Origin of the sequence: Shewanella sp. DNRA4 (assembly GCF_012843185.1) — a bacterium.
GTDB classification, from domain to species: domain Bacteria; phylum Pseudomonadota; class Gammaproteobacteria; order Enterobacterales; family Shewanellaceae; genus Shewanella; species Shewanella xiamenensis.
Window position 1 is genome coordinate 1 of the sequence record NZ_JABAIP010000008.1, and the last position, 57671, is coordinate 57671.

The following is a 57671-nucleotide window of genomic DNA, read 5'->3' on the forward strand; positions in this document are numbered from 1 at the left end:
AGTGGTATCCCCTAGGGGATTCGAACCCCTGTTACCGCCGTGAAAGGGCGGTGTCCTAGGCCTCTAGACGAAGGGGACACAAGGACATATTAATTTGAATTTCGTTAAAAACTCTCGCTTAATATCGGCGGTAAGTTTGGTGGAGCTAGACGGGATCGAACCGTCGACCTCTTGCATGCCATGCAAGCGCTCTCCCAGCTGAGCTATAGCCCCAAACTTATTAAACCACATTTAAGTGCACTACAAGCATTTGCTCGTCTGTGTCTCAACTGCGAGGCGCATTCTATGCAGCGCACCTAAATGTGTCAACTCGTTTTTTAGGAATTTATTCTATCTGCTACAAATTCAATCGCTTTGGATATTCTTTGCTCAGAGCGTGCCTTTCCTATTAAGAATAAGGTGATATCTAAGCCTGGAGACTGCCCTGCTCCGGTCACAGCGACACGTAATGGCATCCCCACTTTACCCATACCTACTTCTAATTCCGCAGCGGTGGCTTCAATCGCTTGGTGGATACCTTCAACGGTCCATTCCGGTAATGCCGCTAGCTTTTGTTGCACCAATTGTAATGGCTCAAGCGCCACACCACGTAAATGCTTTTTCGCCTGCTCGGCATCGAACTCTGCAAAATCCTCATAGAAGTAACGGCTAGATGCAGCTAACTCTTTTAACGTTTTGGCACGTTCAGCTAATGCTGTCACTACAGCTGATAAAGCTGGACCATTTGACGTATCAATCTTTTGATCGTCCATATGCCACTGTAAGTGGGAAGCCACATATTCAGGATCAAGCGTCTTAATATAGTGTTGGTTTAACCAAACCAGTTTTTCGGTATTAAAGGCTGAAGGGGCTTTGTTAATATCATCTAACTTAAAGTACTGCTTCATTTCCTCTAAAGAGAACACTTCTTGGTCGCCATGTGACCAACCTAAACGTACTAAATAGTTAAGCAGTGCTTCAGGCAGATAACCATCATCACGGTATTGCATCACGCTTACCGCACCATGGCGCTTAGACAGCTTGGCACCATCATCCCCTAAGATCATCGATACGTGGGCGTATTCAGGAATAGGTGCACCCAATGCTTTAAGGATGTTGATTTGGCGTGGCGTGTTGTTGATATGGTCTTCACCACGCACTACACAGGTAATCCCCATATCCCAATCGTCTACCACTACACAGAAGTTATAGGTAGGTACACCATCGGTACGAGCAATGATCAGATCATCTAACGCGTCGTTTGAGAATTCGATACGGCCACGAACATGGTCATCAAATACGACTGAACCACCGATAGGGTTTTTAAAACGTACAACAAAAGGCTCATCAGTATCACGCGCCGGCAAGTCTCGGCAGCAACCATCGTATTTTTGCGCTTCGCCATTTGCCGCTTGTGCTTCTCTTAAGGCATCGATACGTTCACGCGAGCAATAACATTTATAGGCAGTGCCCTGCTCTAACATTTGCGCGATGATTTCGTTATAACGATCAAAACGCTTAGTTTGATAGTACGGGCCCTCATCCCACGTTAGACCTAACCAGTTCATGCCCTCTAAAATGGCATCACAAGCGGCCTGAGTAGAACGCTCAATATCCGTATCTTCGATACGTAAAACAAACTCACCGTTATTGGCACGGGCTTGTAACCAAGAATAAAGTGCAGTACGGGCACCGCCCACATGCAAAAAGCCTGTTGGGCTAGGGGCAAAACGCGTCTTAGTTGTCATAGTGGGACACTAACCTATATAAAGTCGTCTAGATAAAGACAATCACGATAAAAAGTGGGCTTATTCTAGCAGCCTAAGTCTGCGCTGCAAATGGAACATATCCGCTGATAATACAGATAACACAAAAGTCGATGTATTAATTCGATATAGATATCGCTAGCTGACCAATCATAATAGAAACTAAACGCGCTCACTCACCTCGACTCAGGATCATAAATGTATACCAACGCTGTTGAACTCATGCCCTATAACCGACCTAAAAATCCATCGTCTCGTCGATAATGAAAACCTGATAAAGTATAGTGGTTATTTGCGCGGTAACATTCACTATGGGCTGATATACAAAGCTTGCTTAAATCACTCAATCTTAAATTGCCCAATAAAGTAACACTTTAAATGAGCGCATGATTAACATTAAGTCAATGCGAACAAAAATAGCGCGACCAATGCTTTTTTCATTAAAAAGCGTTGACACCCGATCGAACCTCCCTATAATACGGCTCCACACAGCAGAGGTCGCTTAGCTCAGCTGGGAGAGCACCTCCCTTACAAGGAGGGGGTCACTGGTTCGATCCCAGTAGCGACCACCATGTGTTAAATGCAAATTTAATCATGGTTTACATGTTGTTATATACCCTGGTCGCTTAGCTCAGCCGGGAGAGCACCTCCCTTACAAGGAGGGGGTCACTGGTTCGATCCCAGTAGCGACCACCATATAACCTCACTGTGTAGTCATTCCCAGGTCGCTTAGCTCAGCTGGGAGAGCACCTCCCTTACAAGGAGGGGGTCACTGGTTCGATCCCAGTAGCGACCACCATATTTGTGAATGACATAAAAATTTGTATTGAAAGAATTCCGGTCGCTTAGCTCAGCCGGGAGAGCACCTCCCTTACAAGGAGGGGGTCACTGGTTCGATCCCAGTAGCGACCACCATATTCTTCATTACTGATTTACCCCGGGTCGCTTAGCTCAGCCGGGAGAGCACCTCCCTTACAAGGAGGGGGTCACTGGTTCGATCCCAGTAGCGACCACCATATTCTGCACTACTGATTTACCCCGGGTCGCTTAGCTCAGCCGGGAGAGCACCTCCCTTACAAGGAGGGGGTCACTGGTTCGATCCCAGTAGCGACCACCATATTTACCTCAAAAACTTTACCGCCTTAGTATCTCAACTATGCTTGTTCTAAATCAGCATGACGTTAATTGAGTCCATTACCTAGCATTTACCCTGATTTTGGCTAAAACGCGCTGATCCATTGTCTTGAGCTATTTGGAGATCAGCACTATGGCCAGCGTCAGTCAATCTGCATCCCTCACCAATATTGCAGCGTATTTAAAACATACCCATGCCTGTGACGAGCAAACAGCCTTAAGAGAAGCCCGTGAGGTCATGCAAAACCTTGTGAGTATGCGCCAAAAAGGGTTTATTACTGGCTGGTATTTCGATGAACGTGGACACTTGGAGTTACTCCCAAGTGATGAGATCTTAAAACGAATAGGCGAAGATCACGGCTGACCGTCACTGTGCTTTATTTTATCCATGTCACCTCCCCCTACTCCACAGTCATTTTTCAAACCGTTTTTGATCTAAAAGCAACTTATTTTGCTCAGTTAACCATCAAGCTAAAAACCTCAGCTCATATCTCACAAAATGCAGTTTGGGTGGATTTCCACCCATAGCCAAAATCAACGTGAGCGAGATCTCACCCACAAAACTAAAAGTGTGACAAACATCAAATGAACTACACTTTATTAACCAAACACTTACAGAATCCATCGTAAGTTGGCGTGGTATTTGCCTTTATTAAGACAGACCTCAGGGAAATCAAGGCTGTATTCCTACTCACACTTGGTAACAAACTAACCAAGGCTGAGGACAAATCCTAACAACAGAAAAAGGAACTCAAAATGACATTGAATCAACAAACTGGATTGACCCGTCCACTCAAAACCTTAGTCAAAATGCTCGCCGTTGCCTCCGTATTCGCAACCAGCTTTAACGTATTTGCAGAACCGATTGAAATTAAGTTTTCGCACGTTGTGGCAGAAAATACGCCCAAAGGCCAAATGGCACTGAAGTTTAAAGAACTCGTTGAGCAACGTTTACCGGGTGAATACAAGGTCAGTGTATTTCCTAACTCACAGTTATTTGGGGATAACAACGAGTTAGCAGCACTATTGCTAAACGATGTGCAATTTGTAGCACCTTCACTCTCAAAATTTGAACGTTACACCAAACGCTTACAAGTTTTCGACTTACCTTTCCTGTTCAATGACATGGATGCAGTAAACCGTTTCCAACAGGGTGAAGCAGGTCAAACACTACTCAACTCAATGAGCCGCAAAGGGATTGTGGGTTTAGGCTATTTACACAATGGTATGAAGCAGTTTTCTGCTAACGCACCACTCAAGCAACCTTCTGATGCTAAAGGCTTAAAATTCCGCGTGATGGCATCTGACGTATTAGCCGCACAGTTTGATGCAGTTGGCGCTATCCCAGTGAAAAAACCATTCTCTGAAGTGTTCACCCTGCTACAAACCCGCGCGATTGACGGTCAAGAAAACACTTGGTCTAACACTTACTCACAAAAATTCTATGAAGTTCAAAGCCATATTACAGAAAGTAACCATGGCGTGTTGGATTACATGGTCGTGACCTCTGATGCCTTTTGGAAAAGCTTACCTGCGGACAAACGTAAAGTGATCAAAGAAGCATTAGACGAATCTATCGCTTTAGGTAACAAAATCGCTGCAGAAAAAGATAACGAAGACAAGCAATTAATCCTTGATTCAAAACGTTCTCAATTGGTGACCTTAACCCCAGCAGAACGTCAACAATGGGTTGATGTGATGAAACCAGTATGGGCTAAGTTTGAAGACCAAGTCGGTAAAGATGTGATTGAAGCCGCTGTTGCTGCAAATAAATAATAATGAAATAAGCCGCTTAATCTCATTTTGAGGTTAAGCGGTATTTAAGCGAGGGGAGTACAGCTGTGATATCGCGAATTTTTGGTTACTTTGAAGAAGGGGTGCTCAATCTCTTGATCACCTTAATGACACTCTTAGTGTTTACAGAGGTAGTGGCACGATTTTTCTTCAATACCGGTTTCTTATGGATCCAAGAACTCACCTTAACCCTGTGTGGTTGGTTTGTACTCTTTGGTATGTCCTATGGGGTGAAAGTCGGCGCTCACATCGGTGTTGATGCGTTTGTAAAAAATCTACCACCTAAAGCTAAAAAGCTCACATCTCTAGTGACAGCATTGATTTGCTTGGCTTATTGCGGACTATTTCTAAAAGGTAGCTGGCAATATCTGTCGCAGATGTACCAAATTGGCGTTCCGATGGAAGATATTCATTTCCCTAAGTTTTTGTTAAACAGCTTAGATCCTGACTTTGCTTGGAACACATTAAAAATTGATATTGAAGACGGCGCTGTGCCAATTTGGTTATCCCAAAGCATTCTATTGATTGGTTTTAGCATGTTGACTTGGCGTTTCTTAGAACTGTTTATCGCTATCCTGCGCAACCAAGTCTCTGGATTCCAATTTGCCGATGAAGCGAAAGAAAGCATGCATTTAATTGATGAAGCTGCTCAGCACGCACAACAAGAAACAGACAATAAGGAAGCGAAGTAATGGCCATTGCGACCCTCTTTACTGCCCTACTCGTCTGTATGTTTTTAGGTATGCCTATCGCAATTGCGTTAGGTTTCTCGAGCATGCTGACGATTTTATTCTTTTCCAACGATTCCCTCGCCTCTGTGGCATTAAAACTTTATGAGTCATCGTCAGAGCACTATACCCTGCTGGCGATCCCTTTCTTTATTCTGTCCTCGGCTTTCCTATCAACCGGTGGCGTGGCAAGGCGGATCATCGACTTTGCAATGGATAGTATCGGCCATATCCGTGGCGGTTTAGCCATGGCCTCTGTGATGGCCTGTATGTTATTTGCCGCGGTTTCAGGTTCTTCCCCAGCGACAGTTGCCGCAATTGGCTCAATTGTTATCGTTGGCATGGTAAAAGCAGGTTATCCCGAAAAGTTTGCTTCAGGGGTAATTACCACCTCTGGTACTTTAGGGATTTTGATCCCACCTTCAATCGTGATGCTAGTATATGCAGCTGCGACAGAAGTCTCTGCGGCTAAAATGTTCATGGCGGGTTTAATCCCAGGCTTAATGATGGGTTTCCTACTGATGATAGTGATTTATATCGTCGCCCGTTTTAAGAATCTGCCATCACGTCCCTTCCCTGGCTTTAAGCAACTGGGAATTTCCAGTGCCAAAGCCTTAGGCGGTCTGGCGCTGATCTTTATCGTGTTAGGTTCAATCTACGGCGGTGTAGCCAGCCCAACTGAAGCCTCCGCTGTGGCTTGTATGTATGCATACTTTATTGCGGTATTTGGATATCGTGATATTGGTCCATTGAAAAATGTCGCATGGCGTAACCCTAATGAAGCCATCCCAAGCGCGATTGCTCGTAACTTAGGTCATATGGTGCTGGGGCTGATAAAAACTCCAATCGACAAAGAAATTCGCCATGTGGTGCGTGATGGTGCCAAGGTCAGCATCATGCTGCTGTTTATTATTGCCAACGCCATGTTGTTTGCACACGTGCTCACCACTGAACGTATTCCCCATATTATTGCCGAGTATATTGTGGGGATGGGGCTACCCGCTTGGGGCTTCTTAATCATTGTTAACTTACTGCTGTTAGCGGCGGGTAACTTTATGGAGCCATCAGCGATCGTGTTAATTATGGCGCCAATTCTATTTCCGATTGCTACTCAACTTGGTATTGATCCTATCCACTTAGGCATCATTATGGTGGTCAACATGGAGATTGGTATGCTAACGCCGCCTGTTGGGCTTAACCTCTTTGTGACTGCGGGGATCACTGGCCGCAGCATTGGTTGGGTGATCCAATCCGTACTGCCATGGTTAGCACTGATGTTGGCCTTCCTGGCGCTGATCACCTACGTGCCACAAATCTCGCTATTCTTGCCAGAATTACTGGATAAGCTTAATGGATATTAATCTTCAGGAATAAAGATTATTCCTTGATTCTAGATAGTTTTTAAGCGAGCCTACTCAGGCTCGCTTTGTTTTATTCAGTGTGGATCAGGATCGCCTGCTATGTTGCCCATGACGCCTAAAGCCAAAAAACGTCTATTCATGACCATAGTGCTACTTGCGGGTTTGTTTGCCATCTTAAAATTAACGTACTGGGTGCATTTTTATCAGGGAAAAATAGACATCCAACAACAATCTGAGAAACAACTCAAAGAGCTAGTCAGCTTCTTAGATGGCGCCCTGTCACGTTATGAAAGCATCCCTCATGTACTCTCAACCAATCCCATGCTCGCCAATGTGCTCAACGATCAACAAAATGCCAAGAAGGTGCAAGAGCTCAACCTGTATTTAGAGGAAATTCAGCATGTGACAGAGGCGTCTGATATTTATCTTATCGATGCCCTCGGCATTGCAATCGCAGCCAGCAACTGGCAACAGCCATTTTCATTTATCGGCAAAGACTACTCCTTCAGACCCTATTACACCGATGCGATTTCGGGCAATTTAGGCCGCTACTATGCGGTGGGCACTAGCTCGGATAAACGCGGTTTTTACTTTTCTTATCCTATTTATCAGCAAGACGGAAAAGGCATTCTGGGTGCCATTATTGTGAAAGTGGATATCGCCGATATTGAACAGCAAAGCACCAGTATTGCAATGGCTGGCCAATACCAATTTTTAATCAGCGATCCCGACGATATCGTGTTTATTTCAAGTGTGGATGAATGGCGCTTAACCTCACTCACACCACTGACTCAGGCCAAACAATATGCCTTAAATGCCTCAAAGCGTTACGCCGAACGCCCGATAGGTGAACTATTAATAAAACCGCAATATCAAGAAAATAGCCTCAGCAGCGGCCATATCTACCAAATCCGCCAAGGCAATAATCAAGCGCAATATATGGATACCCACCATTTGATGACTAAAGCGGGTTGGCGAGTACATATTCTTGCACCATTAAAACCGCTACATGACTCTTTACCCGCACTGATGCTGCTATCGGCATCTATCTACTTGCTGCTTGCCTTAGGTTTACTCTTTAGCAGTGAGCGACGCCGTAACTTGCAGCGTATGCAATTAGCACAAAGTTTGTTAGAGCAACGGGTCGAGGAGCGTACCCAAGATCTGCAGCAGGCAAATGATCGTCTAAAAGATACCCAAGATGAACTGATCCAAGCCGCTAAGCTGACCGTGATTGGTAGTTTATCCGCCAGTATCAATCATGAGCTTAATCAACCCTTAGCGGCCCTTCGCAGCTACGCGCAAAATACTCAAACTTTCCTTGCCCGCAATATGCAAGATAAGGCACTGGATAACCTGAAAATTATTATTGAGCTGACCGACCGCTTAGCCGATATTGTTGGGCAATTTAAAAGCTTTACCCGTAAGAGCAAAGGTGCGGATAGTGCCACCGATCTTAAGGGCTGTATAAAACAAGCACTCACCATAGTCCAGCCCGAAATCGACAAGCAAGGGGTCGAGCTCGATGTGCTGCTACCCGAAGGCCAATATCAGGTTTGGGGCGACAAAGTGCGCTTGCAGCAAGTGTTTGTCAATATTATCAGCAATGCGGTAGTCGCTATGCAGCAATCTCCAAAACGCACACTGAGTATTAGGGTAAACTGCCAAGATAAGTTCTGTATCAGTATTCAAGATTCTGGCCCTGGAGTACGCGAAAGCCAAATGGAGAAAATTTTTGAGCCTTATTTTACCACTAGCGAGCGTACAGGACTTGGCCTAGGTTTATCCATTTCCCAGCGCATTATTGAGTCTATGCAGGGGCAGATTAATGTTGCCAATGCCGAGGACGGCGGCGCCATTTTCCACATTATTTTACCGATTTATTTAGCTGAGGAACGCCAGTCATCATGAGTCTTCCCAATTCAATTCAAGACTATAGCGTACTGATCATCGACGATGAGCCCCATATTGGCACAGTCCTAGTACAACTGTTTGAGCTTGAAGGCATCAAAGCCTTCGCCACCACCGATCCTAAAGGCATTGCTAAACTCCTTGATAGAGACTGGACAGGTGTGGTGATTTCAGATGTGAATATGCCGCAACTCGATGGCATCAGCCTAATGCAGCAAATTCGCCAGCAAGATCCCGATTTACCCGTCGTGCTACTCACTGGCTTTGGCGATATCGCTATGGCAGTCAATGCGTTAAAGCAAGGTGCCTACGATTTTCTCGAAAAACCCTTTAACAACGAGCATATGTTAGATGTGGTGAAACGTGCCTTGGATAAACGCAGCCTCACCCTCGAAAACCGCAAGTTAAAGAAAGAGTTAGAAAGCCATAACGTGCCAGGGCCAAGAATATTAGGCCACAGCGTCGGCATTTTGCGTATGCGCCATATTATCGACCAAGTTATCGACACCCCCGCCGATGTGCTTATCGAAGGTGAAACTGGCACGGGTAAAGAATTGGTCGCCCGCTATCTGCATGACCACAGTAGTCGCAATCAGGCCAACTTTGTCGCTATTAACTGCGGCGCTATTCCTGAAAATTTAATTGAGAGCGAACTCTTTGGTGCCGAAGCCGGCGCGTTTACCGGCGTTGATAAGCTACGGATAGGTAAGTTTGAGTACGCTAATGGCGGCACACTCTTTTTAGATGAAATCGAAAGTACACCGCTGTCGTTACAAGTCAAACTGCTGCGGGTGCTCGAAGATCGCAAGGTCGAACGCCTAGGCTCCAATAAAAGCATCCATTTGGACATTCGGGTGATTGCCGCCACTAAAGTGGATTTAAAGTCCCTATGTGACACAGGGGAATTCCGCCAAGACTTGCTCTATCGCTTGAATCTGGTGACTGTGCCAATTCCACCACTCAGGGATCGCCGCGAAGATATCCCTTTATTGTTCTTACATTTTGCTCGTATGGCATCAGCGCGCTATCACAAGGCCTTGATTGCCCTCAATGCCGAGCAAAATGCCATCCTTACCTCCCACGATTGGCCGGGTAATGTGCGCGAACTTAGAAACCTCGCAGAGCGTTATGTGTTACTCGGTGGTGAAGCCGCCTTCGCTGGCAGCTTAGGTAATGCACCGAGTCTGCATACCAGTATGTCCTTACTGCAACGGGTTGAGTTTTTTGAGCGAGTCTTGATTGAAGAGGCCTTAAGTCATAACAAGGGCAGTATTAAGCAAACCATGGAACAACTCGAACTGCCCCGCAAAACCTTGTACGACAAGATGCGTAAGTACGATTTAGACCGCAAGCAATATATCAACGCCGACGAATAAGCTTGTCGGTGCCAATAAAAACCCCGCAAACCGGAACACTGCTGCGGGGTTTACTTTATCTAAGGAACTTCAAACTCGCATTACAATGCTTATGTTTCAAAAACGCATATTGCAAAAGTGAGTCATTACTCATCCCGCACGCACATGCCTTTTGATGATTTCACATAAGGCGCAAGAGTAGGCATCATCCCTTTCATCACTTGTAATGGCAGCGCCGAGGTAAAACTAAAATCATCGGACTTACTGCCCGGCACAAAGGCAGTTAAGGTGCCGAAGTAGTTATCACCTAAGTAAAACACAAAAGTCGCAGTACGGTTCATCGCCGTGGTAGCGACTTTTCGGCCCTGCTGCATCTGGGTCACAATACGGTTATCGCCCGTACCCGTTTTGCCGCCAATGGCCAGCATCTCGCCGTTATCATCGGTAAAGATACCCTTAAGACGTCGTGCAGTGCCGTTTTGAACGACATTTGCCAACGCCGCCTTTAACGCCTGAGCGACTTCATGACGCATCACTCGTTCGCCTTGGGTATTTTGGTTTTCGAGCCGTACTTCATAGGGTGTACCTTCAGCAAAGTGCAATTGATTAATCCGCACCGTCGGTAAACGATAACCATCGTTTTGAATAATCCCCATTAATTCCGCTAAAGCAGCAGGTCTATCTCCCGAGCTACCGAGCGCCGAACCTAAAGAAGGCACCATAGATTCAAAGGGATAGCCTAAACGTGCCCAACGCTGATGAATATCGAGGAAAGCTTCGACCTCCAGCATTACTTGTACTCGCACATCCCTTGCGTTTTTGTGCCGAGTTCTAAACAGCCAGCGATAGACTTCCTGACGCTCATCTTTACTGGCCTCTTTCACATCGTTGAGGTTAGCTTCAGGATGTTGATTCAAATAATCGAGTACCCAGAGTTCAAGCGGATGCACCCGCGCGATATAACCTTGATCTGGGAGGTTATATTTTTCGGGGCCGTACTTGTTATATAGCTCTTTGATGCGCTTATCGGTGTAACTATTTTGTGGTAGCCGCTGCTGTAAAAAGGCCTTAAAGGCGGCGATAGACTCATTAGGCTGCAAATAACGATAAGCCGCAGTGAGTTGTTGTTCAGCTTGGGTTTGACCATCGAAAAACAGTTCTAAACGCTCATTGGGTGCCACTTTCTTATATTTACGGTAGAACTTAGTCACGAAGGTATTGCCCTCTCGGTCAGCAAATACCCGCAGATATTCCTCTCGGCGCGGATCCTTATCATTGCGCAGCAAACGCGCCATATTGCCTTCGTTTTGCATACTGCTGCTGTAGTTGACAATGTCACGCATTAAGCGCACGAAGGGCAAGTTGATCGAGTCTTGCAGTGCTTGATACATGGTCGGAACCTTAAGATCTTCTGTTTTCTTAAAGTTATTAAATACATGTAAACCACCGCCGGTGAAGAACTGCTCATTAGGCGAGGCTGAATATTCCCGTTGCAGCGCGGCGTCGAGCATGCGATCAAGGCGCCTATCGGGATTGACAATCAAATAGTCAATCGCCCAGCGCGTGAGATGATCGCGAGGTTCAATCACAATCGACTCCAACTCAATGCCGTGTTTTTTCGAATACTTATCGTGAATTTCAGCAATGATCTCAAGGTAAGTCGCGAGTACCCTTAGCTTTGCCGTCGACCCAAGCTCCAACTTACTACCTTCGTTAATATCGAAAGGTTGGTCAGTACTGTCTGTTTGTACCCGTACACGATTGGCCGTGGCGGTTTTTTCATACAGCGTAAAACTGTAGAGTACGTTTTGCAGTTGGCTAGGTTCGAGTAAACGCTCACCTAAAAGTCCGACTTTTTCAGCCGTTGAAGTTTGCCCAAGGCTGCGTAAGTAGTTACTTACTTGCTGTTGTAACTCACTGTGTAGACTACTATTCACGGTTAAATCGAGTCGGTCCAAATCATATAACCCGACATTCAACATACCCGCTGTACGAATACGGATAGTGTTAACGCCCTTGTCTGCGCCCGATTGGGTATTACGCTGAGGTTTAGCGACTTTAAACTGTAATTTTTGTCCTAGTGCGGCATCCCTGAGTTTACGGTCAATCAGATAATATTGGCCGAGTAAACGGATATGGCTATCAACTAGATTCTCTAAATCTTCATGTCCCTGTAATAGGTAATAGGAAGGACGACGCTGAGCAATCATCAGTGCTACCACCTGGCGAAACACTTGGCCACGTTTGGCTGTATTAGCTTTAATTTGGGGGGAAGACAACAGTTGGTTTGCTGTATCGAAATCTGTACCAAACCAAGCCCATAGGCCGTCACCTATGCCATGCACTTCACCATGGTTAGGGGCTGAGGATAAAGGCACTGTGTTTAAGTAATCTTGGATGATACGTTTACGGGCAGGTTCAGTGATTTCTCCCTGTTGGTACACTCGCACTGTTGCTGAGGCTATTTGCAGCAATTTATCCTTGATACTTAAAGTTAATCCCTGAGAAGAATGGCGGAACTTCTCAATTTGCGTCGCCAGTGTACTGCCACCCGCTGTTGAGACATTCATCCCCACCATTTCAGCGATTTGGCTCATCCCCGCCACAATAAAACGTGGCCAATCAATCACCGGATTTAGTTTTGGCTCTGTGGTCCACAACTCGCGGTTTTCAATAAACAGCAAAGTATTGACGATTTCATTAGGGATTTTATCGTCATCCTGATACACACGTTTTGGATAAGTGAACTCGTAGAGATCGGTATTGCGACAGTCAAGCAAGGTCAAACCCGATTGTGCTTTCTCATGGTAAGGCGGGAAAAAGCCTATCTGGGCGTATTCCTGCAACGCAGGAGAAAACTCAACCTGCTGTGTCACTTGGAAATTACGTTGCAATAAGCGATCAATATATTGTGGCAACTTACTGTAGCCATGACGCTCATCGAAGGGGCCATAACTTGGATAGATAATCGACTGAGTAGGCTCGTTTTTCAGCTCATAGGTCAGAGTTTTAGCGTATTGGTGAATATACTTAGACTGGTAATAAGAGGTTTTGACCTCCTGACCAATCAAAATCGCTAAACAAAAAACCAGAATAAATAATAGAAACCAAGCACGCCCTTTAGATCTAGGCTTACGCTCACGCTTTGCCTTAGGCTCGGGTTGTGGCGGACGAGGACGATAGTTTTCAAATTGCATTTCTTGCGTAGAATTAGGCAAAACGGCTCCAAAAAATCACTTAACACATCCTTTCTACGTGGGATTTTTCCCAACTTATGCTTAATACATCAACATGAAGTACAACGGCAAAACTCACACTTATGCTTATCTGAGTGTATCGCCGCGATACATTCTTATTACCTTGCTCGAACAAGATCTAACTGCTCTTGGATGATGGATTATATGTGTTATATCTCACCATATTTTAATGACTTGGCAGCAAGCCTCAAAGTGGTTAGCACAAAAATTTCTTATATTTTGGTTAAGTGCTAACCGAGCTTAGGTTAATCCCAAATAAACTCACGAAAATGTTTACGGCATACCGATTCGTAACTTTCATTACCGCCAATTGCGACCTGCTCACCTTCGCGCATGACTTTTCCTTCACCATCTAGCCGCACCACCATATTCGCTTTGCGACCACAGTGACAAATGGTTTTTAGCTCAATTAATTTATCTGCCCAAGCTAATAAATAATGGCTACCACTAAAAAGCTCACCTTGAAAGTCAGTCCTCAACCCATAGCACAATACAGGGATATCTATATTATCAACAATATATGTAAGTTGTTTGACTTGTTCTTTAGTTAAAAACTGGCATTCGTCTACCAACACACAACTCAGATGATTCACTTGATGGGCAGCGGTAATCATTTCAATCAAGTTGTCATCACGGCTAAAAACCTGCGCCTCAGTCTCAATACCAATCCGCGAAGCTACTTTGCCCTTACCGTATCGATCATCGATAGAAGCCGTCATCACTAACGTATTCATACCGCGCTCACGGTAGTTATAGGAAGATTGTAATAAAGAGGTAGATTTACCCGCATTCATTGCTGAATAGTAAAAGTACAATTGCGCCAAAATGAATCCCTTTTTCAAACTGATTGATCATATCTCTGTCACCAGAGTTTATGCCGCTTAGTTTAGCATTGCGCTTGACCCTAGCACACTAGGCCTTTCTCAGCTTTTATACTGAAATCTCAATCTAAATATCTAGAATGGATATTTTAGTGATTTCATGGTCAATCAACTTTGAAAATCATTGTTCGTATTTCTGTTCAACGCTCAACATATGGAAACAGATAAAGCCATAAAAGCGCAATTGTTACAACAACCTTAATTTAACCTTAAATATTGTTTTAATTAAGAAAAATCACATTAACAAAATTTTAGAAATGCGATCTACCTCCAAAGTTATAGTCCTAAATGCGGTTTGGTTCAAAAAACAAACATATCAATAACAGTAATATTTCATCCGAGACCAAAAGTACTCAATTTAAAAAATAAAAGTATTCGATGCTTGCAAATGAAATCAGCGGTTCAAAGCACTAATCTCCCCTGCAAACGTTAGTGCTGCAATCCGTGCCTTTAAATGCGTATTGGATTAATGGAGATTATGATGAGAATATTCACCTCTAAAAAACTGGCATACGTTGTCGCCTTAGCACTTACCGGTGCTCTCGTAGGTTGCGGCAGTGATGGTAAAGATGGTGTAGATGGCGCGCCAGGCACTCCGGGGACACCTGGCACACCGGGAACACCGGGTGAACCTTGGGTTCCACCACCAGTCACGAGTTCAACAGTCACCAATGTAAAAGTACTGAACTATAGCTTTGGTGAAGGCAATATCACCTATGAATTTAAGATCACTGACGAAAATGGCAACTTAATCAATGGACTGAAAAATGCTGAAGCCAAAGTTGCAGCATTAACCGATAAAGGCTTTATCAATAATAGAAATGAAGCCGACAAAACCGACGCAAGTGGCAATCCTGTCAAAGATAACGTCAATATCGGTGGCGCTGCGACTCAAGCAACTGAGGGCGCTTTGCTCACTTCATTAGGCGATGGTCACTATAGCTTTAAAGCCCCAATGAAAGGTGTTAACGCAGGTACCGAAGGTATTGTATGGCTCAGAGTCGGCGGTAATACTGAAACTGGCATTGCTCGCTCAGCACCGCTGGTGGTGAACAAGCCAGAGGGAACTCATTCAACCACGACCGATAGTTGCTATTCCTGTCACGTAGACTATTCAACAAGCCCACGTCGTCACGCTAGTTATGTAGCAACCGGTATGGACAGCGAAGTCACCTTCGTTGAAGGCTGTTTAGTCTGTCACGGCTCAGTTAGCTTTGCAGCAAAAAATGCCGAAGGTTTCTCTATCGGCGGTTATGCAACCAACACACTGTCTAAGATTGGCCACATTAATCACCAGAAATTTACTAAAGATTTCAGCGTGATGAACTGTAGTTCTTGCCACGTTGAAGCTCCAACCAATATTAGTGTTTCAGGCCCAGGCTGTATTGACTGCCACAATACTGGTGGTGTACCTGGCGCGATTGTGCCAAGTAATGGTGCCGATGTCCGTCCGATGCATGAAGGTAAAACAGGTATTACTGAGCGCCAAGCATTACGTGCTAAGTATAAACTTGAATTATCTACCCCTGTTAAAGTTGATGATATTTCAACAAAAACAGATCATTATGCGCCAACTGGTGCAGCAGTAGTGATGACAGATCCTGGCTGGTGTACCACACTTACAGTCAAAGACACCGATGGTAATATTTTTAATATTAAAGATAACTTCAACTACTCTAGTCCATTGGTTTATGACGCGAAAAAACCTATTGTCTATGCCGGAGCATACTTGCATGGCTATGAAAATGGCAGCCTAGTTGGCCGCCCAGGCAACCGAACCAATTACTACTATGGTTACAATGCTGATGGGTCTAAAAATATCTGTCATCGACTCGCAGATATCCAAGCCTTTAATGCCAACTATGCCTACTCTGCACGTGTGACCTTCAGCACCGCAGGTTGGATGGAGTACGACGGTAACCAACGCTATCAAAGCAATGGCATCCTCAGAGCCAATGGCTATGACGGCTCAATGGGGGTCTCGTTCACCGCATACTCTGATGTAGTCGATCCTGCGACTGCAACCAAAGTATCCGCCTTTGAACGTCGCACCGTAGTCAGTGATAACAGCTGTACTACTTGTCACAATGATGCCACCGCATTCCACAAAAATGGCGCATTTGACGAAGGCGGTAAGGCTTGCGTAGCTTGCCATGATAACGGTATGGCACGGACTTCGGCCACTCTGGGTGCTGGTTTTGGTCCTATGGTGCACAGCTGGCACTGGGGCAACGGTGCGAATATCGGTGAGATGAAGGCCGATGGCACTCAAGCGAAAACCGCTAACGGTGCAGGTGCAATCAACCCAGTCACAAGCTGTGTTGCCTGTCACGAAACCGCGATTGATTTAAACAAAATACCAAACCAATACATCCTTGAACCTGGTAACAAAATGACCAGCCCTGTCACCGCTAACTGCTATGCTTGCCACACAGGCGATGCAGTCAAAGCTCACATGGCTAGCAATGGTGGCGAGATCAGCGTTCCTGCCGTAGGTGATTGGTTCAAACAACCAACAGGAGAAGCATGTGCTGTTTGCCATAACACAGGTAGCAGCTCAGGTATCGATAAATACCACAACTTCACCCGTAAATAGTTAATCGTCCCGCTATTTTCCCTGCAAGAAAATAGTTCAAAGCGCCCCGTAACCTTGGGGCGCTTTTTTTGTTTACTTTTACTTACAACTTCATCCCATAGGTTTTCAGTCCTATTTAAGTTAGTAACGCTAGAGTCACAAAAACTACAATTCTAAGGAAATCACTCAACTATGCGTAAAAGTTTTATTGCCATCGCCATTGGCGCCACACTGATGACCGGAGCACTCGCAGGCTGTAGCACTCAAGATACAAAAGCTGCAAATGTCACCGCAGTACAAACCCAAAACCCCTTATTCCAAGCCAGTACACTGCAATATCAAGCACCTGATTTCAGCGTTATTAAAGACGAGCATTTTCAGCCCGCTTTAGAACAAGGTATTAAAGAGCAGTATCAAGAAATTTTAGCAATTGCTAACAATCCTGCTGCGCCAACCTTTGATAACACAATTGTCGCCATGGAAAAAAGCGGCGCCCTGCTCAACCGTGCATCGAGCGTGTTTTACAACCTCGCAGGTTCGAACAGCAATCCAGCCCTGCGTAAAATCCAAGGTGAAATGGCCCCAAAAATGGCTGCTCACTCGGATAACATCAACCTTAATCCTGCGCTATTCGCTCGTATTGAAGCCATCTATAACGACCGCAATAACTTAGGTTTAACGCCTGAAGCGGTACGTTTGGTTGAGGTGTATCACCAGCGCTTTATCATGGCTGGCGCTAAGCTGACCGATGATCAGAAAGTGAAAATCCGCGCCCTGAACGAAGAACAATCAACGCTGACCAACGAGTTCTCTCAACGTTTACTACGCTTAACCAAAGAAATCGCTATTGTTGTCGATAACAAAGAACAACTCGCAGGCCTAAGTGACAGCGAAATCACCTCGGCAGCAAATGATGCCAAGGCAGCAGGCCATGAAGGTAAGTACTTAATCAATATCACCAACACTACTCGCCAGCCAATACTCGCCTCTTTAGAGAACCGTGAACTGCGCCAGCGCATTTGGGAAGCCTCGGCAAACCGTGGCTTAACGGGTGAAAACGAAACCGCATCTTTAGTGTCTCGCTTAGCCCAATTACGTGCCGAGCGCGCGGCTCTCTTAGGTTATGAGAACTGGGCTAGCTATCGCCTTACACCGCAAATGGCAAAAACGCCAGAAGCGGTTTACAGCATGTTTGGCTCTATGGTGCCAGCCGTAGTCGCCAACACAGAGAAAGAAGCGGCCGATATCCAAGCGATGATCAACAAGACCGGTGGCAAGTTTGAACTCGCACCATGGGACTGGGAGTTTTACGCAGAGAAAGTCCGCCAAGAAAAATACGCTCTTGATGCCAATAGCATTCGTCCCTACTTCGAATTTAACCGCGTCCTCGAAGACGGCGTGTTCTATACGCTTAAAGAGTTGTATGGCGTGACGTTAAAACCACGTCCAGATTTGCCTGTATACCACCCAGATGTGAAAGCCTATGAAATGTTTGATGCCGATGGCTCAAGCATGGCGATTTTCTATGCTGATTACTTTGCCCGTGAAGGTAAACGCGGTGGCGCATGGATGAGCTCGTTTGTAGGGCAATCCTTCCTCGAAGGTACTAAGCCTGTCGTAGTTAACGTGATGAACATTAAAAAGGCGCCTGATGGCCAACCTACCTTCGTCAGCTATAACGAAGTCACCACGATGTTCCACGAAATGGGCCACGGTACCCACGGTATGTTCTCCAAAGTGACTTACCCAAGTCTTTCTGGGACTTCGGTATCCCGTGACTTTGTGGAATTTCCATCGACTTTCGAAGAAGATTGGGCGGCCCACCCTAAAGTGTTAGCCAACTACGCCAAGCACTACGAAACAGGCAAGCCTATCCCTGATGAGTTACTGCAAAAACTGTTAAAATCCGGCAGCTTTAACCAAGGCTTCGATACGTTAGAGTATATGGCTGCGGCGCTAGTGGATATGGAATGGCACTCATTAAGCCCTGATGCACCATTGCAAGATGTAGCGACCTTTGAGGCTAATGCGCTGAAAAAGCACGGCTTAAATATCACCGCCGTACCACCACGTTATAAGTCAACTTACTTTGCCCACGCCTTCCCAGGTGGTTACTCAGCAAGTTACTACGCGTATATGTGGAGTGAAATTTTAGCGGCTGACGCCTTTGCCTATGTGCAAACCCAAGGCGGCCTAAATCGTGAGATCGGCATGAAATATCGTAAGACCATTCGCGAAGTGGGCAACAGTATTGCGCCAATGGAAGCTTACAAGAACTTCCGCGGCCAAGAGCCTACCACTGAAGGTTTACTCAACCGCCGTGGACTCAATCAGACTCAGTAATCTTAGATACTGAGTAGATAAAAATCAGCCAGCATAGTTGCTGGCTGATTTGTTTTACATTCTCAATATAAGAGCGAAGTTAAATCACGGACTTATAAAGCCGTACTTTTGGATTTAATGTGCAGACCAAAAATCGTCAATACAAACAATATGCTACAAGTCACTAATCCTGCATTGACCGATTCAGTTAAGCCAAGCACTACGTAGCCTACCATGCTGATCAGCGCAACGATTACTGCGTAGGGAAGCTGAGTCACTACGTGGTCGATATGATGGCAACTGGCCCCCGTCGACGACAAAATAGTGGTATCAGAAATCGGTGAACAATGATCACCAAATACCGCCCCCGCTAATACCGAAGCCAGCATAGGTAACATCATGGCTGTGTGACTTCCCATCGCCATATCCGCAGCTATCGGTAGCATAATCCCGAACGTACCCCAACTGGTTCCTGTAGAGAATGCAGTCAGGCCCGCTAACACAAACATTAATGCAGGTAAGAAAGCAAAGGGAATATTCCCAGTGGCTAGGCTAGCCATAAACTTACCGGTTTCAAGCTGGCCGATCACACCTGCAATGGTCCAAGCAAATAACAAGATGTAAATCGCAGGCAACATAGAGCGAGCGCCCTGCACTACACCTTTTAATACCATTGATTTTTCAACGCCTTGCACTAAGTTAAGTACCAGCGCAACCGCTAAACCAATCAGGGCACCAAAGAACAGTGATGAACTCACATCGGTTTTCTCGAAAGCAGAAATAATATTAAATTCAATGCCTTCTTTAGCTAATACTTGAGCACCGCTATCGATCATAAAATACAGGGTCGCAAATACCAGTACTGTGATAGGTAGGAATAACCCGAGGATTTTACCTGTTTCAGCTTCGGGTAAATCAGCATTAGCACCTGGCGGTAAACCTTTAGTCTCATCGTATAAATTACCGCGCATGGCATTTAATTCATGTTCACGCATAGGGCCAACATCTAAGCCCATAAACGCCACACAAAGCAGTAATAATAAAGAGAAAATTGCGTAGAAATTCATAGGGATCATTTGAATAAATACACTTAAATGCCCTGAATCCGCAAAACCATGTGCTGTTAATATACCGCCAATTAACGCAATAATATAAGCGCCCCAACTTGATACCGGTGAAATGACACAAACTGGTGCTGCGGTAGAATCTAATAAATAAGCTAACTTAGCGCGGGAAATATGGTAACGGTCGGTAACAGGCCTTGCGACAGACCCAACGACTAAACTATTGAAATAATCGTCAATAAAAACAACACAGCCTAAAAACATGGTCAGTAATTTCGCATCGCGCTTATTACGAATATGTAACCTTGCCCAATCAGCAAATGCCCGAGCACTACCACTCACAGTAATTAGAGCGGTGATCATCCCCAATACAATCAAGAAACCGAGAATGTATAAATTCCAAGAATTTACGCCATCTTCCGACCAAAAAAGTCCTTTTACACTGTTAAATAAAAACTCACCGCTGGCCACAGGAGAAAATTGATTGAGCAATAATACTCCAATCACAATTCCTAAACCGAGGGAAAGAAGCACTCGGCGAGTAAAAATCGCCAATACAATTGCAACCACAGGCGGGAGCAAAGAAAGCGCCGAATCGGCATAACTAACTACAGTCATTGATTATTTCTTCGTCAAAATACGAATGGAGGGCGACTGAACTGGTGGGAAAAGGCAATAGATACCCAAGATCACCTGTCCTATCAGTAGCGCTCCATAGTAACTATTCCTAATATCCGTATCTGGAAATACTATGGCAGTGTTGTACCTATTAGGCACAACCCCAGCAGTTGATCGTGATAAATCAAACTACTTCGGCACCAAATCCTTTCGTGAACGATCAACGGAATCACCCTACTGATCACTACTGATATTTGGTGCGCCTCTACTTCTAAGAACGCCCATACATGGGCGTGAGGCTCATAAAAACATAAGCGGCTAAGCAGTTACCACCGCGAAGCCGCTTACTTTGACTTAGCTCACAAATAAAATCAACTTAAGCTTGCAATCAACTGCGGAACGGCTTCGAACAGGTCAGCTTCGAGGCCATAATCGGCAACTTGGAAGATAGGCGCTTCAGGGTCTTTGTTGATAGCCACAATCACCTTAGCGTCTTTCATTCCCGCTAAATGTTGGATCGCGCCTGAAATACCGACTGCAATATAAAGGTTAGGTGCGACAATTTTACCAGTTTGACCGACTTGCAAGTCATTCGGAACAAAGCCTGCGTCAACCGCCGCACGCGAAGCTCCTACTGCGGCACCAAGCTTATCAGCCAGTTGCTCTAACATGCCGAAGTTTTCACCGCTGCCCATGCCACGGCCACCAGATACGATAATGCCTGCATTACCTAACTCTGGACGAGCTGAAACTGTCAGCGCTTGAGACACAAACTGAGCTTTGGCTTCAAACACTTTATCCAAGGTAGTCACAGCAGCATTATTACCCTGTGTAACCGCATCGAACGCACTGGCACGCACTGTCATCACTTTAATCGCGTCATGGCTTTGAACTGTCGCTAACGCGTTACCCGCATAAATCGGGCGAACAAAGGTATCGCTACTCACCACGCCAATCACTTCCGAAATTTGCGCCACATCTAAAAGTGCTGCCACACGCGGTAACGTGTCTTTACCCGCACTCGATGCCGCGGCGAGGATATGGCTGTAATTTGGTGCTAAGTCCACCAGCAATTTAGCCACGTTTTCGGCTAAATGCGCTTCATAAGCGCTGTTATCGGCGACTAATACTTGCGCGACACCTTGTAGAGCTTGAGCGGCTTGCACCACTGCACCACATTGATGGCCCACTACCAATACATGTACATCACCGCCGATCGCACGAGCTGCGGTGACAACTTTAGCGGTATCCAGTTTCAGCGCCGCATTATCGTGTTCTGCTAATACTAAAATGGCCATTTAGATCACCTTCGCTTCATTCTTTAACTTTTCAACCAGCTCTGCTACCGACGCAACCATAATACCGGCCTTACGTTCAGCAGGCGGCGTTACCTTGATCACCGTTTGATGCGCTTTGAGCGTCACACCTAAATCAGCTACCGTCAGCACATCTAACGGCTTACGTTTGGCTTTCATGATATTAGGTAATGAGGCATAACGTGGCTCATTCAAACGTAAATCCGCAGTCACCACAGCGGGCAACGGTAGATTTAAGGTTTGCATACCACCATCTATCTCACGAGCAACTTGAAGTGAATTACCTTCAACTTTAATTGCTGAAGCAAAGGTCGCTTGCGGCATATCCGTTAATGCAGCAAACATTTGGCCCGTTTGGTTATTATCACCATCAATGGATTGCTTACCAAACAGCACTAATTGCGCTTGTTCTTTTTCTTGTACTGCTTTAAGTAATTTGGCAATTGATACTGGTGCTAACTCTTCTTCAGTATCAATGTGAATCGCGCGATCAGCACCTAATGCTAATGCGGTACGCAATTGTTCTTGAACGGCTTTATTGCCGATGCTGACGACCACTACTTCAGTAACACTGCCCGCTTCTTTTAAACGAACCGCTTCTTCTACTGCAATTTCACAAAAAGGGTTCAACGCCATTTTGAGGTTTGCGGTATCAACGCTGGTGTTGTCAGCTTTTACCCTGACCTTCACATTGGCATCAACTACGCGCTTAACAGGCACCAATACTTTCATAGGGCTTCCTTCCTACACTTTCATGTACATGGACAAAACATTGGTGATCACCAATGCAGGATAGAGCCACTTTACGTCCTGTTAACGTTAACGTCAACCAAAGTCAAACGCTTGTTTGCATTTTTAAGACTGTCGTATTGGCCACATTTTTGAACACTTATTTGCCATATATAAAAAGTTCAAAAATTAAATAATATTTAATTTTTGTTTATTGCATAATTTTATTTGATTCGAGCAATATTAGTTTCTATCATTTAGCTGTTGTTCACCATTATCCTGTAATAAAAATAGAGTGGGACGAAAATAGATATGAGCGAATTTTTAGAGATATTAACTCACGGTCGTCGTTTTAAAGCTGCTGTAAAAGATCTTAGCGTTGAAGAACTGCGTGATTTAGCGGCTAAACTAGATAAAATTTTAGTTGAGCGTGAGTCAATGGAAGCAGAAGAACAGCAAGCTATTGCTGCTCGTAATGCAAAAATTGAAGAAATCCGTCAACAAATGGAAGCCGTTGGTTTATCAATCGACGATTTAGGTGGTGTTGCAGTTAAAGCCTCGAGCAAGAAACGCGCTCCTCGTCCAGCGAAATACCAAATTGAAGTTGATGGCGAAGTGATCCAGTGGACAGGTCAAGGCCGTATGCCAACAGTATTTAAGAACGAAGTCAATAAAGGCCGTTCTATGGATGATTTCTTAATCTAATCCAATACCGTAATGGTAATGACAATAGCCATTCGCTATTATCATTGAGTAACATAAAAAAGCTCGCGCCCTGCGAGCTTTTTTATGCCTATCCCACCCAGCCCATTGTCATTCAAGTAAATGCTTAAATTGCGTTACAATTCATCTTTAGTATTTACATCTACTTTAGGTTACTCTTTATTCACCCTCCGTCTAAGTGAATAAAAAATGCAGATAAACAATAAGATAATAATAAGCTGCGGCATAATAAGTAGTTTTGTATCTCAACCCATTTTTGCCGAGGCCAATCCCATCACTCCCGTCAATAAGTTAACTGCATTGACCAATGCAGAATTAATTCTTGCACCGGGGAAACGACTCTCAAATGCCACATTATTAGTTGAAAACAATCGGATCAAAGCCATTATTGACCAAGGTGATATCCCCGCGGCGGCACTAAAAGTCGATCTCAGTGGTTATACTATTTATCCCGGCTTTATCGATCCTTTTACCGATTATGCTATCGAGTTTGAATATCCCAAATTGCAGCTCACTCGTCCGGTATATGATATTAAGCGTATTGGCGGGAATGCTGAAAATGGTGCAATTCACGCTGAAAAAGAATGGTTTAATTACATTTACCCCAATAAAGAACGCGCACGAGATTGGATCAATAACGGCTTTACCAGTGTACAAAGTAGTAAACTCGATGGTATTTTCCGAGGCACGGGTGTCAGTCTTTCACTCGCGGACAAAACTGCCAATGAGGTAATTTATCGCGCACGCAGCCAACCTTTTATGGCCTTCGATAAAGGTACGTCAGAACAAGACTACCCCAATTCCCTCATGGGTAGCATCGCGCTTATCAGACAGACCTTTGCTGATGCTAACTGGTATAACCAAAATAAGCACAAATCGGTTAATAGTTCAGCTACACCTCAAATTGAATTTAATATTGCCTTCGAACGTTTAGATAACTTAGCCGAGAAACCAATCGTATTTGAAACAAAAAATCTGAACGATTTGTTGCGTGCAGCGAACCTACTCAAAGAACATAAGCAGCCCGCCAACTTACTCGCAAGTGGCCAAGAATATGCTCGGATCAACGAATTAAAGGCTCTGAATTATCCTTTAATTCTTCCTCTTAATTACCCACAAGCACCCGATGTGGGTACCGATGATGCCGATCGCGAAGTCTCCCTTGCAGAACTCAGACAATGGGAGCGCGCGCCCACAAACCCTGCCGCAGTAGCAAATGCAGGTATCCCCTTTGCGTTTACCCAATTTGGCATTAAGACAGAGGCGTTTTGGCCACGCCTTCGTCAAGCGATTGCGCAAGGACTCAGCGAAGATAAAGCCCTCGCGGCCCTCACCACTCAAGCTGCTGAAATGGCAGGAACCGCTGACTTGACCGGTAAACTTGCCCCGGGCTATATGGCGGACTTTGTCATTACTAAGGGCAATATTTTTAAAGACGGACAGATTTACAGTGTCTGGCTACAGGGACAAGAACAAGCCATCCGCTCACTTTCACAAGCCAAGATGTTGGGTGACTATCAGCTGACGTTGAATAATTTAACTTTAGATTTGAGCCTTGAAGAAGCAGACAAAGCAGGAAAAACCACTTTGCAAGGAAATCTGAGCAGTGGCGAGAAGAGTATTCCACTCACCAACCTCAAGCTTGAAGACGACGGCCGCGTCAGCTTTAACGCCAATTTAACTGATGCAGGCATTCATGGGATCAGCCGTTTTACCCTCTGGTTTGCCAAAGACGGCATTCAAGGCCGGATGGTAGACGCCCAAAGTCGTAGCATCAATGTTGCTGGTATTACCCTTACACCTCCCCCAAAGACGGAGCAAGTAAACACGCCTAAAGCCGATGCAACGCAAACCTTAGTCAGTCAACTTACCTACCCTAACGTCGCCTATGGTTTAAGTGAGGCGCCCAAAGCAGAGAAACTCCATATTAAAAATGCCACCCTGTGGACCTCAGATAAACAAGGTATCTTGGAACATGCGGATCTGCTAATGGCCAATGGCAAGATTGAAAAAATCGGCCAGCAACTCAACACGCCTTCTGGATATCAAGTCCTCGATGCAACGGGCAAGCACTTAACAGCAGGGATTGTCGATGAGCATTCCCATATTGCCATCAACGGTGGCACCAACGAAGGCACCGACGCAGTCACCTCTGAAGTGCGGATTGGCGATGTGATTAATCCTGAAGATGTCTCCATCTATCGCGCACTCGCGGGCGGTGTGACTAGCGCACAATTACTCCATGGCAGCGCTAATCCTATTGGTGGCCAATCCCAGTTAATAAAAATGAAGTGGGGAGAAAGCGCAGAACAGCTAAAGTTTGCCAATGCCCCTGCCAGTATCAAATTCGCCCTTGGCGAAAACGTCAAACAGAGTAACTGGGGCGAAAAGTTTGTGCAGCGCTTCCCGCAGACGCGCATGGGGGTAAAAGCCTTATTTGAAGAAACCTTCGATGCAGCACTCGCCTATGAGAATGCACTGAAGGATTATGATGATTTACGCAGCAGTGAGAAGAAGAAAACCCTCTCACCACGCCCAAGTTATCGCCTGCAGGCGGTGGCCGAAGTGCTTAAGCAACAGCGCGATGTGCATATTCACTCTTATGTACAGTCGGAAATCTTAATGTTCCTGCGCTTAGCCGAAGCCTACCACTTTAAAGTGCAAACCTTTACCCATGTGCTTGAAGGTTACAAGGTTGCCAGTGAACTGGCTGCCCATGGTGCGGGCGCCTCGACCTTTGCCGATTGGTGGGCCTATAAATTCGAAGTCTATGATGCGATCCCGCAAAATGCGTGCCTAATGCAAAAACAAGGTGTGCTGACGAGTGTCAATTCCGATGACTACGAAATGCAGCGCAGACTCAACCAAGAAGCAGCTAAGTCAATGATGTATTGCGGTATGTCAAAGGAAGATGCCTGGAATATGGTGACCATCAACCCAGCGAAACAGCTCAGAGTCGATGAGTATGTTGGCTCACTCACCCCAGGCAAAATGGCCGATATTGTGCTTTGGAACGCCGAGCCGCTGTCGATTTATGCCAAAGTGACCCAGGCTTGGGTTGAAGGCAAACGCTACTTCGATCGCGACCAAGACCAGCTTGCCCAGCAGCAAGTGGTGGCTGAGCGTGCCGCTCTTATCCAAAAAATTCTCAGTAGTGATGATAACGCTAAGGCGGGTGAAAAAGTTACACCGCTTAACGAGCCACAATGGCACTGCGATACCCATTATCAGGCTTGGGGCCAACATCATCAGGGAGCAAAATAATGAAGCACTTACCCACGACCTTGCTGCTGTCGACACTGGCCATCACCTTGTCCGTGCAGGCACATAATCTCATCCCTACGCCTAAACAAACTCACGGTGTGTTGATTAAAAACGCCACTGTGCATACGGTCAGCCAAGGGGTTTTAACCAATACCGATGTGTTGATTGAAAACGGTAAAATCAGCGCACTAGGGCCACAGTTAAGCGCCAATGAGGCTGATGGCCAGATGCAGATCATCGATGCTACGGGTAAACATTTATATCCAGGCCTTATTGCACTGGATACCAGTCTTGGCTTAGTGGAAATCGAGATGGTTCGCCCGACCGTAGATAACGCTGAAGTCGGTGACTTTAACCCGCAAATTAGTGCAGCAACGGCTTACAACCCGGATTCGGAGCTGCTGCCAACCATTCGCTATAATGGCATCACTCACGCACAAATTGTCCCTAGTGGTGACGGACTCGCAGGCCAATCGGTGGTCGTCGATCTCGATGCGTGGACCATTGAAGATGCATTGCACCCCAGTGAAGGCCAATTTCATGTTTACTGGCCACAGATAAAACGCATGCCAGAGGATGAAAAAGGAAAAGCCAAAGCGATTGAAAAAAATCAGCAGGCGATCAATCAACTCATCACTGCCTTTGAAGATGGTTACCGCTACTTTTTGAGCCAAAATACACCGGATGCCGACCACAAGCCTAATCTGCGTTGGCAGGCCATGTTGCCACTGTATCAAGGTAAAGCAACGCTATTTGCCCACGCAGACAGTGTTAACCAAATCGAGCAAGTAATTGCCCTGACTAAAAAATATCAATTTAAATTGGTCATTGTCGGCGGTTATGATGCGTGGCGATTAGCTTCAAGTTTAAGGGAAGTGAATGCCAGTGTGATTTACCCGCACACCCTAAGCCTACCTAAACGTACAGATGAATCGGTAGATTTACCGTTTAAAATCCCGTCGTTACTTGCGAGCGCAGGCATTCCCTATGCGCTTGGCTTTTCATCGGATTGGAACAGTCGTAACCTACCCTATGCCGCAGGTTACAGCGCGGCTTATGGCGTTACGGCAGAGCAAGCGTTGAAATCTGTCACGTTAGATGCTGCAAAGCTGTTAGGGATTAACGATTTAGGCGCTATCGAAGTAGGCTATCAGGGCAGCGTTGTGCTGAGTGACGGAGATATCCTCGACCCCATGAGTAACAAAATTGATGCGATCTGGATTGAAGGAAGACAAATAGATCTGAATAATCGCCACCAGCAGCTTTATCAAAAGTATCTTAAGCGATAGAATTTACTGAGATAAATCGCACAGCACCGCGCAGTCCATGGGACTGCGCTTCTTTACCCTTAATCTCAGGTCAAACCATGAAAATCATCCTCTCAAGTGCATTAGTCCTCCTGCTTAGCGCCTGTGCCAGCGACTACAGTTTTAATAGCAATTTAGACGGTGAGGCGATTAGTGACTACTTCAAGGCAGGCGATGTTACGCTATTTGAAGGTGATAGTTTGCCTAAAGGCCACTACGAATTGAAAGGCTTAGTGCAAGGAGAATCTTGCCAAGCGGATGTAAATGGCATGCCAGCATCCTTAAGCGAAGCGAGAACCGAAGCCCGCCGCGCTGCGGCTGATAAAGGTGCTAACGGTATCATCATCAAACAATGCGTGATGATGGAAGAAGCTGCGCAAGGCTGTATCAGCCGCGCGTTATGTGTCGGTCAAGCGATTAAAATGGCCACCGCCGACTAGTTCATCGCGTGTATTATACTGCACGCCATTCTTGTTGTACTTTACAACCTAAGCCATCTGAGTTTGGGTTGTTGCTCCTTCCTTTAGGTGTTTTTTGCATGACATTTACTAACCAAATTACCGCTGTGGCCACCTGCCGTACCCCCTATAAACAAAAATTTGGCATTCCAAGACAGCCAGGTTTGGTGGAAGCACGCGGTTATGTTGAGTTGGAAAGCCATGTTAATCATCTCGATGCGGTGCGCGGTATCGAGCAATATTCCCACCTTTGGTTGCTATTTTGTTTCCATGAAAATCTCGCCCAAGGCTGGAAAACCACAGTTCGCCCACCGCGTTTAGGCGGCAATGAAAAACTCGGCGTATTTGCCACTCGCTCCACTTTTCGCCCAAATGGCATTGGCCAATCCGTGGTCAAACTCCATGGGGTGGTGCAACGCAAAGGCAAAGTGTGTCTTGAGATTTCAGGCATGGATCTGGTTGATGGCACACCGATTATCGATATTAAGCCCTATATCCCCTTTTCAGATTCGATTGAAGGTGCCGTTGGCGGCATGGCCCAAGAGGCACCGAAACTGATTAGCGTTGAGTTTAGTGAACTTGCCGATGAACAAATAAACACCTACAGCAAACAAGAAGCCTATACGGATTTAGCCGTGCTTATCCGCGGCGTGCTCGGGCAAGACCCTCGTCCAGCGTACAAAAAAGCTAAGGATGACCCAAAGTTATATCAAATTGCTTTATATGATTTAGATATCTTTTGGCGGATGGCGGTTGATGAGGAAGATCGGGAATACATTCAAGTGCTCGAACTCAAACCGGGGAAATGCGGCTAAATGCAGACGCTAAACACAACCGCATTGCCTGATTATCAAAGCCAACACAAAAAGCGTTTGTCTTGGATGCCTTGGCTGTATTTCTCGTTAAAAGAAAAACATTTAGCCTGGGCCAAACCTTGGCAGGATGAAGTGCAAGCCAACCTTTGCGCCCTCGAAACCGTCACCATTGGTGATAACTGTTTTATCGCCCCCGAGGCACAATTATTTGCCGAGCCCAATCGCGATATCAAGATAGGTAATCATTGCATGATTGCCGCCGAATGTTTTTTACATGGCCCTATCACCCTTGGTAACGAAGTCGCCATCAATCATGGCTGCTCCTTCGATGGCGGTCGAGTGGGGATTCAAATTGGCGATCAAACTCGCATTGCTAACCATGTGACAATCTACGCCTTTAATCATGGCATGGCGCCCGATACGCCCATTTATCAACAAGCCTCCCACTCTAAAGGCGTCGTGATAGGTAAAGATGTGTGGATTGGCGCTCAGGCCGGGATAGTTGATGGTGTCACCATTGGCGACCATGCGGTGATTGGCATGGGCTGTATTGTCACTAAAGATGTCCCCGCATGGGCCATCGTCGCCGGTAATCCTGCACGGGTGATTGGCGATCGGCGAAATAAGTAAGCAGCGACGAGAATCTAGATACGAGCAATGACGAAGTCGCACCCTAGCGGCGCAGCGCTTATCTTTCTTTATCCGTTATCCAGCATCAAAAATGCTATTTGTCTCCCAGCTAGTTGAATTTAACCTAAATCCATAGGTGACATCATCAAAGCAGGTGATAAAATGGCGCCCATTCAACTCAAATTTGGACATCGGTAATGCGCGTTAGCAAATACCTACTTTCTACTCAAAAAGAAACACCTGCGAATGCAGAAGTCATCAGCCATCAATTAATGCTACGTGCGGGTATGATCCGCCGTAACGCTTCAGGCCTATACAGCTATCTGCCCACGGGCCTGCGTGTATTGCGTAAAGTCGAAGCGATTGTTCGTGAAGAAATGAACAAAGCGGGCGCGATTGAAATCCTAATGCCTATGGTGCAACCGGCTGATTTATGGGTAGAAACGGGTCGCTGGGACAAGTTTGGTCCTGAACTACTGCGTTTTAAAGACCGTCATAGCCGTGACTTCGTTCTGGGACCAACCCACGAAGAAGTGATCACCGACTTAATCCGTAAAGAAGTCAGCTCTTACAAACAATTACCGCTGAATCTTTATCAAATTCAAACTAAATTCCGCGACGAAGTTCGCCCACGTTTTGGCGTGATGCGTTCTCGCGAGTTCCTGATGAAAGATGCTTATTCTTTCCATCTTGATGTGGATACCATGAATGAAACCTATGAGGCGATGTATCAAGCCTATAGCAACATTCTGTCGCGTATGGGCTTAGCCTTCCGTCCGGTTTTAGCGGACACGGGTTCTATCGGTGGCAGCATGTCACACGAGTTCCACGTACTGGCGCAAAGCGGTGAAGACTTAATCGCCTACTCTACTGGTAGCGATTATGCCGCTAACATCGAGAAAGCCGAATCGCCAATGCCAACCGAAACGCGCGGCGCGGCGACTGAAGCATTACGTTTAGTCGATACCCCCAATGCGAAAACCATTGCTGAGTTAGTTGAGCAATTCGGTTTAGATATCACTAAAACAGTGAAAACCTTGATTGTTAAGGGTGCGACTGAAGCGGCGCCACTGGTTGCGCTGATTGTACGTGGTGACCACGAGCTAAATGAAATCAAGGCAGATAAATTAGATTTAGTGGCATCACCATTAGAATTTGCCCCAGAAGCCCTGATCCGTGACGCCATTGGCGCAGGTCCAGGCTCATTAGGCCCTGTCGGCCTGAATATGCCTATCATCATCGACCACAGTGTTAGCGTGATGAGCGATTTTGCTGCCGGCGCAAACGTGGATGATAAACACTACTTTGGTATCAACTGGGAGCGCGATCTGCCACTGGCACAAGCGGCCGATATCCGTAATGTGGTTGAAGGCGAGCCAACACCGGATGGTTTAGGTACCTATGCCATGGCTCGAGGTATCGAAGTGGGTCATATCTTCCAACTCGGCACTAACTATTCTAAATCGATGAATGCGACTGTTCTCGATGAGAACGGTAAATCACAGGTGCTGCTGATGGGTTGTTACGGTGTTGGCGTGAGCCGTATCGTGGCTGCTGCGATTGAGCAAAACTTTGATGACCGTGGCATTGTATGGCCAGAAGCGATTGCACCATTTAGTGTGGGCATTCTGCCAATGAATATGCACAAGTCGCACCGCGTCACTGATATCGCCGAGCAGTTATACAAAGACTTAAGTGCTGCGGGTATCGATGTCCTGTTGGATGACCGTAAAGAGCGTCCAGGCGTGATGTTCGCCGATATGGAGCTCATTGGTATTCCTCACACTGTGGTGATTGGTGATCGCAATATCGACGCGGGTGTATTTGAATACAAAAACCGCCGCACCGGTGAAAAACAAGACGTGCCATTCGACCAAATCGTCGATTTCTTAAAGAATCTGCAAGCTTAAGCACTGTCTTTTGGCGCTGAATACACATTCGACAGTGTGAGTTAATGGCTTACCATTAACCTCTCAATACAGCAACGCACTTAGGTTTAACTTAAGTGCGTTTTTTATTTCCCGTCTGTTGATGGCAAACAAGCTCTCAAGTGCTTGCCTTTGCCTTTGCCTTTGCCTCTTCTCATCAAAAACTAAAGAAATGTCATTAAGATAACTGCTCAGACTTGCTTTTTTAGACAAGGCATTGCTTTAATAAAATCATAATAACAAGTCGTTGAGTATTAAGATTGCCAACATCAACAGCATTAGTTCTCGGTGGCGGTGGCGCACGAGCAGCCTATCAAGTGGGAGTGCTTAAAGCACTGGTCCAGCTTTATCCGCGCAACCATAGCATCCCCTTTAAAATCATTTGTGGTACCTCAGCAGGTGCAATTAATGGCACGTCAATTGCCACCCATGCGTCATGTTTTCATCTGGGAGTCAAAAAGCTCGAGTGGGTATGGCGCCATTTTGAAACCAGAAAAGTTTACCGAGCTTCCCTTCCTGGCGTGTTAAAGCACCTATCAAAAATGGCCCTAAAAGGTCTACAGGATGATAAGGTCAATACTGATGCAGGCAGCCTGCTTGATAATGAGCCTTTACGGCATTTATTGAATGAGCTTATTGATTTTAAAAGAATTGATCGCAATATCCGCAACGGAGCATTAACCGCTCTGAGTGTCGATACCTCCTGCTATAACAACTCGCGTTCGGTGACGTTTTTTCAAGCGGCACGGGATATTGAAAACTGGACCCGCGCCAGACGCAGCGGGGAGCGGCGCATGTTAAATACCGAGCACTTGTTGGCAAGCTCAGCCATTCCCATGGTGTTCCCGTCAATTAAACTTAATCAAGCTTATTATGGTGACGGCTCAGTCCACCAGCTCGCGCCGCTTTCAAGTCCAATCCATTTGGGGGCTAATAAGCTATTAGTAATAAACCTAGACAGTCCCCATAAGCATTTTCCGATGGAGCTAGAATATCATCCGAAGACAGCGACCATCGCGGGTCATCTGCTGGATACTATCTTTTCTGATACCTTAAATAGCGATTTAGAGCGCCTAGAGCGCATAAATCATACGCTTTCCCTTATTCCAGAAGAAAGCCGTGCGCAACTAGCATTACACCCCATAAAAACCTTAGTGATAAAACCCAGCGAAGATTTAAGTAAAATCGCCGCCCGCTTCTATGACGATATGCCCTGGGCAATTAAAACCTTACTGGGATTTTTTGGTATCGATAGGCAGTCTGACTCCAGTATTGTGTCTTATCTCTTGTTTGAAAAATCCTATACCAGCGCATTGATCGATTTAGGTTATCAAGACGGTATGGCGCACCTTGACGAATTGAAAGCATTTTTCAATTTAGCCTAATGCGATGACTCACAATAAAAAGGCTGAGTAAAATCGAATTGAAGCCCGCATCTTGCCGTGTTATAAATTAAACGATGACATAATTCCTTAACCACAATGTGCGAAACTCATTCAAAATTAAGGATTATTCAGTAGCAGCTAAGCTGTAAATCAGTCTAAAGTCTGAATGATAGAATAGATTTAACATTGATCATTTAAGTTGAATCACCTATCATGCTGTACTAGATTAGCTAAAAATTAGGTTAATTTTTTCTAAAAGGGAATCACGATGAAAAAAACTTCATTAGCACTTATCGCTGCTATTTCAATGTTAGGTTCAGTTACTGCTAACGCTAACACAACTGGTACAACTACTGGTGGTACTGGTACGGGTGGCGCAACAGGTACTATCGTTGCTGGTAGTATTGCAGCTGGTGCAGTTGTAACTGGTGTTTTAGTTGCTGCAAATGGCTCAGATGGCAACCCAATCACCACCACAAATACAAATACCACCACTAACTCTAACTAATTGATTGGTTAGTGTGTGTAAATAACCGCCTTTTGGCGGTTGTTTTTTTTGGGGCTTTTAATCGTCTAAAGCAAAATAGCGAAAGCTTGAAATCACGACATCATATATTTACATTGGTTACCTACTATTATTGAGAATAAGCAACTCGGATGCGTATATATAAAAGAATTTTCCCCATTATTGCCATTTCGGCAGTTATCGTAGGGCTATCGGGCTGCAGTCAACGAATTAGCGCATTAAACGATACCGCAAAACTCGCCTTTTTTGGGAGTGACGATGTTGTTCTCTCCCCTGAGCAAGTATCATCAAATCCATATGCCAGCATCTATGTGAAACTTGAAGATACGGCTCAGGCATTTGTGGTTTTAGCCTTTGCAGAGCCTAAAATCAGCCTATCTTCAGTAAAAAACTCGCCCGAAGCACTCGAACTTAAGTGGTTATCAGCAGATAAAGGCATGTTGATTACGGTTAACGGCCGCTTAGTCAAAACCCATAATCTGCTTGCAGGTAACCTAAGTGCTGTTGAAAGTGATGAGCCAGATCCACTGTTATTAGGATTGCATTTAAGCAATACCCCTAAAACCTGGACTCGCACCCTCGATTGGCAACCTGGTTATCATTATGGCTACCGAGCAACATCAGAATTTAAATTGATTGGTGACGAAAATATTCTAATCAATGGCGCTCCCACACAAGCTTTGCATTTTAGTGAAAACGTCTCTGTGGATGCACTCAATATCCAATATCAAAATGAGTTTTGGCTAGATCCACAAACAGGCAACGTTATTAAAAGCCATCAGAAAATTGCGCCCAATCTGCCGTTTATTGATATCACCTTACTGAAGCCTTTTGCTGCTTAGTGGAGCCATAATGAGATCTTACATCACCCCGTTGGCACTGCTAGTAGGTTCACTGTTTTTACCCGCTGTAGAAGCCAATACCCAACTTGCTGTCAGTACCACTGCGTCTAACACGCCGCAGCTACACATTACCTATCCCTCAGCCATTCGAGTTGGACAAGCCGTTCAGGATGGGTTAACCCAGCTTCCTCTTTATAATCAGCCAACAAAAAATGAGGCTGTGGCAATTTATTGGCTAGGTGCGGCACTTTTAGATATAAAAAATACTGCAGCATTAGAGGCCACTCGTCAGCAAGTATTGCAACAATTGGCTACGATGGGTGAGCAAATCGATAATGGTAACTACATTGCAAAACTGAGCAAGCTTGCTCAGTTTTTACGCACCATCAAACTTGGCCAGCGAGTTAATCAGCCGTTAGATCTCGACTTAGTCCGGATTACCGACGCTTATAATCCGGTTATCGATGGTGATTTTTTACTGGTGCTACCACCTCGACCAACTACGGTCACAGTCGTTGGCGCGGTCGCGCAAACGGGTGAACAACCATGGCAATCGCGGGCCAGCAGTAAAGATTACCTAAAGCATGCGGGTTTACTCAATAACGCCGAAAATAGCTTTGTATGGATTATTCAACCCGATGGTAATGCAATAAAACAGCCTATCGCCTATTGGAATTATCAAGCTCAGGATATCGCCCCAGGTGCGATTCTCTTTGTTGAGTTTTCAGAGCTGTTTGCTGACCATGCAAAATTAAATAACAACATTATTGAATTACTCAAGAATCGGGCTCTGTAATGAAAAAGTCGACTCCCACTTTGCATACGTTCGGGCGTTTATCTGCGCTGTCATTAGCACTGCTACCTTTATTACATGTTAGCGCCGATGAATTTTCTTATCCGACACTATTGCCTTCACAATCAGATTTTGGTGGCGTTGGTTTAATGCAAATGCCTACAGGCCGTATGGCGCCTGAAGGTGAATTTAACTTTAAAACCACTTATAACGATGATTATCAGCACTTTAGTGCTTCAGTAGCGCTATTTCCGTGGTTTGAAACCACCATTCGCTACACCCTAGTACAAGACCTACTTTACAGTAACGACCCAAGCTTTAGCGGTAATACTAAATACACAGATAAAGGCATCGATTTTAAGGTTCGCTTACTGGAAGAAAGTAATTGGCTGCCCGAAACCTCTATTGGGGTGCGAGACTTTGGTGGTACAGGCTTATTTGATGGTGAGTTTATTGCCGCAACGAAACGAGTCGGCCCAGTGGATTTTACCCTCGGCATAGGCTGGGGCTATATTGGCAATAGCGGTAATCTCACCTCAGATAAAAAAGATCTTAATTACAACTGCGATAGAGATACCTCCTATGGTGGTAAAGGTGGTACGGTCGATTACCAACGTTGGTTTAAAGGTTGTGCAGCCCTTTTTGGCGGCGTTGAATATCAAACCACATGGGAGCCTCTTCGCTTAAAAGTGGAGTACGACGGTAACGACTATCAATCGGATTTCCCCGTCGTACGTGGCAGCATTCCAATGCCTCAGGACAGTAAATTTAACTATGGACTACTCTATCGGTTTGGCGATTGGGGCGATCTGCATTTAAGTTATGAGCGCGGTAATACTTGGACGCTTGGCTTTAGTCTACAAACTAATTTTAATACCTTATCGCAGATTAAAACCGATCCTGCTGCCGCTAAATATAAGCCGCTTCCGGCTGCGCCATTAACCCTTACGCAAACAGAATCCTCCGCACCGATAAACACACCAACAGTCGAACAAGCGACTGTGGGTGCTAATACTTCCGTGACTCACGATTCGAAAGTGCAAAGTGCTGAAGTAGTCAATCTAGAACCAGTAAACACGCCTAATCAGACGATGGCGGAAAGCCAAGTGAATTGGAACAAGGTCGCTCAAGACTTACAAACCATCGCAGGTTACGCAAACGCCAAAATTTATCTGGATAATGACAGCATTACTGTCGTCGGTGAACAAACCAAATTCCGCGATAGAAATGAAGCACATCAACGAGCGGCCACCATTCTTGCCAACAATACAGATGTAACTCGTATTAAAGAGTACCGATTAATAGAAACTCGTTATAGCCAACCGATAACAGAAACCCGTATCGATGCACAGAAATTTGCTCAAGTAGCAAACTATAGCTATCTCAATGCCAAAGTCACCGATGCCAGTGTTGTCAGTGTTCCCAGCTTACCGCAGGGACAACTGGTCAATACTACTGATAAGGATTGGCTAGATAAGTTTAGCTTTGATGTTTCCCCCACCATGTCCCAATCCTTTGGCAGTTCAGAAGGATTTTATATGTTTAGTATTGGCATGACGGGTAGTGCAAGTTACCGCTTTACCGATAATTTTGAGTTTTCTAGCTCCCTTTATCTCAACCTATACGATAACTTTGATAAATTTTTATATGATGTACCGCCCGATGGTACTGACTTAAAACGGGTTCGCACCCTTGTTCGCCAGTATATTCATGATAATCCGGTTAGAGTGAATAACCTGCAACTGACTTGGATGGATAATTTAACCGATAATATTTCTTACCAAGCCTATGGTGGCTATTTAGAAATGATGTATGGCGGTATGGGTGGCGAGGTTCTTTACCGTCCTCTAAACAGCCAATGGGCTTTTGGTGTTGATGTGAATTACGTTAAGCAGCGCGATCCTGATAGCATGTTCGGCTTCTTTGCGGAAGAAAATCAATTTGACCCGCTCATTAACCGCTTCTATCGAGTACAAACGGGCAGTGTAACTGGGCATGCTTCAGTCTATTACCAACCCGATTGGTTCCCCAATACCTTGCTCAGGATAAGTGCTGGCCAATATCTAGCCGAAGATAAAGGTGTGACCATAGATTTCTCGAAACAATTCGATAGTGGTGTGATTGTGGGCGCCTTTGCGACTAAAACCAACCTGTCGGCAGAAGAATATGGTGAGGGTAGCTTTACCAAAGGCTTCTACGTGTCAGTACCATTTGATTTAATGACCATTAAATCAACCCATAGTCGGGCGACAATCAGTTGGATGCCTCTTACTCGCGATGGTGGCCAAACATTAGGGCGCAAGTACAGCCTTTATGACGTAATGGATGCAAGAGATCCTTGGTTCACTCGCTCCAGCACTGAAAATAAGCCTGTAAAATAACCGAAACCGCCGTTAGCGTTTAGACGCTAACGGCGGCATGGGCATCTCTTGCGGAAAGAATGGGTGTGTTGTTTAACAGTGGCCACTCAATCGCAAACTCGGCACAATTCCAAGCAAGTACATACTCATCATCCGGCGCATAATAATCGCTACAACGATATAACACATCAGCATACTCACTTAACACATAAAACCCGTGGGCAAAACCAGGGGGGATCCACATTTGCAAATGGTTATCTGCAGAAAGAATCCTGCCAACCCATTTGCCATAGGTCGCGGATTGTGGCCGAATATCGACGGCAACATCAAAAATACTGCCAGCACACACTCGGACTAATTTGCCCTGCGGATATTGTTGCTGGTAATGCAATCCACGCAATACATGCTGCTGCGAGCGACTATAGTTATCTTGCACTAACGCTGGCGCTTCAAATCCGCGACTCAGCAAGCACTCAGTAAAATATGCTTGCCGAAAGGTTTCCATAAAAAAGCCTCGCTCATCGCCAAATACCTTAGGTTCAAAGATAAGTACTTCAGCCAGCTCGGTTTCAACGCACTTCATTAAACACCTGTTTATTTAATAAGCCTAAAAGATACTCACCGTAGCCACTTTTAAGTAAAGGTTGAGCTAAGGCAGCTAGCTGCGAGGCATTAATCCAGCCACAATGGAATGCCACTTCCTCCGGGCAATTCACTTTCAAGCCCTGTCGTTTCTCAATAGCGGCAATAAATTGGGTCGCTTCAGCCATCGCATCGGGCGTGCCAGTATCCAGCCAAGCGGTCCCCCGCCCCATGATTTCAACCTGCAACTCCCCAAGCAGCAGATACTGATTGATCACATCCACAATTTCTAGCTCACCTCGCGCAGAGGGAGCAACCGTTTTAGCCAGTTGACTGGCTCTATGATCAAAGAAATATAAACCGGGAATGGCATAGGAAGAGCGGGCTGCGCGCGGTTTCTCTTCGATGGAAATGGCTTTGCCATTAGCATCAAACTCAACGACGCCATAAGCATTAGGATTCGCCACATGATAGCCAAATACGGTGGCGCCAACGGCTAACTGGGTCGCCTTTTGTAAGTTGGTGTTAAGTTGCTGGCCATAAAATAAGTTATCGCCAAGAATTAACGCACAGGAGTGGCCAGCAAGAAAGGGTTCAGCGATGATAAGGGCCTCAGCTAATCCCCTTGGTGAAGGCTGTACAGCATATTCAAGCTGGATCCCCCAACGCTGACCATTACCCAGTAATGCCTTAAAAAGTGGCAAATCATTAGGAGTACAAATAATCAAAATGTCTCTAATGCCCGTCTGCATCAGAGTCACCAATGGGTAATAGATCATTGGCTTATCGTAGATAGGCAATAATTGCTTACACACAACCTGCGTCATCGGATAAAGGCGAGAGCCTGTACCACCCGCCAATAGAATGCCTTTTCTCATTGATATATCGAGGATTAGTGGATTGAATTAAGGCACAGATAGTAGCATATAAATACAAGCTAAGCGCAGCGCGGCCAATGGCTTACGAGAAAAAGCAGAACGTTGCTATGCGACTTATAGGTTCTAGGTTTTAGATTCCGCTTTATTTCTCAGGAAGTTGTATTTCGACTTTTACGCCTTGGTTAGGCGAAGAGGTCAGAATAATACTGCCATGGAGCTTTTGGGTAACCAAATTGTAGATAATTGACATTCCTAAGCCTGTGCCGCCATCTTTGCGAGCGGTGGTAAAAAAAGGCTCAAAGGCTTTCATCTTGACCTCATCAGTCATGCCGACACCATTATCTTGATAACTCATGCAAACGTTCGCGCCTTGCTGTTCAACTCGGATAGTAATTTGTTTATCACCAGCAAAATTGTCAGGAAACCCATGCCGAAAGCTATTGGCAACTAGATTGGTAAAAATTTGTGCTATTGCCCCAGGGTAAGACTCGATGAAAATTTGGTCATCAAGGTCAACGGTTAAGGTGATATTCTTCTTACGCATTAATGGCCTTAATGAGCTAAAAATCTGGAAAAGATAAGCCTTTAAATTAAATCGCTCACGTTCAAGTACCGACTGATCCGCTGCGGTCCGCTTAAAGTTGTGGACTAACTCCGCTGCTCGCGCCAAATTTCGCTCTATCAGTCCCAAACCATCTTGCATCGTATTGATAAAGTTTAAAAACTTATCTTCGTCGAGTTCATTTTGCTCAAATGTACTTTTTAACAATGCGACCTCATCTAAACAATGAGTTACTGAGGTCACAGCAATCCCCAAAGGCGTATTGACCTCATGGGCAACCCCTGCCACTAAACTTCCTAACGCTGCCATTTTCTCATTTTCAATCAAATGATGTTGTGTCGAACGTAAATCCGCCAAGGCGGTTTCCAATTCTTGAGTTCTTAATTCAACTTGCGCTTCCAAATCCGCATTAATGGCTTTTAATTGCTGCTGATAATCTAAAATTTCCCTTGCACTCATTGCACGACCAAATAAATCGGCCAAGGCGGAAGCAAAGGCTTTTTCATCGCGGGTCCATTCTCTTGGCTCACCTTGATGTTCAGAACAAATAATTCCCACCATCTTACCGCGATGACGGATAGGGCTATCTAATATGGAGGTAATACCATTAGGCACTAAGTAAACCTTTACAAACTCATGGGTAGCTCTATCGGTTTGAGCCTGATTAGCCACTATCGCTCTTTCATTATCTAATAAACTGAAATAATAAGGATAATCAGCACGCGTTAAGACAAAGGCTTCTTGTCTTTGCATATTATCGAGCAGGTAAAAGCAGTGCATACTTTGATGATCTTCAGTCCATAACCAAATACTGGCACGGCTGATGTTTAAGCCTTGGCACACTGAAGCAACAATGAGTTGCGATGCCTCAGCTAAATCGCCACCATCAATAATTGAAGAGCGACTCACGTCAAATAAAATCCTATCTAACATCCGCGTCATAATGATGGAGTTCTCCGCGTGGCTTCACCAGACATTGAAATCTGACAATAGCTTCAGTGGCCAATGCTTATGCAAGAGTCTTAAGTACTAACCTTAAAGTGATAGTCTTTAGTATAGATTCTATCTACAAACTCACTAGGTAGATTACTCTACAGAATAGCATTTCAGCGCATCTCGTTCCCCCAGCTTAACTGCGACAGCGCCATATTCTCGGATTTAACACTATAGCAATGAAGCCGTAAGCGCCGCTGAAATTAAGCTCCCAAATGCCATATCGAGCATAGCCTTAAGGCCTTTAATATGACCCCTTACCATAGTAAATAAGTTTGGTGCCATCGTAGATGGCGGTTATCATCCCTAATATCAATAAATCAGAGGCTTGAGATGAATATGCAACGTCCACTCTTTACTATCGCCTTAGTCGCAATCATGGCAACCGCTTGCAGCGATCCGCAACATGCAACAGATCAAAACTCCACAGCCAATACAGAAACTCAAAAGACCATCCCCCTTGGTGATACCAGCCAAAATGCACTCGATTGGCCAGGCATGTATGAAGGTGTTTTACCCTGTGCGAGTTGCGAAGGTATTCAAACCACGCTAACGCTACTGGCAGATAACAGCTTTGAATTAAAAAGTATTTATTTGGGCAAAGATGAGAGCATCTTCAAGGTGGCAGGAAAATTTGACTGGGATGGCAAGGGCTCAAAAATTACTTTATCCGATGGCAGTAAATACCTCGTCGGTGAAAACCAGCTATTTATGCTAGATAACGAAGGCAACCGGATCAGCGGCGAACTGGCTGAGCACTATATATTGAAAAAGAAAGGGATGTAAAAAAGAGCATTGCAGCGTGACAGTGAGAAGTTGAGTGCTCCATCCAGCTAGAACGCTGTGATTCTAAATGCTAAAGCAAGCTTGTCAGCGTCCTAGATTCTCACATCAGTGGTTACTCAAAATTAAAAGAGTTACTAAGACATGAACCCAGATATCCAAATTATCCGCTATCAAGACTGTGAATCGAGTTTATGGAAAAACGGCGGCGGTAGTACTAAACAACTGTTAATATCGCCAAAGGATGCTGACCTAACTAACTTTGATTATAGGATCAGCATTGCCACCATTTCGAGCAACGGTCCCTTCTCACCATTTCCTGGCATCGATAGACAGTTGTGTATCTTGGAAGGCGAAGGCGTAAAGCTGATGATGTCTAATAATGCGGCTAAATCAACCGAGTTAGTACTCCGCCCAAACCAACCTGCATTTTGTTTTAGCGGCGAAACTAAGATTGAAAGCCAACTCTTAGATAAACAAATTATCGACTTTAATGTGATGATCAAACGCGGCAAGTATCGCGCGCATATTGAGCGGCTGGAGTTGAATGGCTCGTTAAACCTTACGTCCTATGAAACCAGCCATGACGATAAGGTTTATCAAACAAAAAAACTGTTCAACAACGAGTTGCAACAATGGCTACTTTGCCTTGAACCAATGTGCTTAGTTTATCAAGATCAAATGATCCAACTTAAGCGTTACGACATGGTGCAATACCCACAAGCCCAAAATTCAACAGCACAATCGCCAGAATTACGGCTCTTAGAAGTAATAACTCCCGAAGCAAACCGTTCAAACAAGAGACAATCAACAATTAAGCAAACCAAAGCAGATAACCAGCATCCACTAAACCATACTCAAAGCCAGGTGCTGCGTATCGTTATAGAAAGGAGATAGACGTTAGAAGCTAAGCTCTAGTGCTTAAGCTAATACCGTTCTAAAAGTTGATGCAAAATACGCCACCGCAGGTGTTGGCATCGGGCCAATTAATGCCACATTAACCCCCGCAGCTGAAAAACCAGCTTCCATTACCGATTCCAGCATATACCCACTAATGCGGGTATCTTTACCAATCAACACTTCTTTCGTGCCAGTTGATGCCAGCACAGTACCTGCCGCCCAACCTAACTTCATTGCAAAATCAGGCGTAATCGGGAATTCACCTACCTTGCCACGCACACCATCAGTACCAAAATACATAAAAACGCTAAATGACAAAAAAGCCAAATCGGTAAGGATTTGGCTTTTAAAATAATACTATATATTTCAAAATCTAAACGACACAAGATATTGAATTAAGAAACTAACGTCACCACTTTTGGTTTAGTTTCAGCAGATTTTGATAACTTTTTTTGCTGCCAAACTAAATCACAAATACCATCTGTTGGTGCAAATCCAGTAGGCGCAGCAAGTAAAATCTCTCGAATTGCCTCATGGTTAAACTCATGGCAGGCATTATCTAAACGATTAAGAATCAGCTCTAATTCAGCCCACGGGAGATAGGTTTCATTGGCGGTCATAATCCGTTCATGGTCTGTACCTGTCACATCATCGCCAATCAGTAGCTCTTCATACAGTTTTTCACCTGGGCGAAGACCTGTAAACTCAATCGCAATATCACCGTTAGGATTCGTTTCATCTTTCACGTCATAGCCACTTAAGCGGATCATTTTTGCAGCTAAATCAACAATTTTGACGGACTTACCCATATCAAGCACAAATACATCGCCCCCCTTACCCATTGCGCCAGCTTGAATAACCAATTGGGAGGCCTCAGGAATCGTCATAAAAAAACGGGTGATTTCAGGATGAGTAACTGTAACTGGGCCGCCGTTAGCAATCTGTTTACGGAATAACGGCACAACCGAACCAGAAGACCCCAACACATTGCCAAAACGCACCATACAAAAACGCGTTTGATGATCCTCTTTTGATAATGCTTGTAATGCCAGTTCCGCCATACGTTTGGTTGTCCCCATCACATTTGTAGGGCGTACCGCTTTATCTGTAGAGACCAAAACAAAGGTCTCAACCTTCGCAGCTATCGCAGCCCTTGCTGTGTACAAAGTGCCAAAAATGTTGTTACGAACGCCTTCAACAACATTATGCTCAACTAATGGTACATGCTTATAAGCTGCTGCATGGTAAACCGTTTGTACTTTAAACGCCTGCATCACTGCTTTAACACGATTTTCACGCTGAACAGACCCCATCATGGGTAAAATTTCGACATGAAGATTCAACTCTTGAGCAGTTGCAATCAGCTCGCGTTCAATGGAGTAAAGTGCAAATTCAGATAACTCAAACAAAACGAGTTTGTTAGGTTCTTGCTTAAGGATCTGCCGACACAACTCTGAGCCAATAGAGCCGCCAGCACCAGTCACCATAACGACTTTGCCTTTTATATTTGCGGCTAATAAATGCTGACGCGGGGCAACAGAGTCACGGCCTAATAAATCTTCAATTTCAACTTCTTTAACGTCACTAAATAACTTATCACCACTGACTAAATCAGCCATCGCTGGCAATGTCATCACCTTGACAGTAAGGGGCTCAAGTTGATTGATAATCTCTTGCCTGCGAGAACGTGAAGCACTTGGCATAGCTAACAACACTCGTGCAGTCGCTTTTTGCTTGATCAACTTCCGTAATTCCAGCGGCGCATGCACATGAAGGCCTTGTATTACGGTACCTTGCAACGATTCATCATCATCAACAAAAGCAATTGGATGGTATTCATGGCTTTGCGCTAGCGCAATTGCTGTTTGTCGGCCGCTAACACCGGCACCATAGATCACAACAGGTTCACCACGTCTGCTCATCCCTGCCCCAACTAAAGACCGCATAAGCGAGCGCGCCCCGCCAACAAACACTAGCGCAAAGGCAGCATAAATAAAGGGAACAGTACGAGGTAAATCAACGCTGCCATAATAGGCTAGTAAAACAAGGGCAATAGTGGAAATACCGACACCCGCAACAATCGCGGTAAAGGCTTGCGAGCCAATATAGCGAAGTACAGCGCGATAAAGGCCCAACCGAACAAAACCAGCGATACTAATGGGGATGGTTAATGCTATTAGCCCCCAATATTGGGCCTTGAGTAAAACTTCGACAGAGTCTAAGCGCACTAATAACGCAAACCAAAAGGCAAACAGCAGAAAAACAGAGTCAATTGCGACACTGACAACACGCTTTTGTGAACGTTTTAACGAGAATAAAAACTGCAAAAATTCCATCTTTTGCTCCAGTTTCTTTAGAAAATACATAAAATTAGATACTAACTATATAAATCAATTTGAAGGCTCTAAATCCTTAGCGGAGATGAGTATACATGAGATAATGAGTTTCAGCTAAATAGAAACATGAAGTAACTAACTTGGCTTAACAGCATCACCACTGCCACTGCCAGTAGCCGTCATCAGGATGTACTTAAAATAACGACCTAAAGTTAAGGTTTCGATCATTTGCTTGTCTGTCTGGGCTAGCAGCTGAGGTGTAGACATATCAATATTTTGCACTTGCGCTAAACCAGTGACACCAGGTAAAACATCATATACCCCTAACGCATCACGCTCAGCAATCAATTCCTCTTGATTAAATAAGTTTGGCCGTGGGCCGACTAAACTCATCTCACCTTTTAAAACATTAATTAATTGTGGTAACTCATCAATTTTGCTTTTACGCAAAAAACCACCGAATTTAGTAATTGCAGCATTGTTAGCAAGATGGCTTGCAACGGATGCGGTATCTTTACTCATTGTACGAAACTTGACCAAGTTAAATGGCTTTTTATGTTTACCAACACGAGTTTGGATAAAAATCGGTGAGCCAGTATCAAACAGACCAATAATAGTGACGATGAACAATATTGGCCATAACAATAACAACCCGAAGAATGCAATGAGAAAATCAATTAAACGAATCATGTTCTACCATCATTTAGTTTTTTGCTTGAAGAAAAGCTTGCGCTGTTTGTTTGAACCCTTCCTGCAGGGTCTGAGGTGGCTTCCAATCCAAAGTGTCTTTGGTATGAAAAATATCAACCTGCAATGAACCCGTTAATCTATCTACAACATCTGATTTATTAAATAGTTTACCCACAAATTTATAACACCAAATGGGTATAGGTAGTTGCCAGGTAGGCTTACCTAGTGCCTTTGCCATTTCACGAACCATTTCAGAGGTCGAAACATCATGGTCATCAGAAACAAGGAATACTTGATTAGCCGCTTTAGGGTGATTAATACAGGTAATAATTAAATCAACTAGATTTGTTACAGACACCAAACTGCGTTTATTTTGAGTAATACAACCAAATGGCAACGGAATTCCACGTGAAACTAAATTCATCAGAGATGCGAAATTAGCTTTTACACCAGGACCATAAACTAAAGTTGGACGAATAACAACCAACTCCATACTTGTACCAGTCACCAAATTACGCAACCCTTCTTCTGCAGACTGCTTTGAGCGGCCATAGTCATCTTCTGGTGCATACTTGGATGAATGGTAAATGGGAAAACTATTAGTTGTAGATTCCCCATTGACCTTAACTGAACTGATAAAAATAAAGCGCCTTACCCCTGCTGCAAGCGCTTGACGTGCTAAATTAAGTGTTCCTTCTACATTGACTCCCCAATAGATGTCGTCAGCATAAACAGTTAGCTTCATAACATGCGCCTGTGCAGCACAATGAATAACAACATCAACATCAGCCAAAGCGTGGGCATAATTCGCAGCAGCACTAATCTCACCCATCACATGAGTGCTCACTTGAAGACTGGGATCTGCAACACAGTAAGCGTTCACATCAACTGGTACACAGCGACCATAAGTACGGATAGCCAAATCAATATCAGGTTGATGCATTAACTGCTTCAACAACGCATTACCTACAAACCCGGTTGCACCGGTTAGTAAAATCATATTTTCCCTTTACGTTATCAGTCACTACCAAACAAATCGCGGCTATATACTTTATCAGCAACATCAGCGAGTTCATTAGACATACGATTAGATACAATCACATCAGCTTTCGCTTTAAATTCAGCAAGATCAGTAATAACCATAGAGTGAAAAAACTCAGACTCATTTAATACGGGTTCATAGATGACAACCTCAATTCCCTTAGCCTTAATACGCTTCATTATGCCTTGAATACTTGAAGCTCTAAAGTTATCGGAATCGGCCTTCATGATAAGTCGATAAATGCCAACAACTTTAGGATTACGACTTAAAATAGAATCCGCGATAAAATCTTTACGCGTAGTGTTCGATTCAACAATCGCGCCAATAATACTATTAGGTACATCAGCGTAATTGGCTCTAAGTTGCTTGGTATCTTTAGGCAAACAATAACCACCATAACCAAAGGAGGGGTTATTGTAGTGATTTCCAATACGCGGATCTAAACACACACCTTCAATAATTTGACGAGAATTTAAACCATGTGTCTCAGCATAGGTATCAAGCTCATTAAAGTAAGCTACACGCATCGCAAGATAGGTATTAGAGAATAATTTAACCGCTTCAGCCTCAGTAGAATCAGTAAATAACACTTGAATATCTTTTTTTATTGCACCTTGAACTAATAAATCAGCAAATACCTTTGCGCGCTCGCTGCGCTCACCGACAATAATCCGTGATGGATGCAAGTTATCGTAAAGCGCTTTCCCCTCACGCAAAAACTCTGGCGAGAACAAAATATTGTCGCACTGGTATTTTTGCTTAACCTTGGCAGTAAAACCAACCGGTACTGTGCTTTTAATCACCATCACCGCCTTAGGGTTAATGGCTAACACATCTTGAATAATCGACTCGACTGAAGATGTATTAAAGTAATTAGTTTTAGTATCATAATCTGTTGGTGTAGCAATAATCACAAAATCAGCATCTTGATAAGCGAGTTGCTTGTCCAGTGTCGCAGTTAAATTGAGTTCGCGTTGAGCTAAAAATTCTTCAATTTCAGCATCGGCAATCGGAGATTTACGATTGTTAATTAATGCAACTTTTTCGGCAATCAAATCGAGCGCCACAACGTAATGATGCTGGGCTAATAAAATTGCGTTGGACAGACCAACATAGCCGGTACCAGCAATAGCAATTTTCATTAATGACTTCCTTTTTTATATCTATTTTAAATCCGATAATGACGGCTATGATAGGCGATGAAAATCAGCGCCCTTGCTTAACATGGACTTTAGGTAACTAAAAGACACCATCATCTTAAGGAGTTCAAATGATTTCAAATAAACTAATATGTTATTAGTGCTATCTTGTATCAATAAGTAAGATTATTCATCAGAAAGGTAGAATTGGCTCATTCATTTACTTATTGATACAATGTGGTCGCAAACCACCATTATATATAAAAGTATGATATGTAATTACTGATCACATTCACTAATTAAAAAACCCATATAGTTTTATACATCTCAACATTTAAGATCAATATTATTAATTATTAAAAAAAAGAAAGCAATTATTAATAATATAAAGAATTAACTAATGCCAACTTATAAATACCGCAATCTTAATATTACCCCTCATAATTTCAACACCTACTTAAAGCACAATTATTTACAAAGTCTGAAAAGCATACCCCTTATTAATAAGAATAACAAATAGAATTAAAACCTTGTATTACTCCAATATTTTTTCCAAAATAAAATCCGCCCCAAAAAAAGACTGATACTTATATTCCACATAACTTTCACAAGAGTAATTTTCAATATTATTGACAACATCCTCAATAGAATACAAAACTTGACAAAAATTATTTATTTGAAGGTACCTTGCTAAATCAAGTTGATGTTTATCACTACGTTCCGTATTTGGTATGACCATTATTGGAATTCGAGATACTAAACACTCGAAAACAGTACCCGCACCACAATGAGAAATTATCAAATCGAATTCATGATATAAATTTGCCAAGTTGGGAATAAATCTTTCAAAGGTGTGTTTCTTAGGGATATACTTCCCTTCTCCAATTTGAAAAAGCACATCAAAGTTATTTGGATTGAGGGAGCAATCCAAACTAGTGATTAACGAATCATAAGAACCACTTCCAACAGTAACTAATATTTTCATAATCGACCTAAATAAATAGAATCTGGATAAACCTTTAGTAACTCTTCATTCTGAACTACAAAAACATCAGCAACTCTACTCATAATCAATCCTGTAAAGGTATTATTGTAAAACATACAACCAGTCTCAAAATAAATAACCTTACAACCGAATAATAACTTCATTAATATGGAAGGTAGTATACATAATCCAGGGCCTGTAGACAAAACTGCGGAAATATTATACTTCCGACCTATTTTTATGGAATTAATTATGCAATAAGTAAATGATGACAGTGCCATGTAAACCGTTTTAAGTTTGCTGTTTTTGTGCCTTACGTCAATCAAATGATAGCTATCGACAATAAGATCATCATCAATAACTTCTCCTAAATGAACAGCTGAAATCCCCTTAGCAACCAACCCTGGTTTGAGATGAGATAATAGCCTTTTCATTTCATAACGGTGACCACCAGTACCATTAATGATTAATATACTTTTAGAGTTCATTATTTCTAATACTTACCTTTCTCACAAATTGACCTAGTTCTTCAGAAAGCAAAATACTATCATATTTTTTTACTTCATTCAAAAGTGAACAATGTGCTAACTTATACTCTTTATCAGACAAATAATAATATTCTAATATTAAATCCTTTAAACTTTCAGCATCTCCAGTTTTAAAAAAACCAATATCAGAAAATTTATATATATCAGAAACCGGCTCAATTTTACTAACTATAGCAGGTATTCCTGAGGCCATAGACTCAAGCAACACCAATCCTAAACTTTCTCTGTGCGTTGGAAAAATAAAATAATCAAAACTACGAAAAACTGCAGGAACCTGTTCATATGTAATTGAACCGTTGACTATGATTAGCTTTGAATTGACAGAGTTACTTGCACGCTCGCGTAGTTGCTGAAACTGAGCACCGCTACCAAAAAATCTAAACTCAGCTTGAATGTCACTTGGTAAAAGGTCAATCGCGTCAACTAAGTCTTCCCAGCCCTTCCCTTCTTCAATTCGTCCTACATAGCCAAAAACTACATTTTCACCACGTCTTTCATTTATTGATTTTGGTTTAAAAACACGAAGATCAACGCCTCCTGAATACGAAATATATGATTTAGATTTCAAATTAAGCATTGGATATCTTTTAATCATTTCCTTTAAAAAATACTCACTTGGCAAGACAATACCAATAGCATCGTTCAAAAGGCGCTTATTCGAAAAAGCTAGTAATTTGTGGATTGCACGCTCCCCAACCAAATCATCGCCGTGTATGTTTATAATAAATCTTGTTTTTTTCCCAAAAAAAGAAGTTAAAAAAATTGGTAACGTAGAGATAGTAAGATAGTGAACATATATAACATCATATTTACTAAATAAAATTTTAAAGATCGCTTTCAAAAAAAATTTTATATATCCAAAAAATTTTCTAAAAAAATGACTATGCTTTGTATCAAGCACAACTTTTTCTATACCGAAGCCCTGATGTTTTAGCTGGTCGTAATTAGTTTTTACAAATGTACCGTAACTAGGAGTTTTAGACCCAGGAAACATATTTGAAATAAACAAAATTTTCATCATTACACAATCTCAAATTAAGCAAATATTGCAAAAAACTATTAATTATCATACTAAATATTTTTTAGCATACCCGTAGGACAATGTTAAACTGATGAGAGGTAATAACATCCCTGATGTTAATACATGCCCTGCTGTTGTCGAGGCAAAAAGAATCAACATAAACATAAATCCAGCAATGAATTTCTCTTTTTTAGGAAGAAGGTGAGTAACGTAGTAAGAAAAAACAATATAAAACAAATGAACAAATAACATCCATAATACTCCGTTCCAGATTAATATGTCAGCAAAATCTATTTCTACCGATTTAACTTTATAAGCAGCATAAGAACTACCTACACCAAAAACATAATCCATTAGAGTAAAGTTATCTATCAATACTTCTTTCGCATTTAACAACATTACGTCTCTACCAGACAGTATTAAATATATTATGCCACGTTCTTCGTAAACATAAGTTAGTATATCGAATCTTTTTTCCAGTAATGAAATCAATACAAAAATCGAAACTAACGTCAGAATAGCGAAGATAAACACAACCAAAAACTTAGTGAGCCTGCTAAAATGGAGATAATAAAAAAACATTAAAACGCTAATTAAAAACACACTCAATAGGGCAGTTTTGGTTCCAATAGAAGCAGCTACAATTAGAGCCAAAAATATCACCGAAACTTTTTTAGTTTTGCTCTCAAACGAGAATACAACGAAAGGGAAAATACACATCAATAATGCCCCCAATTCGTTACCAGCATAAAAATATCCTTTAAACCCCATATGTCGAACAATAGAGGCCAAATTGTTTCCATAAGTTGTTAAACCAAATCCCAATATACCGCTCAGCACGCTAAATGAGATCACTAAAAAATTTACTATAAATACTTTTTTTATTATGAGGAAATGAAGATAAGTAAGAAGACCACGCGTTTGATAGAAAGCCAAAACTGAAAATATAAAAATTGCATTTCTCATCAGTACAGCGACATCCTCACTGAAAGATATTGTATAGAAGCTAGATTGATAAAATAATCCAAGCAATAGAAATAAAGCCACATTAATTGCAAAATAATTTTTAATTAATATAGGAAGTAATAGCAATAAAATATATGCCTTGTATAACTGAGATAATGGGATACCTATACCATGAAAGGAAAAGTATCCATTCATTACGTCAATTAAACAAAATGGTAGAAAACTATAAAATATCCAAGTAAGATACTTTGAACTGATATACATCAAAAGTCGCTCATATTTTCTTCAAATTTTGCATTGTATTTGGTAATATATGAGTCTAGATCAGATATTTTTCTGGCTGGATTACCACCATAAACACCACTTTCAAAAATAGACTTTGTAACAACACTCCCGGCAGCAACTACTACGTCATCGCAAATTTTGACTCCAGGCAAAACTGTTGAATTGTAACCAATGAACACTCTATCACCTATTGTGATTTTTGCTCTGTAACTTCGGCGAGAATAAGGTAAGCACGGGTGTAAACCATTATTTAAAGCAGAAATAAATAATGTAGGAGATGCATCATGTCCTAAAAAGGTCACTCCAGTACAGGTGCAATTATTGCCAATAATAAATTCATCACCTTTGGAAGACGTCGAGAAAATACAATTTATTATTATCGAATCCTTTCCGACCAAGACATTCCTTCTCTTAAGGCTCTCAATACTTAATTGATAATATCTTATCTTAAAATAATTAACGTTAACCAATCGTGATAATAACTTAAAAAAAAACAAATTTAATCTAAAAATCACTTTTCAACCTCAACTAGTTCAATATATAACTTTAACCAAGAGTACTTTTCCAATATATAATTTCTTAAATCAACTCTAAATGTATCAATTTCTCTCAACGACTTACTAGCCCTTAGTATTGCATCAGCATAAGACTTCTCATCAAGTGAATTAGAGTAAAATCCAAAACAATCCAAAATATCGTTAGTTGATGTATCAACTATAGATTTATGGAATCCAACAGTTGGCAAACCACATGCACTAGCCTCTAATATTGTTTGCCCAAATGGTTCATATAATGAAGGCAAAAGAAAAATATCAGAGTTATTGTAATAAGTTTCAGGAGTCATTGTTTTTGGATGAAAAAGAACTCGACTAGTTAATCCTAGTTCTTCTACGATATGCTCTAATCGCCCCCTAGCAGGACCATCGCCAACAATATCCAAAGTAAAATTTAAAGGAAGATATGAAAGAGACTTAATTGCTAAATCAATACCTTTTGCCGGAACTAATCTGGACAAAATGAGCAAGTTAACTTTATTTTCAGTATATTCACGAGAAACTAACCTAAACCTATCTTGATCGATACCTGGTGAGACCATTATAGGTTCTAATTTTAACTTGAGTGATTGCAATTGTTCTTTCATTGACTCACTAAAAATATAAACTTTAGACAACTTCAAAGCTAAACTCTGAATAACACATTCTAATTTGAATGAAATAGCATTGAATTTGGCAGTATTGTCTTTATTATTTTGATATTTTACAACTCCGGGTACCAGATAGCGAATATTATTAAAACCAGCTATTTTCGCAAAAATGACATTCCAATGATATCTAGCTATTACAGTATACTGCTCCTTATTTTGAATTGATGCATAACACTTAATAGCAGAATACATATGATACAAAATAGAAAGAAATTTACTTTCGATAGATTTTTTTGTATTATATCTTATAATAGTAACATTTCCATTAATTTCAATATCAGTTGCTAAATGCTCACCGCCATCAACGATATTACTCGAAATAATAAAAATATTATCGCCGCGTTCAGAACCAACCTCTGATAGTGATCTAAGTGAGTTTTCTATACCACCAATATTTGGCAAATACAAATTACTGGTTAAAATGACTTTCAACAATTTATCTCCGCATTAACATTAATCACTAATTAATGTATTTACTAAATTTCTGGTTAAATCTAAATTCTTATCACGGTGCCAATTTTTCATAACTAAAAGCTTATTATTTATTGACTCTTCATGACTAAGGGGTTCAAGTTTAATTTTATCAACTCTTTTATTAGAATCAATTTCACTCACAGAAACCCCAAGATCTTGCAAATGAGAATATAACGGGTTTTTTTTATTAAGAAATAATTTGGAACCGTTACACAATAAAGATAAAACATTCCCAACGGCCTGCTGCCTTAATTGGTTCATAAAAACAAACCCACAAGAATTTAAAATTTTAAAATATTCATCTTTCTCCAAAAAATCACATAAAGGTTTAAATTTATCACCAAATAGTTTATAACCCTCATTAATCACAACCTTTGAATACTCTAAATCGCCATAACTTAAAGGGCAGTAAATGTATCTATCCTTAATATCGTAGTTATTTACTAGATTAATAAACATATCAATATGGTTATTTTCTGGAGTAGCACTATTGCCAACTAAGATGTGCTGCGGATCACCCTCTGTTTTATCATTACTAATTAAATAATCGTCTTGAATATTTCCATAATTCCATTCAACAAAGCTAAAATCATATTTCACAGCATTTGCAAGATAAAACTCTATTTCCAAAACAGGGGAAAAATAGTTAATTTTATTATAAATCTCAGAATAATTTATAACTTTCTTACTAAAAAACAATTTATTTAAGGAATTCTGAAATCCAATTCGATAACTTGTAGATACTTTTCTAATGATATTTCTCAAAGAAAATTTGTTTTTTGCTTCATGCATCGCAGCAATTGTATGAGCTAAGTACAACCCATTTTCATAGTGGTCAGCTAGCAAAGTTGAATAGTAATCGTATCCCCATCCAACCCAAAGAGTCTTTACTCCACTAGGCAAAACATCAAATATTGAATAAAACTTAGGGTTGAGTGAATGAAACACCACTGCTTTGATATTATTTTCACGGAATAGTTTTTGGTAATCGTTAATAGTGCATTCAAATGGAATAAATGTTTTTATATATTTAAGCGTATATCCTTCTTTAGGAATTGTATATATTGAAGTATTTGGACTTACCGTTTCAAAATCTCGATATGCCATATCTAAGAATTTTTCATCTAACATGACATGTAAAATTTTTGACTCTAACATTTATGTTCACTTTTAATCAACGAACTTTCTAAAGAAACAATATTATGGCTTCTTTTTCTTACTTTTCTAATTGGTGTCCCTACATAAACATTAAAAGGTTCACAATTCGAGTTAACAAAACTTAAAGAACCAATAGCAACTCCATCTGCAATATAAACGCCAGGAATTATGACAGTTCCAGAACCAATAATCACATGTTTACCTATAGTAACATCAGCATTTGTGACATTAGTAAACTCTTTAGGCACCATAGGATTTGTCATATACTCACCAGTGTAATCATCATTACTAGAATAGATGGCAACCTTAGAGGAAATATTGCAAAAATCAGCCAACTTTATTTTACCTGCCCCAATTAACGAGCTATACACAGCGATATGGATATAACTACCGATTTCAATACCGCCCTCGCCTGCCGATAGCACACAAAAATCATCAATTCGGACATTATTACCTATCTTGATGCGGCTAACACCATAAATTGAGGCCTTGTCAGAAATCAATACATTAGTACCCAGTTCAGCAAAACCCATCATTCTTAATTGTTGCTCAGTAAGAAAAGCCATATGTTAATTCCATTTAATTACCTTAATAACCTGTTGCTGCTGTTCAATAGTTAGCTCATTGAAAATAGGCAAACATAATACTTTTTCAGCCAAGGCATTAGCCAGTGGTAAATGCACAGTATCGGCAGTTGCTAAACCCCGATACATAGGCATATTGCTAATAAGCGGATAAAAATAACGGCGCGATAAAATACCATGGGCTTTTAACTTTTCGTATAGCTCATCGCGGCTGAGTGGGTATTCTGCCTCCACTATGATAGGGAAGTAAGAGAAGTTGCTATTAGCATTGAAATCATGCTGATACAGGGTAATGCCAGTTACCTCAGCAAGCTCACTGCGGTAACGCGAATCGACGGCTTGGCGCTGCGCCATAGCATCATCAATATGTTTAAGCTGCACTAAACCAAAGGCGGCATTAATTTCACTCATTTTACCGTTAATGCCAGGCGCTGTTACTGTAAGCTCATCTGCGATACCAAAGTTTTTTAAGCGATCAATACGCTGCTTGGTTTTGGCATCAGGGCTGATGATCGCTCCACCTTCAAAGGTATTAAATACCTTGGTGGCGTGAAAGCTTAAAATCGACAGGTCACCCCATTTAAGTAAACTTTCACCCTTATATTTCACCCCAAAAGCATGGGCCGCATCATAAATTACCTTAAGGCCATAGTTCTCGGCAATTTTTTGAATAGCCTCAACATCACACGGATTGGAGTAGCAATGCACCGGCATAATGGCGGTGGTGCGCGAGGTAATCGCTGCTTCTATCTTGGCAGGATCAATATTAAAAGTGGTTGGATCAATATCAACAAACACCGGCTCTAGACCATTCCACATGATTGAATGGCTGGTTGCCACAAACGAATAGGGGGTGGTAATCACCTCGCCGTGAATGCGCATCGCCTGCAATGCGGTGATGAGCGCAATAGTGGCATTATTAAATAAAGATATATATTCAACCCCTAGAAAATCGCAAAGCTCAGCCTCAAGCTGTTGATGAAATGGACCATTATTAGTTAACCAGCGATTATCCCAAATTTGTTCAAGATAAGGTACGAACTCGCTTAATTCTGGCAAAAATGGCTGAGTGACTGGGATTGTTTTATTCGTCATATTTACATCCAAAGTAAAAATAATTAAACCATTAACGGCGTAATGTATCGCGCAATTGCAGCAGCAGTGGCTTTTGCGCCAACACTAAATACATGCCATACACTAATAAAGCCACACTCAAGTTAACCGCTATTTGCAACCAAGCTTGCGGAAAATATAAACCAGCACCATACCCTAAGGCTGCGGCCACCAATACGGCAAGCCAAATGGGAAAAATATCTTTGGACTGCTGCCACTGGCTTAAATGCGTTAACTTGCCGGTGTAATAAGTGTTAAGCAGTAAGGCTAAATAGGAATTCAGGGTAAAACCAAGGCACATTACCAGCACACCATATGGCATGCTAAGCAGTAGTACTGTCACGCCAATAAATTTTTTCATCACCTCAAGCTTTAAAAACAGATCACTGCGGCCAGTGACTTGCAACAAATTCAAATTGATGGAATGGATCGGATATAACATATAGCCCAAACACAGCACACTAAGCAGCACTGTAGTATCCTGCCACTGCTCGCCTAATAGGGCGGTTAACAATGGCTTGGCAATCAACCCCAACGCAACAATCAACGGGAAGATCACTAGCGCAGACAATTTTAAGGTTTGGCGATAGGCGTTTGCCATTCTATCAGGGTCATCCTGTAACTGGCTGAACAGCGGGAAAGTAACGCGCTGAATAATGCCCGTAAGCGTCGACACTGGCACACTGGCTAATTGATTAGCTTGAGTATATTGTCCTACCAAGGCAGGACTGAACTTTTTACCAATAATGATTTGATACAGATTGTTGTAGGTGGCATCCAATAAGCCAGATAACAACAATTTGCTACCATAACCAAACAGATAATTAAAAGCGTGCTTAGTAATGCGGCCACGCGGTAACCAAGGGGCAAACAGATTGAATAAAAGGGTAGCACAACTGGCATTGAGCAAGGTTTGCGTCACCAACGCCCATACGCCGTAGCCGTTAATTGCTAATATTATCGCTGTTGGCCCACTGATCAGCACGCTGAGTACCGATATTTTGGCTTGAGTTTTAAAATCCATCGCCACATTTAGCTTAACGCGCGGAATTAACGTAAATGCGTTGATCAGCACAACTAAGCCCAGTATTCGCAACAGGGTTTGCAGCTCGGCTTGTTGATAAAAATCGGAAACCAAAGGCGCACTGATATACAGGGCAAAGTAGCACAAACCCGCCATGGCAATATTGTAATAAAAGGCGGTTACTAAGTCATTTTCTGTGCGATCGGTTTTACGAATTAACGCCGATGTAAAACCACTATCGACAAACACATTGGCAATGGCAATGAACACTGCCAGCATACCCACCAACCCAAAAGTAGTTGGCCCTAGTAATCTCGCCAAATATAAGGTAATTGCGAGTTGAATACCTTGGGTTAAAAAACGTTCCAATGCACTCCATTGCAGACCTTTTTTAGTTTTGCTAGCAAGATCGGTCATGGGGGTTAGGGTTTAGCCAAGGTTAACAGATATTGGCCATAACTGTTTTTGCTCATCAATTCGCCGCGCGCCATTAACTGATCTTCAGTTAGCCAATGCTGCAAATAAGCAATCTCTTCTAAACAGGCGATTTTATAACCTTGGCGTTTTTCTAACGTTTCAACAA

General features: G+C 43.0%; 46 protein-coding genes, 8 tRNA genes, 1 pseudogene and 1 riboswitch (1 of these 56 running past the window's edge). Of the genes and pseudogenes, 28 read left to right on the plus strand and 27 right to left on the minus strand.

Annotated elements, in window-relative coordinates; translation table 11 throughout:
* Nucleotides 1–2: 2 nt before the first annotated feature.
* The 3 genes from HG547_RS09875 to gltX all read right to left on the minus strand — a co-directional run bounded on the left by HG547_RS09875 (nucleotide 3) and on the right by gltX (nucleotide 1727).
* Nucleotides 3–78, minus strand: a tRNA-Glu gene (locus tag HG547_RS09875).
* 59 nt (nucleotides 79–137) lie between these two features.
* Nucleotides 138–213, minus strand: a tRNA-Ala gene (locus tag HG547_RS09880).
* A gap of 104 nt (nucleotides 214–317) precedes the next feature.
* Entirely contained in the window at nucleotides 318–1727 is a 1410-nt protein-coding gene (gene gltX, locus HG547_RS09885; RefSeq protein ID WP_037431714.1) for a glutamate--tRNA ligase, read from the minus strand.
* A 514-nt stretch (nucleotides 1728–2241) separates the two neighbouring features.
* On the opposite strand from gltX, the gene HG547_RS09890 reads away from it, so the two are divergent.
* From HG547_RS09890 to HG547_RS09945, 12 genes are all read left to right on the plus strand, one after another.
* A tRNA-Val gene (locus tag HG547_RS09890) sits at nucleotides 2242–2317 on the plus strand.
* A 48-nt stretch (nucleotides 2318–2365) separates the two neighbouring features.
* Nucleotides 2366–2441, plus strand: a tRNA-Val gene (locus HG547_RS09895).
* A gap of 27 nt (nucleotides 2442–2468) precedes the next feature.
* Nucleotides 2469–2544: transfer RNA gene (locus HG547_RS09900), tRNA-Val, on the plus strand.
* A 40-nt stretch (nucleotides 2545–2584) separates the two neighbouring features.
* Nucleotides 2585–2660, plus strand: a tRNA-Val gene (locus tag HG547_RS09905).
* A gap of 25 nt (nucleotides 2661–2685) precedes the next feature.
* Nucleotides 2686–2761 (plus strand) — tRNA-Val (locus tag HG547_RS09910).
* A 25-nt stretch (nucleotides 2762–2786) separates the two neighbouring features.
* Nucleotides 2787–2862 (plus strand) — tRNA-Val (locus tag HG547_RS09915).
* A gap of 150 nt (nucleotides 2863–3012) precedes the next feature.
* Complete coding sequence (locus HG547_RS09920) at nucleotides 3013–3243, plus strand: hypothetical protein (protein ID WP_011073026.1); 231 nt, start codon at nucleotides 3013–3015, stop codon at nucleotides 3241–3243.
* Nucleotides 3244–3635: 392 nt separating this feature from the next.
* Nucleotides 3636–4655, plus strand: a complete 1020-nt coding sequence (locus HG547_RS09925) for a TRAP transporter substrate-binding protein (RefSeq protein ID WP_055647658.1) — start codon at nucleotides 3636–3638, stop codon at nucleotides 4653–4655.
* Nucleotides 4656–4720: 65 nt separating this feature from the next.
* Entirely contained in the window at nucleotides 4721–5365 is a 645-nt protein-coding gene (locus HG547_RS09930; RefSeq protein WP_037420550.1) for a TRAP transporter small permease, read from the plus strand.
* Nucleotides 5365–6762 carry a TRAP transporter large permease subunit gene (locus HG547_RS09935; RefSeq protein WP_037428311.1) on the plus strand — a complete coding sequence of 466 codons (1398 nt, stop codon included), beginning with the start codon at nucleotides 5365–5367 and terminating at the stop codon, nucleotides 6760–6762. Before HG547_RS09930 ends, HG547_RS09935 begins: the two co-directional genes overlap by 1 nt.
* Before the next feature lie 99 nt (nucleotides 6763–6861).
* The gene (locus tag HG547_RS09940; protein ID WP_169547754.1) at nucleotides 6862–8673 is read left to right on the plus strand and encodes an ATP-binding protein; all 1812 of its coding nucleotides are present in this window, start codon (nucleotides 6862–6864) and stop codon (nucleotides 8671–8673) included.
* A complete protein-coding gene (locus tag HG547_RS09945; protein ID WP_037420542.1) occupies nucleotides 8670–10049 on the plus strand; it encodes a sigma-54 dependent transcriptional regulator in 1380 nt (459 codons plus the stop codon). The genes HG547_RS09940 and HG547_RS09945 overlap by 4 nt, the downstream gene beginning before the upstream one ends.
* A 125-nt stretch (nucleotides 10050–10174) precedes the next feature.
* Here the strand turns inward: HG547_RS09945 and HG547_RS09950 are convergent, their stop codons facing one another.
* Nucleotides 10175–13246 (minus strand): transglycosylase domain-containing protein, encoded by a 3072-nt coding sequence (locus HG547_RS09950; RefSeq protein WP_169547755.1) that lies wholly within the window; start codon nucleotides 13244–13246, stop codon nucleotides 10175–10177.
* A gap of 284 nt (nucleotides 13247–13530) precedes the next feature.
* On the minus strand, nucleotides 13531–14109 hold the full coding sequence (locus tag HG547_RS09955; RefSeq protein WP_037420539.1) for a thymidine kinase: 579 nt from the start codon (nucleotides 14107–14109) through the stop codon (nucleotides 13531–13533).
* A 538-nt stretch (nucleotides 14110–14647) separates the two neighbouring features.
* Between HG547_RS09955 and HG547_RS09960 the strand changes: the two genes are divergently transcribed.
* Together HG547_RS09960 and HG547_RS09965 are read left to right on the plus strand one after the other, a co-directional pair.
* Nucleotides 14648–16762, plus strand: a complete 2115-nt coding sequence (locus tag HG547_RS09960) for a cytochrome c3 family protein (protein ID WP_169547849.1) — start codon at nucleotides 14648–14650, stop codon at nucleotides 16760–16762.
* A gap of 171 nt (nucleotides 16763–16933) precedes the next feature.
* A complete protein-coding gene (locus HG547_RS09965) occupies nucleotides 16934–19084 on the plus strand; it encodes a M3 family metallopeptidase (RefSeq protein ID WP_169547756.1) in 2151 nt (716 codons plus the stop codon).
* A gap of 92 nt (nucleotides 19085–19176) precedes the next feature.
* Here the strand turns inward: HG547_RS09965 and HG547_RS09970 are convergent, their stop codons facing one another.
* From HG547_RS09970 to HG547_RS09980, 3 genes are all read right to left on the minus strand, one after another.
* Nucleotides 19177–20745, minus strand: coding sequence for a Na+/H+ antiporter NhaC family protein (locus tag HG547_RS09970; RefSeq protein WP_169547757.1), 1569 nt, complete (start codon nucleotides 20743–20745; stop codon nucleotides 19177–19179).
* 79 nt (nucleotides 20746–20824) lie between these two features.
* Nucleotides 20825–21021, minus strand: a riboswitch (Lysine riboswitch).
* Between the two features lie 95 nt (nucleotides 21022–21116).
* Complete coding sequence (locus tag HG547_RS09975; protein WP_037420528.1) at nucleotides 21117–22043, minus strand: FAD-binding protein; 927 nt, start codon at nucleotides 22041–22043, stop codon at nucleotides 21117–21119.
* Nucleotides 22044–22793: an electron transfer flavoprotein subunit beta/FixA family protein gene (locus HG547_RS09980; protein WP_169547758.1), complete on the minus strand. Its 750-nt coding sequence runs from the start codon at nucleotides 22791–22793 to the stop codon at nucleotides 22044–22046.
* Nucleotides 22794–23102: 309 nt separating this feature from the next.
* On the opposite strand from HG547_RS09980, the gene HG547_RS09985 reads away from it, so the two are divergent.
* From HG547_RS09985 to HG547_RS10040, 12 genes are all read left to right on the plus strand, one after another.
* Nucleotides 23103–23495 (plus strand): H-NS family nucleoid-associated regulatory protein, encoded by a 393-nt coding sequence (locus HG547_RS09985; protein WP_037420523.1) that lies wholly within the window; start codon nucleotides 23103–23105, stop codon nucleotides 23493–23495.
* 207 nt (nucleotides 23496–23702) lie between these two features.
* Nucleotides 23703–26777: an amidohydrolase family protein gene (locus HG547_RS09990; protein WP_169547759.1), complete on the plus strand. Its 3075-nt coding sequence runs from the start codon at nucleotides 23703–23705 to the stop codon at nucleotides 26775–26777.
* Entirely contained in the window at nucleotides 26777–28066 is a 1290-nt protein-coding gene (locus HG547_RS09995; RefSeq protein WP_169547760.1) for an amidohydrolase, read from the plus strand. The genes HG547_RS09990 and HG547_RS09995 overlap by 1 nt, the downstream gene beginning before the upstream one ends.
* A gap of 77 nt (nucleotides 28067–28143) precedes the next feature.
* Nucleotides 28144–28524, plus strand: a complete 381-nt coding sequence (gene rcsF, locus HG547_RS10000) for an Rcs stress response system protein RcsF (RefSeq protein WP_169547761.1) — start codon at nucleotides 28144–28146, stop codon at nucleotides 28522–28524.
* Nucleotides 28525–28622: 98 nt separating this feature from the next.
* Entirely contained in the window at nucleotides 28623–29357 is a 735-nt protein-coding gene (tsaA, locus tag HG547_RS10005) for a tRNA (N6-threonylcarbamoyladenosine(37)-N6)-methyltransferase TrmO (RefSeq protein WP_169547762.1), read from the plus strand.
* Complete coding sequence (locus tag HG547_RS10010; protein ID WP_169547763.1) at nucleotides 29358–29987, plus strand: acyltransferase; 630 nt, start codon at nucleotides 29358–29360, stop codon at nucleotides 29985–29987.
* 197 nt (nucleotides 29988–30184) lie between these two features.
* Nucleotides 30185–31897, plus strand: a complete 1713-nt coding sequence (locus HG547_RS10015; protein ID WP_037428285.1) for a proline--tRNA ligase — start codon at nucleotides 30185–30187, stop codon at nucleotides 31895–31897.
* 278 nt (nucleotides 31898–32175) lie between these two features.
* On the plus strand, nucleotides 32176–33300 hold the full coding sequence (locus tag HG547_RS10020) for a patatin-like phospholipase family protein (protein WP_169547764.1): 1125 nt from the start codon (nucleotides 32176–32178) through the stop codon (nucleotides 33298–33300).
* A gap of 268 nt (nucleotides 33301–33568) precedes the next feature.
* Entirely contained in the window at nucleotides 33569–33808 is a 240-nt protein-coding gene (locus tag HG547_RS10025) for a hypothetical protein (protein ID WP_169547765.1), read from the plus strand.
* 149 nt (nucleotides 33809–33957) lie between these two features.
* Nucleotides 33958–34668, plus strand: coding sequence for a YjbF family lipoprotein (locus HG547_RS10030; protein WP_169547766.1), 711 nt, complete (start codon nucleotides 33958–33960; stop codon nucleotides 34666–34668).
* Between the two features lie 10 nt (nucleotides 34669–34678).
* The gene (locus HG547_RS10035) at nucleotides 34679–35464 is read left to right on the plus strand and encodes a capsule biosynthesis GfcC family protein (protein ID WP_169547767.1); all 786 of its coding nucleotides are present in this window, start codon (nucleotides 34679–34681) and stop codon (nucleotides 35462–35464) included.
* Nucleotides 35464–37842 (plus strand): YjbH domain-containing protein, encoded by a 2379-nt coding sequence (locus HG547_RS10040; protein ID WP_169547768.1) that lies wholly within the window; start codon nucleotides 35464–35466, stop codon nucleotides 37840–37842. The genes HG547_RS10035 and HG547_RS10040 overlap by 1 nt, the downstream gene beginning before the upstream one ends.
* A gap of 19 nt (nucleotides 37843–37861) precedes the next feature.
* Here HG547_RS10040 and rfbC read toward each other — a convergent pair whose 3' ends face one another.
* From rfbC to HG547_RS10055, 3 genes are all read right to left on the minus strand, one after another.
* Complete coding sequence (rfbC, locus tag HG547_RS10045) at nucleotides 37862–38404, minus strand: dTDP-4-dehydrorhamnose 3,5-epimerase (RefSeq protein WP_169547769.1); 543 nt, start codon at nucleotides 38402–38404, stop codon at nucleotides 37862–37864.
* Nucleotides 38391–39281 carry a glucose-1-phosphate thymidylyltransferase RfbA gene (gene rfbA / locus HG547_RS10050; RefSeq protein ID WP_037420491.1) on the minus strand — a complete coding sequence of 297 codons (891 nt, stop codon included), beginning with the start codon at nucleotides 39279–39281 and terminating at the stop codon, nucleotides 38391–38393. The genes rfbC and rfbA (HG547_RS10050) overlap by 14 nt, the downstream gene beginning before the upstream one ends.
* Nucleotides 39282–39423: 142 nt before the next feature.
* Nucleotides 39424–40785, minus strand: coding sequence for a GAF domain-containing sensor histidine kinase (locus HG547_RS10055; RefSeq protein WP_169547770.1), 1362 nt, complete (start codon nucleotides 40783–40785; stop codon nucleotides 39424–39426).
* 390 nt (nucleotides 40786–41175) lie between these two features.
* On the opposite strand from HG547_RS10055, the gene HG547_RS10060 reads away from it, so the two are divergent.
* Nucleotides 41176–41622, plus strand: coding sequence for a copper resistance protein NlpE (locus HG547_RS10060; protein WP_037420570.1), 447 nt, complete (start codon nucleotides 41176–41178; stop codon nucleotides 41620–41622).
* Nucleotides 41623–41763: 141 nt separating this feature from the next.
* Nucleotides 41764–42516: a HutD family protein gene (locus tag HG547_RS10065; protein ID WP_169547771.1), complete on the plus strand. Its 753-nt coding sequence runs from the start codon at nucleotides 41764–41766 to the stop codon at nucleotides 42514–42516.
* Between the two features lie 39 nt (nucleotides 42517–42555).
* Here the strand turns inward: HG547_RS10065 and glmM are convergent.
* The 16 genes and pseudogenes from glmM to rfbA (HG547_RS10145) all read right to left on the minus strand — a co-directional run.
* A pseudogene (glmM, locus tag HG547_RS10070) lies at nucleotides 42556–42819 on the minus strand (phosphoglucosamine mutase); the annotation flags it as partial.
* 95 nt (nucleotides 42820–42914) lie between these two features.
* A complete protein-coding gene (locus HG547_RS10075) occupies nucleotides 42915–44855 on the minus strand; it encodes a nucleoside-diphosphate sugar epimerase/dehydratase (RefSeq protein ID WP_169547772.1) in 1941 nt (646 codons plus the stop codon).
* Nucleotides 44856–44990: 135 nt separating this feature from the next.
* On the minus strand, nucleotides 44991–45545 hold the full coding sequence (locus tag HG547_RS10080; protein ID WP_169547773.1) for a sugar transferase: 555 nt from the start codon (nucleotides 45543–45545) through the stop codon (nucleotides 44991–44993).
* A 13-nt stretch (nucleotides 45546–45558) separates the two neighbouring features.
* On the minus strand, nucleotides 45559–46545 hold the full coding sequence (locus HG547_RS10085) for an SDR family oxidoreductase (RefSeq protein WP_169547774.1): 987 nt from the start codon (nucleotides 46543–46545) through the stop codon (nucleotides 45559–45561).
* Nucleotides 46546–46562: 17 nt separating this feature from the next.
* Nucleotides 46563–47729: a nucleotide sugar dehydrogenase gene (locus HG547_RS10090; RefSeq protein WP_169547775.1), complete on the minus strand. Its 1167-nt coding sequence runs from the start codon at nucleotides 47727–47729 to the stop codon at nucleotides 46563–46565.
* 532 nt (nucleotides 47730–48261) lie between these two features.
* Nucleotides 48262–48711 (minus strand): PssE/Cps14G family polysaccharide biosynthesis glycosyltransferase, encoded by a 450-nt coding sequence (gene pssE, locus HG547_RS10095; RefSeq protein ID WP_169547776.1) that lies wholly within the window; start codon nucleotides 48709–48711, stop codon nucleotides 48262–48264.
* Nucleotides 48708–49199 carry a PssD/Cps14F family polysaccharide biosynthesis glycosyltransferase gene (gene pssD / locus HG547_RS10100; RefSeq protein WP_169547777.1) on the minus strand — a complete coding sequence of 164 codons (492 nt, stop codon included), beginning with the start codon at nucleotides 49197–49199 and terminating at the stop codon, nucleotides 48708–48710. Before pssD ends, pssE begins: the two co-directional genes overlap by 4 nt.
* Nucleotides 49189–50280: a glycosyltransferase family 4 protein gene (locus HG547_RS10105; protein WP_169547778.1), complete on the minus strand. Its 1092-nt coding sequence runs from the start codon at nucleotides 50278–50280 to the stop codon at nucleotides 49189–49191. Before HG547_RS10105 ends, pssD begins: the two co-directional genes overlap by 11 nt.
* A gap of 45 nt (nucleotides 50281–50325) precedes the next feature.
* Nucleotides 50326–51510 (minus strand): O-antigen ligase family protein, encoded by a 1185-nt coding sequence (locus tag HG547_RS10110; protein WP_169547779.1) that lies wholly within the window; start codon nucleotides 51508–51510, stop codon nucleotides 50326–50328.
* Nucleotides 51510–52046 (minus strand): acyltransferase, encoded by a 537-nt coding sequence (locus HG547_RS10115; RefSeq protein WP_169547780.1) that lies wholly within the window; start codon nucleotides 52044–52046, stop codon nucleotides 51510–51512. The genes HG547_RS10110 and HG547_RS10115 overlap by 1 nt, the downstream gene beginning before the upstream one ends.
* Nucleotides 52043–53170, minus strand: a complete 1128-nt coding sequence (locus HG547_RS10120) for a glycosyltransferase family 4 protein (RefSeq protein WP_169547781.1) — start codon at nucleotides 53168–53170, stop codon at nucleotides 52043–52045. Before HG547_RS10120 ends, HG547_RS10115 begins: the two co-directional genes overlap by 4 nt.
* An 18-nt stretch (nucleotides 53171–53188) precedes the next feature.
* Nucleotides 53189–54367 carry a TDP-N-acetylfucosamine:lipid II N-acetylfucosaminyltransferase gene (locus HG547_RS10125; RefSeq protein ID WP_169547782.1) on the minus strand — a complete coding sequence of 393 codons (1179 nt, stop codon included), beginning with the start codon at nucleotides 54365–54367 and terminating at the stop codon, nucleotides 53189–53191.
* On the minus strand, nucleotides 54361–54933 hold the full coding sequence (locus tag HG547_RS10130; RefSeq protein ID WP_169547783.1) for an acyltransferase: 573 nt from the start codon (nucleotides 54931–54933) through the stop codon (nucleotides 54361–54363). The genes HG547_RS10125 and HG547_RS10130 overlap by 7 nt, the downstream gene beginning before the upstream one ends.
* A gap of 3 nt (nucleotides 54934–54936) precedes the next feature.
* Nucleotides 54937–56046, minus strand: a complete 1110-nt coding sequence (vioA, locus tag HG547_RS10135) for a dTDP-4-amino-4,6-dideoxy-D-glucose aminotransferase VioA (protein ID WP_169547784.1) — start codon at nucleotides 56044–56046, stop codon at nucleotides 54937–54939.
* 31 nt (nucleotides 56047–56077) lie between these two features.
* Nucleotides 56078–57505: a lipopolysaccharide biosynthesis protein gene (locus HG547_RS10140; RefSeq protein ID WP_169547785.1), complete on the minus strand. Its 1428-nt coding sequence runs from the start codon at nucleotides 57503–57505 to the stop codon at nucleotides 56078–56080.
* A 5-nt stretch (nucleotides 57506–57510) separates the two neighbouring features.
* Nucleotides 57511–57671, minus strand: the final stretch of a protein-coding gene (gene rfbA, locus HG547_RS10145; RefSeq protein WP_169547786.1) for a glucose-1-phosphate thymidylyltransferase RfbA. 715 nt of this gene lie beyond the right edge of the window; 161 of the gene's 876 nt are visible here — the last part of the coding sequence; its start codon lies beyond the right edge, outside the window; its stop codon occupies nucleotides 57511–57513.

Coding starts and splice junctions, on each gene's coding strand:
- HG547_RS10140 (WP_169547785.1), bottom strand. CDS start 57,505: ATGACCGATCTTGCTAGCAAAACTAAAAAAGGTCTGCAATGGAGTGCA.
- HG547_RS10035 (WP_169547767.1), top strand. CDS start 34,679: ATGAGATCTTACATCACCCCGTTGGCACTGCTAGTAGGTTCACTGTTT.
- HG547_RS09920 (WP_011073026.1), top strand. CDS start 3,013: ATGGCCAGCGTCAGTCAATCTGCATCCCTCACCAATATTGCAGCGTAT.
- HG547_RS09990 (WP_169547759.1), top strand. CDS start 23,703: ATGCAGATAAACAATAAGATAATAATAAGCTGCGGCATAATAAGTAGT.
- rfbA (WP_037420491.1), bottom strand. CDS start 39,281: ATGAGAAAAGGCATTCTATTGGCGGGTGGTACAGGCTCTCGCCTTTAT.
- HG547_RS10080 (WP_169547773.1), bottom strand. CDS start 45,545: ATGATTCGTTTAATTGATTTTCTCATTGCATTCTTCGGGTTGTTATTG.
- HG547_RS10040 (WP_169547768.1), top strand. CDS start 35,464: ATGAAAAAGTCGACTCCCACTTTGCATACGTTCGGGCGTTTATCTGCG.
- HG547_RS10110 (WP_169547779.1), bottom strand. CDS start 51,510: ATGTATATCAGTTCAAAGTATCTTACTTGGATATTTTATAGTTTTCTA.
- pssE (WP_169547776.1), bottom strand. CDS start 48,711: ATGAAAATATTAGTTACTGTTGGAAGTGGTTCTTATGATTCGTTAATC.
- HG547_RS10075 (WP_169547772.1), bottom strand. CDS start 44,855: ATGGAATTTTTGCAGTTTTTATTCTCGTTAAAACGTTCACAAAAGCGT.
- HG547_RS10125 (WP_169547782.1), bottom strand. CDS start 54,367: ATGTTAGAGTCAAAAATTTTACATGTCATGTTAGATGAAAAATTCTTA.
- HG547_RS10090 (WP_169547775.1), bottom strand. CDS start 47,729: ATGAAAATTGCTATTGCTGGTACCGGCTATGTTGGTCTGTCCAACGCA.
- tsaA (WP_169547762.1), top strand. CDS start 28,623: ATGACATTTACTAACCAAATTACCGCTGTGGCCACCTGCCGTACCCCC.
- HG547_RS09925 (WP_055647658.1), top strand. CDS start 3,636: ATGACATTGAATCAACAAACTGGATTGACCCGTCCACTCAAAACCTTA.
- HG547_RS09945 (WP_037420542.1), top strand. CDS start 8,670: ATGAGTCTTCCCAATTCAATTCAAGACTATAGCGTACTGATCATCGAC.
- HG547_RS09985 (WP_037420523.1), top strand. CDS start 23,103: ATGAGCGAATTTTTAGAGATATTAACTCACGGTCGTCGTTTTAAAGCT.
- HG547_RS09980 (WP_169547758.1), bottom strand. CDS start 22,793: ATGAAAGTATTGGTGCCTGTTAAGCGCGTAGTTGATGCCAATGTGAAG.
- HG547_RS10010 (WP_169547763.1), top strand. CDS start 29,358: ATGCAGACGCTAAACACAACCGCATTGCCTGATTATCAAAGCCAACAC.
- HG547_RS09960 (WP_169547849.1), top strand. CDS start 14,648: ATGAGAATATTCACCTCTAAAAAACTGGCATACGTTGTCGCCTTAGCA.
- HG547_RS09975 (WP_037420528.1), bottom strand. CDS start 22,043: ATGGCCATTTTAGTATTAGCAGAACACGATAATGCGGCGCTGAAACTG.
- HG547_RS10055 (WP_169547770.1), bottom strand. CDS start 40,785: ATGACGCGGATGTTAGATAGGATTTTATTTGACGTGAGTCGCTCTTCA.
- HG547_RS10065 (WP_169547771.1), top strand. CDS start 41,764: ATGAACCCAGATATCCAAATTATCCGCTATCAAGACTGTGAATCGAGT.
- pssD (WP_169547777.1), bottom strand. CDS start 49,199: ATGAACTCTAAAAGTATATTAATCATTAATGGTACTGGTGGTCACCGT.
- gltX (WP_037431714.1), bottom strand. CDS start 1,727: ATGACAACTAAGACGCGTTTTGCCCCTAGCCCAACAGGCTTTTTGCAT.
- HG547_RS10060 (WP_037420570.1), top strand. CDS start 41,176: ATGCAACGTCCACTCTTTACTATCGCCTTAGTCGCAATCATGGCAACC.
- HG547_RS10015 (WP_037428285.1), top strand. CDS start 30,185: ATGCGCGTTAGCAAATACCTACTTTCTACTCAAAAAGAAACACCTGCG.
- HG547_RS09995 (WP_169547760.1), top strand. CDS start 26,777: ATGAAGCACTTACCCACGACCTTGCTGCTGTCGACACTGGCCATCACC.
- rcsF (WP_169547761.1), top strand. CDS start 28,144: ATGAAAATCATCCTCTCAAGTGCATTAGTCCTCCTGCTTAGCGCCTGT.
- HG547_RS09935 (WP_037428311.1), top strand. CDS start 5,365: ATGGCCATTGCGACCCTCTTTACTGCCCTACTCGTCTGTATGTTTTTA.
- HG547_RS10105 (WP_169547778.1), bottom strand. CDS start 50,280: ATGATGAAAATTTTGTTTATTTCAAATATGTTTCCTGGGTCTAAAACT.
- HG547_RS10085 (WP_169547774.1), bottom strand. CDS start 46,545: ATGATTTTACTAACCGGTGCAACCGGGTTTGTAGGTAATGCGTTGTTG.
- vioA (WP_169547784.1), bottom strand. CDS start 56,046: ATGACGAATAAAACAATCCCAGTCACTCAGCCATTTTTGCCAGAATTA.
- HG547_RS09940 (WP_169547754.1), top strand. CDS start 6,862: ATGTTGCCCATGACGCCTAAAGCCAAAAAACGTCTATTCATGACCATA.
- HG547_RS10025 (WP_169547765.1), top strand. CDS start 33,569: ATGAAAAAAACTTCATTAGCACTTATCGCTGCTATTTCAATGTTAGGT.
- HG547_RS09965 (WP_169547756.1), top strand. CDS start 16,934: ATGCGTAAAAGTTTTATTGCCATCGCCATTGGCGCCACACTGATGACC.
- HG547_RS09970 (WP_169547757.1), bottom strand. CDS start 20,745: ATGACTGTAGTTAGTTATGCCGATTCGGCGCTTTCTTTGCTCCCGCCT.
- rfbC (WP_169547769.1), bottom strand. CDS start 38,404: ATGAAGTGCGTTGAAACCGAGCTGGCTGAAGTACTTATCTTTGAACCT.
- HG547_RS10030 (WP_169547766.1), top strand. CDS start 33,958: ATGCGTATATATAAAAGAATTTTCCCCATTATTGCCATTTCGGCAGTT.
- HG547_RS10130 (WP_169547783.1), bottom strand. CDS start 54,933: ATGGCTTTTCTTACTGAGCAACAATTAAGAATGATGGGTTTTGCTGAA.